This is a genomic window from Halalkalibacter sp. HAAS-P014 (genome assembly GCF_056619965.1).
Genome location: NZ_JBWQTV010000002.1, coordinates 115,343 through 173,013, shown reverse-complemented (window position 1 = coordinate 173,013; position 57,671 = coordinate 115,343). Strand labels below are relative to the sequence as shown.

General features: G+C 36.2%; 59 protein-coding genes and 1 riboswitch (1 of these 60 cut by a window edge). Of the genes, 23 read left to right on the top strand and 36 right to left on the bottom strand.

Going from position 1 to position 57,671, the window contains the following annotated elements:
- A protein-coding gene (locus AC1FXZ_RS01585) for a helicase-related protein (protein ID WP_480050341.1) crosses the window boundary here: on the bottom strand, positions 1-570 show its start. Its footprint begins 2,013 nt before the window's first position; only the first 570 of its 2,583 coding nucleotides appear in the window; the start codon lies at positions 568-570; the stop codon falls past the left edge of the window.
- A 277-nt stretch (positions 571-847) separates the two neighbouring features.
- Positions 848-2,470, bottom strand: coding sequence for a Na/Pi cotransporter family protein (locus AC1FXZ_RS01580; protein ID WP_480050339.1), 1,623 nt, complete (start codon positions 2,468-2,470; stop codon positions 848-850).
- A 249-nt stretch (positions 2,471-2,719) separates the two neighbouring features.
- Here AC1FXZ_RS01580 and AC1FXZ_RS01575 point away from each other — a divergent pair, with 249 nt between their 5' ends.
- Positions 2,720-3,037 (top strand): DUF3892 domain-containing protein, encoded by a 318-nt coding sequence (locus tag AC1FXZ_RS01575; RefSeq protein ID WP_480050337.1) that lies wholly within the window; start codon positions 2,720-2,722, stop codon positions 3,035-3,037.
- 182 nt (positions 3,038-3,219) lie between these two features.
- Here the strand turns inward: AC1FXZ_RS01575 and AC1FXZ_RS01570 are convergent, their stop codons facing one another.
- The 5 genes from AC1FXZ_RS01570 to AC1FXZ_RS01550 form a co-directional block, all read right to left on the bottom strand.
- Entirely contained in the window at positions 3,220-3,864 is a 645-nt protein-coding gene (locus tag AC1FXZ_RS01570; RefSeq protein ID WP_480050335.1) for a hypothetical protein, read from the bottom strand.
- Positions 3,865-4,012: 148 nt separating this feature from the next.
- The gene (gene pglX / locus AC1FXZ_RS01565) at positions 4,013-7,474 is read right to left on the bottom strand and encodes a BREX-1 system adenine-specific DNA-methyltransferase PglX (protein WP_480050333.1); all 3,462 of its coding nucleotides are present in this window, start codon (positions 7,472-7,474) and stop codon (positions 4,013-4,015) included.
- Positions 7,475-7,749: 275 nt separating this feature from the next.
- Positions 7,750-9,549 carry a sensor histidine kinase gene (locus AC1FXZ_RS01560; RefSeq protein ID WP_480050332.1) on the bottom strand — a complete coding sequence of 600 codons (1,800 nt, stop codon included), beginning with the start codon at positions 9,547-9,549 and terminating at the stop codon, positions 7,750-7,752.
- Positions 9,550-9,569: 20 nt separating this feature from the next.
- Positions 9,570-10,562, bottom strand: coding sequence for a BMP family ABC transporter substrate-binding protein (locus tag AC1FXZ_RS01555; RefSeq protein ID WP_480050330.1), 993 nt, complete (start codon positions 10,560-10,562; stop codon positions 9,570-9,572).
- Between the two features lie 288 nt (positions 10,563-10,850).
- Positions 10,851-11,219 (bottom strand): hypothetical protein, encoded by a 369-nt coding sequence (locus tag AC1FXZ_RS01550; protein WP_480050328.1) that lies wholly within the window; start codon positions 11,217-11,219, stop codon positions 10,851-10,853.
- A 294-nt stretch (positions 11,220-11,513) separates the two neighbouring features.
- Between AC1FXZ_RS01550 and AC1FXZ_RS01545 the strand changes: the two genes are divergently transcribed.
- Positions 11,514-11,690, top strand: a complete 177-nt coding sequence (locus AC1FXZ_RS01545) for a hypothetical protein (RefSeq protein WP_480050326.1) — start codon at positions 11,514-11,516, stop codon at positions 11,688-11,690.
- Between the two features lie 189 nt (positions 11,691-11,879).
- Positions 11,880-12,077 (top strand): cold-shock protein, encoded by a 198-nt coding sequence (locus AC1FXZ_RS01540; protein WP_315615525.1) that lies wholly within the window; start codon positions 11,880-11,882, stop codon positions 12,075-12,077.
- A gap of 65 nt (positions 12,078-12,142) precedes the next feature.
- Here AC1FXZ_RS01540 and AC1FXZ_RS01535 read toward each other — a convergent pair whose 3' ends face one another.
- The 4 genes from AC1FXZ_RS01535 to AC1FXZ_RS01520 all read right to left on the bottom strand — a co-directional run bounded on the left by AC1FXZ_RS01535 (position 12,143) and on the right by AC1FXZ_RS01520 (position 15,554).
- Positions 12,143-12,439 carry a hypothetical protein gene (locus AC1FXZ_RS01535; RefSeq protein ID WP_480050324.1) on the bottom strand — a complete coding sequence of 99 codons (297 nt, stop codon included), beginning with the start codon at positions 12,437-12,439 and terminating at the stop codon, positions 12,143-12,145.
- Between the two features lie 138 nt (positions 12,440-12,577).
- Positions 12,578-14,248 carry a ribonuclease J gene (locus AC1FXZ_RS01530; RefSeq protein ID WP_480050322.1) on the bottom strand — a complete coding sequence of 557 codons (1,671 nt, stop codon included), beginning with the start codon at positions 14,246-14,248 and terminating at the stop codon, positions 12,578-12,580.
- Positions 14,249-14,330: 82 nt separating this feature from the next.
- Entirely contained in the window at positions 14,331-15,257 is a 927-nt protein-coding gene (locus tag AC1FXZ_RS01525; RefSeq protein WP_480050320.1) for a ketopantoate reductase family protein, read from the bottom strand.
- A 150-nt stretch (positions 15,258-15,407) separates the two neighbouring features.
- Entirely contained in the window at positions 15,408-15,554 is a 147-nt protein-coding gene (locus AC1FXZ_RS01520; protein WP_480050319.1) for a YfhD family protein, read from the bottom strand.
- Between the two features lie 423 nt (positions 15,555-15,977).
- On the opposite strand from AC1FXZ_RS01520, the gene AC1FXZ_RS01515 reads away from it, so the two are divergent.
- The 5 genes from AC1FXZ_RS01515 to AC1FXZ_RS01495 all read left to right on the top strand — a co-directional run bounded on the left by AC1FXZ_RS01515 (position 15,978) and on the right by AC1FXZ_RS01495 (position 20,290).
- Entirely contained in the window at positions 15,978-16,679 is a 702-nt protein-coding gene (locus tag AC1FXZ_RS01515; protein ID WP_480050318.1) for a lytic transglycosylase domain-containing protein, read from the top strand.
- Positions 16,680-17,061: 382 nt separating this feature from the next.
- Positions 17,062-17,688: a DUF3231 family protein gene (locus AC1FXZ_RS01510; RefSeq protein WP_480050317.1), complete on the top strand. Its 627-nt coding sequence runs from the start codon at positions 17,062-17,064 to the stop codon at positions 17,686-17,688.
- Positions 17,685-17,882 carry a DUF3231 family protein gene (locus AC1FXZ_RS01505; RefSeq protein ID WP_480050316.1) on the top strand — a complete coding sequence of 66 codons (198 nt, stop codon included), beginning with the start codon at positions 17,685-17,687 and terminating at the stop codon, positions 17,880-17,882. The genes AC1FXZ_RS01510 and AC1FXZ_RS01505 overlap by 4 nt, the downstream gene beginning before the upstream one ends.
- Before the next feature lie 377 nt (positions 17,883-18,259).
- Positions 18,260-19,513, top strand: coding sequence for a hemolysin family protein (locus AC1FXZ_RS01500; protein WP_480050315.1), 1,254 nt, complete (start codon positions 18,260-18,262; stop codon positions 19,511-19,513).
- A gap of 330 nt (positions 19,514-19,843) precedes the next feature.
- Positions 19,844-20,290, top strand: coding sequence for an Rrf2 family transcriptional regulator (locus tag AC1FXZ_RS01495; RefSeq protein WP_480050313.1), 447 nt, complete (start codon positions 19,844-19,846; stop codon positions 20,288-20,290).
- A 65-nt stretch (positions 20,291-20,355) separates the two neighbouring features.
- Here AC1FXZ_RS01495 and AC1FXZ_RS01490 read toward each other — a convergent pair whose 3' ends face one another.
- The 7 genes from AC1FXZ_RS01490 to AC1FXZ_RS01460 all read right to left on the bottom strand — a co-directional run bounded on the left by AC1FXZ_RS01490 (position 20,356) and on the right by AC1FXZ_RS01460 (position 25,742).
- Entirely contained in the window at positions 20,356-20,958 is a 603-nt protein-coding gene (locus tag AC1FXZ_RS01490; RefSeq protein WP_480050311.1) for a pyridoxamine 5'-phosphate oxidase family protein, read from the bottom strand.
- A gap of 198 nt (positions 20,959-21,156) precedes the next feature.
- Positions 21,157-21,387: a DUF1450 domain-containing protein gene (locus AC1FXZ_RS01485; RefSeq protein WP_480050309.1), complete on the bottom strand. Its 231-nt coding sequence runs from the start codon at positions 21,385-21,387 to the stop codon at positions 21,157-21,159.
- A 141-nt stretch (positions 21,388-21,528) separates the two neighbouring features.
- Positions 21,529-22,263: an ATP-dependent DNA ligase gene (locus AC1FXZ_RS01480; RefSeq protein ID WP_480050307.1), complete on the bottom strand. Its 735-nt coding sequence runs from the start codon at positions 22,261-22,263 to the stop codon at positions 21,529-21,531.
- Between the two features lie 171 nt (positions 22,264-22,434).
- Complete coding sequence (gene tenA / locus AC1FXZ_RS01475) at positions 22,435-23,100, bottom strand: thiaminase II (RefSeq protein WP_480050305.1); 666 nt, start codon at positions 23,098-23,100, stop codon at positions 22,435-22,437.
- A gap of 30 nt (positions 23,101-23,130) precedes the next feature.
- A complete protein-coding gene (locus AC1FXZ_RS01470) occupies positions 23,131-23,877 on the bottom strand; it encodes an ABC transporter ATP-binding protein (RefSeq protein ID WP_480050303.1) in 747 nt (248 codons plus the stop codon).
- Positions 23,878-23,931: 54 nt separating this feature from the next.
- Positions 23,932-24,951, bottom strand: a complete 1,020-nt coding sequence (locus AC1FXZ_RS01465; RefSeq protein ID WP_480050301.1) for an ABC transporter substrate-binding protein — start codon at positions 24,949-24,951, stop codon at positions 23,932-23,934.
- Positions 24,952-24,974: 23 nt separating this feature from the next.
- Positions 24,975-25,742 carry an ABC transporter permease gene (locus AC1FXZ_RS01460; protein ID WP_480050299.1) on the bottom strand — a complete coding sequence of 256 codons (768 nt, stop codon included), beginning with the start codon at positions 25,740-25,742 and terminating at the stop codon, positions 24,975-24,977.
- Between the two features lie 67 nt (positions 25,743-25,809).
- Positions 25,810-25,922, bottom strand: a riboswitch (TPP riboswitch).
- 185 nt (positions 25,923-26,107) lie between these two features.
- Here AC1FXZ_RS01460 and AC1FXZ_RS01455 point away from each other — a divergent pair.
- Complete coding sequence (locus AC1FXZ_RS01455) at positions 26,108-26,371, top strand: DUF6154 family protein (RefSeq protein ID WP_480050297.1); 264 nt, start codon at positions 26,108-26,110, stop codon at positions 26,369-26,371.
- 48 nt (positions 26,372-26,419) lie between these two features.
- Here the strand turns inward: AC1FXZ_RS01455 and AC1FXZ_RS01450 are convergent, their stop codons facing one another.
- Positions 26,420-27,316, bottom strand: a complete 897-nt coding sequence (locus tag AC1FXZ_RS01450; RefSeq protein ID WP_480050295.1) for an EamA family transporter — start codon at positions 27,314-27,316, stop codon at positions 26,420-26,422.
- A gap of 209 nt (positions 27,317-27,525) precedes the next feature.
- Between AC1FXZ_RS01450 and AC1FXZ_RS01445 the strand changes: the two genes are divergently transcribed.
- Positions 27,526-28,737, top strand: a complete 1,212-nt coding sequence (locus AC1FXZ_RS01445; RefSeq protein ID WP_480050293.1) for a glycoside hydrolase domain-containing protein — start codon at positions 27,526-27,528, stop codon at positions 28,735-28,737.
- A gap of 594 nt (positions 28,738-29,331) precedes the next feature.
- Here the strand turns inward: AC1FXZ_RS01445 and AC1FXZ_RS01440 are convergent.
- Complete coding sequence (locus AC1FXZ_RS01440) at positions 29,332-29,940, bottom strand: restriction endonuclease (protein WP_480050291.1); 609 nt, start codon at positions 29,938-29,940, stop codon at positions 29,332-29,334.
- Between the two features lie 153 nt (positions 29,941-30,093).
- Here AC1FXZ_RS01440 and asnB point away from each other — a divergent pair, with 153 nt between their 5' ends.
- Complete coding sequence (asnB, locus tag AC1FXZ_RS01435; protein WP_480050289.1) at positions 30,094-31,983, top strand: asparagine synthase (glutamine-hydrolyzing); 1,890 nt, start codon at positions 30,094-30,096, stop codon at positions 31,981-31,983.
- Positions 31,984-32,041: 58 nt separating this feature from the next.
- Here the strand turns inward: asnB and AC1FXZ_RS01430 are convergent, their stop codons facing one another.
- From AC1FXZ_RS01430 to AC1FXZ_RS01420, 3 genes are all read right to left on the bottom strand, one after another.
- On the bottom strand, positions 32,042-33,136 hold the full coding sequence (locus AC1FXZ_RS01430) for a PRK06851 family protein (protein WP_480050287.1): 1,095 nt from the start codon (positions 33,134-33,136) through the stop codon (positions 32,042-32,044).
- Positions 33,137-33,331: 195 nt separating this feature from the next.
- Positions 33,332-33,886, bottom strand: coding sequence for a polysaccharide deacetylase family protein (locus AC1FXZ_RS01425; protein ID WP_480050285.1), 555 nt, complete (start codon positions 33,884-33,886; stop codon positions 33,332-33,334).
- An 88-nt stretch (positions 33,887-33,974) separates the two neighbouring features.
- Positions 33,975-34,235 carry a metal-sensitive transcriptional regulator gene (locus AC1FXZ_RS01420; protein ID WP_480050283.1) on the bottom strand — a complete coding sequence of 87 codons (261 nt, stop codon included), beginning with the start codon at positions 34,233-34,235 and terminating at the stop codon, positions 33,975-33,977.
- Between the two features lie 224 nt (positions 34,236-34,459).
- Between AC1FXZ_RS01420 and AC1FXZ_RS01415 the strand changes: the two genes are divergently transcribed.
- The 5 genes from AC1FXZ_RS01415 (at position 34,460) to AC1FXZ_RS01395 (ending at position 38,235) form a co-directional block, all read left to right on the top strand.
- A complete protein-coding gene (locus AC1FXZ_RS01415) occupies positions 34,460-35,689 on the top strand; it encodes a DNA polymerase IV (protein ID WP_480050281.1) in 1,230 nt (409 codons plus the stop codon).
- Positions 35,686-36,027, top strand: a complete 342-nt coding sequence (locus tag AC1FXZ_RS01410; RefSeq protein WP_480050279.1) for a YolD-like family protein — start codon at positions 35,686-35,688, stop codon at positions 36,025-36,027. The genes AC1FXZ_RS01415 and AC1FXZ_RS01410 overlap by 4 nt, the downstream gene beginning before the upstream one ends.
- Before the next feature lie 81 nt (positions 36,028-36,108).
- Positions 36,109-36,315 carry an alpha/beta-type small acid-soluble spore protein gene (locus AC1FXZ_RS01405; protein WP_480050277.1) on the top strand — a complete coding sequence of 69 codons (207 nt, stop codon included), beginning with the start codon at positions 36,109-36,111 and terminating at the stop codon, positions 36,313-36,315.
- Between the two features lie 275 nt (positions 36,316-36,590).
- Positions 36,591-37,592, top strand: a complete 1,002-nt coding sequence (locus AC1FXZ_RS01400) for a DODA-type extradiol aromatic ring-opening family dioxygenase (protein WP_480050275.1) — start codon at positions 36,591-36,593, stop codon at positions 37,590-37,592.
- A 139-nt stretch (positions 37,593-37,731) separates the two neighbouring features.
- Complete coding sequence (locus AC1FXZ_RS01395; protein ID WP_480050273.1) at positions 37,732-38,235, top strand: cupin domain-containing protein; 504 nt, start codon at positions 37,732-37,734, stop codon at positions 38,233-38,235.
- 62 nt (positions 38,236-38,297) lie between these two features.
- On the opposite strand, the gene AC1FXZ_RS01390 is transcribed toward AC1FXZ_RS01395, so the two are convergent.
- Positions 38,298-39,101: an ABC transporter ATP-binding protein gene (locus AC1FXZ_RS01390; RefSeq protein ID WP_480050271.1), complete on the bottom strand. Its 804-nt coding sequence runs from the start codon at positions 39,099-39,101 to the stop codon at positions 38,298-38,300.
- A gap of 218 nt (positions 39,102-39,319) precedes the next feature.
- Between AC1FXZ_RS01390 and AC1FXZ_RS01385 the strand changes: the two genes are divergently transcribed.
- On the top strand, positions 39,320-39,889 hold the full coding sequence (locus tag AC1FXZ_RS01385) for an LOG family protein (RefSeq protein ID WP_480050269.1): 570 nt from the start codon (positions 39,320-39,322) through the stop codon (positions 39,887-39,889).
- A 30-nt stretch (positions 39,890-39,919) separates the two neighbouring features.
- On the opposite strand, the gene AC1FXZ_RS01380 is transcribed toward AC1FXZ_RS01385, so the two are convergent.
- The 7 genes from AC1FXZ_RS01380 to AC1FXZ_RS01350 form a co-directional block, all read right to left on the bottom strand.
- Positions 39,920-42,031 (bottom strand): peptidoglycan D,D-transpeptidase FtsI family protein, encoded by a 2,112-nt coding sequence (locus AC1FXZ_RS01380; RefSeq protein WP_480050267.1) that lies wholly within the window; start codon positions 42,029-42,031, stop codon positions 39,920-39,922.
- Positions 42,032-42,978: 947 nt separating this feature from the next.
- On the bottom strand, positions 42,979-43,371 hold the full coding sequence (locus AC1FXZ_RS01375) for a thiol-disulfide oxidoreductase DCC family protein (protein ID WP_480050265.1): 393 nt from the start codon (positions 43,369-43,371) through the stop codon (positions 42,979-42,981).
- Between the two features lie 48 nt (positions 43,372-43,419).
- On the bottom strand, positions 43,420-44,421 hold the full coding sequence (gene bioB / locus AC1FXZ_RS01370; RefSeq protein WP_480050263.1) for a biotin synthase BioB: 1,002 nt from the start codon (positions 44,419-44,421) through the stop codon (positions 43,420-43,422).
- A 181-nt stretch (positions 44,422-44,602) separates the two neighbouring features.
- The gene (locus AC1FXZ_RS01365; RefSeq protein ID WP_480050261.1) at positions 44,603-45,892 is read right to left on the bottom strand and encodes a glycosyl hydrolase family 18 protein; all 1,290 of its coding nucleotides are present in this window, start codon (positions 45,890-45,892) and stop codon (positions 44,603-44,605) included.
- Between the two features lie 278 nt (positions 45,893-46,170).
- A complete protein-coding gene (locus AC1FXZ_RS01360; protein WP_480050259.1) occupies positions 46,171-46,953 on the bottom strand; it encodes a Cof-type HAD-IIB family hydrolase in 783 nt (260 codons plus the stop codon).
- A 189-nt stretch (positions 46,954-47,142) separates the two neighbouring features.
- Positions 47,143-47,781 (bottom strand): MOSC domain-containing protein, encoded by a 639-nt coding sequence (locus tag AC1FXZ_RS01355; protein WP_480050257.1) that lies wholly within the window; start codon positions 47,779-47,781, stop codon positions 47,143-47,145.
- Between the two features lie 138 nt (positions 47,782-47,919).
- Positions 47,920-48,252 (bottom strand): toprim domain-containing protein, encoded by a 333-nt coding sequence (locus AC1FXZ_RS01350; protein WP_480050255.1) that lies wholly within the window; start codon positions 48,250-48,252, stop codon positions 47,920-47,922.
- A 192-nt stretch (positions 48,253-48,444) separates the two neighbouring features.
- On the opposite strand from AC1FXZ_RS01350, the gene AC1FXZ_RS01345 reads away from it, so the two are divergent.
- Together AC1FXZ_RS01345 and AC1FXZ_RS01340 are read left to right on the top strand one after the other, a co-directional pair.
- Complete coding sequence (locus tag AC1FXZ_RS01345) at positions 48,445-49,350, top strand: AEC family transporter (protein WP_480050253.1); 906 nt, start codon at positions 48,445-48,447, stop codon at positions 49,348-49,350.
- A gap of 164 nt (positions 49,351-49,514) precedes the next feature.
- Entirely contained in the window at positions 49,515-50,333 is an 819-nt protein-coding gene (locus AC1FXZ_RS01340) for a Cof-type HAD-IIB family hydrolase (RefSeq protein ID WP_480050251.1), read from the top strand.
- Positions 50,334-50,412: 79 nt separating this feature from the next.
- Here AC1FXZ_RS01340 and AC1FXZ_RS01335 read toward each other — a convergent pair whose 3' ends face one another.
- Positions 50,413-51,168, bottom strand: coding sequence for an exodeoxyribonuclease III (locus AC1FXZ_RS01335; RefSeq protein WP_480050249.1), 756 nt, complete (start codon positions 51,166-51,168; stop codon positions 50,413-50,415).
- A gap of 159 nt (positions 51,169-51,327) precedes the next feature.
- Complete coding sequence (locus tag AC1FXZ_RS01330) at positions 51,328-51,690, bottom strand: hypothetical protein (RefSeq protein ID WP_480050247.1); 363 nt, start codon at positions 51,688-51,690, stop codon at positions 51,328-51,330.
- Between the two features lie 162 nt (positions 51,691-51,852).
- Between AC1FXZ_RS01330 and AC1FXZ_RS01325 the strand changes: the two genes are divergently transcribed.
- The 3 genes from AC1FXZ_RS01325 (at position 51,853) to AC1FXZ_RS01315 (ending at position 54,194) form a co-directional block, all read left to right on the top strand.
- Positions 51,853-52,722, top strand: a complete 870-nt coding sequence (locus tag AC1FXZ_RS01325) for a dimethylarginine dimethylaminohydrolase family protein (RefSeq protein ID WP_480050245.1) — start codon at positions 51,853-51,855, stop codon at positions 52,720-52,722.
- A 228-nt stretch (positions 52,723-52,950) separates the two neighbouring features.
- Positions 52,951-53,865, top strand: coding sequence for an MBL fold metallo-hydrolase (locus AC1FXZ_RS01320; RefSeq protein ID WP_480050243.1), 915 nt, complete (start codon positions 52,951-52,953; stop codon positions 53,863-53,865).
- A gap of 137 nt (positions 53,866-54,002) precedes the next feature.
- The gene (locus tag AC1FXZ_RS01315) at positions 54,003-54,194 is read left to right on the top strand and encodes a hypothetical protein (protein WP_480050241.1); all 192 of its coding nucleotides are present in this window, start codon (positions 54,003-54,005) and stop codon (positions 54,192-54,194) included.
- Positions 54,195-54,196: 2 nt separating this feature from the next.
- Here the strand turns inward: AC1FXZ_RS01315 and AC1FXZ_RS01310 are convergent, their stop codons facing one another.
- Positions 54,197-55,087 carry a metal-dependent hydrolase gene (locus tag AC1FXZ_RS01310; protein ID WP_480050239.1) on the bottom strand — a complete coding sequence of 297 codons (891 nt, stop codon included), beginning with the start codon at positions 55,085-55,087 and terminating at the stop codon, positions 54,197-54,199.
- A 176-nt stretch (positions 55,088-55,263) separates the two neighbouring features.
- Between AC1FXZ_RS01310 and AC1FXZ_RS01305 the strand changes: the two genes are divergently transcribed.
- A complete protein-coding gene (locus AC1FXZ_RS01305; protein ID WP_480050237.1) occupies positions 55,264-56,640 on the top strand; it encodes an amino acid permease in 1,377 nt (458 codons plus the stop codon).
- Here AC1FXZ_RS01305 and AC1FXZ_RS01300 read toward each other — a convergent pair.
- Positions 56,624-57,253 carry a LysE family transporter gene (locus AC1FXZ_RS01300; RefSeq protein WP_480050236.1) on the bottom strand — a complete coding sequence of 210 codons (630 nt, stop codon included), beginning with the start codon at positions 57,251-57,253 and terminating at the stop codon, positions 56,624-56,626. The two genes, AC1FXZ_RS01305 and AC1FXZ_RS01300, sit on opposite strands and share 17 nt — an antisense overlap.
- A 165-nt stretch (positions 57,254-57,418) precedes the next feature.
- Complete coding sequence (locus AC1FXZ_RS01295) at positions 57,419-57,529, bottom strand: YjcZ family sporulation protein (RefSeq protein ID WP_480050235.1); 111 nt, start codon at positions 57,527-57,529, stop codon at positions 57,419-57,421.
- Positions 57,530-57,671 lie beyond the last annotated feature (142 nt).

Here is a 57,671-nt window from a genome sequence, read left to right as displayed (position 1 = left end):
TTCAATCATTCGATATTTTGACTTAGTTGCGAAATCTGATGCCATTTGTTGACTAACGCGATGGCGAATATAAAGGTATAATAATTGATGGTCTCTCTCAATAATTCCACGAATAAGTTTCTCAATATGGTCTCGCAATCCTTTTCTTTTTAGTGCTATTTCTTCTTCCTCTTTGCGCTTAGCAAAGTTTGCCTTTGCCCGTTGATACTGTTCTTCCCATTTACTATTATCAGCACCATACCTTTCATTAAGCCAATTTATTACATGAAATGGTTGGTAATCTCTCATCTCATTGCGAAATAAACGATTTATAATTTTACGGTCAATTCCATCAACCTCATAACCTTTATCAAGTAAATATGATTTTTTTTCTCTTTTAGGCACATCATTAGTCACTTTATTTAACCAAACATTTACCCAAATTTGTTCAACATAACTTTCTCTTTCTATAATATATTGCTCATAAGGAGGAAGTGTCTCCTTTTCTTCAAGAAAGCGATCGATATCTTCCAGTACTTTTCTTTTCGTATGCTCAATGGCTTGTGGGTACACTGATGTTAACTTATTCATATTCGTACTCCTTCAAAAAGTCAGACATATATATGATTATCGTACCAAAAGAAATAAAAAGTGTAACTATTTACTTCCCATTTTATATGCTGTTACAGCACTTGTTATAACATATATCCTTTAACGGTACACCTTTGGGTCTAGTTATATTAGGAATGAAATTCATATTTATTTTTTAGAATGTGGTAATAAAGATTAATTATACACAAGACATAACATCCCCTCTGCCACAATAAAAAACGACTAGAAGTAGTATCTAGCCGTTTAACTTTAGTCATTACGCTTCCTCAATAACCACACCTGCAATATTTACTGCATGGTCACCCACTCGTTCTAAATTACTTACGATATCAACATAGATGATCCCCGCAGATCCTGTACATCTATTTTCATTTAGACGCATAATATGTTTCTTTCTAAGATCACGTTCCATTTTGTCAATCTTGTCCTCTTTTTCTAGTACTGCTTTTGCATCTTCCAGATTATGTGTTTCTAACGCTTTTATCGATTGTCTTAATGTAGAGACTGTCAAATCAAACATTTCATCTAAATCGGCGATTGCTGATTCAGAAAACTTAACCTTATTTCGTACTTGATTATCAACAAGCTCCATTATGTTTTCCATATGATCTCCGATTCTCTCAAGGTCTCTAACAGTATCCATTAACGTAGAATGTAATTTTGAATCTTCCGTAGTTAATGAATGTGACGATAACTGAATTAGGTACTCCGTGATTTTACGATCGAGATTATTAATTGCATCTTCAAACTGTGGTACTAGCTCACCGTGTTTCTTTTCATGCGTTTTCATGTACTTGCCAACTTCTACAAGTCCTTTTTCCGAAAGTTCTGCCATTCTGATTACTTCTTTTTGAGCTTGACCAAGTGCTATTGATGGAGATTCTCTAATGAAGCGTTCATCTAAATGCATTGCCTTATATTCTATAGCTGAATCTTGGCCAGGAATAACCTTTGTAACGATAATCGCTAATATCGCAATAAACGGAAGCTGAATTAATGTATTTGAGACATTGAAAATTCCATGCGCAAATGCGATCGTCATCTCTGGATTTAGTTGTAACCAACTTTGGATACTAGCCATCATAGAAGTAAACGGTAAAATTAGAATAAGTACTATAATCGTACCAATTAAGTTAAAAATGACATGTGTTAATGCAGCTCTTTTGGCTGCAATTGAAGCACCGAGTGAGGCTAACACAGCTGTTATTGTCGTTCCTATATTATCACCAAATAAAACGGGTAACGCTGCATTTAAATCCATCAATCCTTGAGAATATAATGTTTGCAACAAACCAATTGATGCTGATGAACTTTGAACAATTACAGTAAAAACCGTCCCTATCACAACTCCTAGTAACGGGTTATTACTCATACTCAACGTCAAATCGGCAAAAGCTTGTACGTCACGCAATGGGTACATCGCATCACTCATGAAATTTAGACCTAAAAATAATGCACCGAATCCAAAGGTTACTTGTCCATAATTATTTACTTTTTGGTTTTTAAAGAAGAAAATTAAAAAGGTTCCTAAAGCTATAATTGGTAGAGCATATTCGGATATTTTAATCCCGATGATAAAAGCTGTAACCGTCGTCCCTATATTTGCCCCCATAATAACACCAATTGCTTGCTTTAAGGTCATAAAACCAGCATTCACTAATCCGATTGTTAAAACGGTTGTACCAGTACTTGTTTGAAGTAAGACTGTCACTACTATCCCTGCTATAACACCCATTATTGGATTTGTCGTAAACTTATCTAACAAGTCCCGTAGTCGGTCACCTGCTACTTTTTGAAGACCGTCCCCCATATATTTAATTCCAAATAAGAAGATCCCTAGCCCTCCAATAAACATGAACAGCAGCGCTTGTAAATCCATTTTATCAACCCTTCTCTCTATCGTATCGACAAATCTCTACAACGTTTGTCCCCCTTCACATATTAAAAAATTGTTAAAGGAATGTAAACAATACATATGTAAAGAGATTGTAAAGGTTTTGTAAATTCCACCATTTTACAATTATTTCAGTGACTTCGTTAACTAGTTTTCACAGAGCATGGTTTTGTATTCAATTTTTTAAAAGAGAGATACTAAAAAAGGAGAAAATGAAAATGAGGAGGTTATACTATGCCAAGCAGCAACGATCAATTTGAAGAAATTTATGAACAATATCGCAAACAGAGCGATATTCCGACCTCGCAAGAGCTCTCAAATGAAAAAATGGATCATGAAAAAATCATTGCTGTTCGAAAAAATGAAGAAGGTGATTTAATCGCATTTAAAACTGACAATGGTCGTGAATTAGACTATATTACTGCATTAACAGAGGCAAAAGATGGAAAGTTAGCTCAAGTTGATGTCTTTCATAAATATGGTCGTGATATCTTAAGAAGCGAGCCAGATGGCATAAAAGAAAACAATCTCGACAATTTACCAACCTTTTAGGTTAAAGGTTTATCTTTTACTATTGTAGAAAAGTTGTCTCAAATTAAATATGAGAGGTTGCAATGGCCCTGTTTGCTACACAAACCTACTTCTCTCAAAGCTCTTAGAAAATGTAGCGATTTCGTCATTACTAGGGGGTGTGCCCAAAGGTCAATTTAGACCTATGGGCACACCCCCTTTCATTAATGTTCTATATTTAAACCTTTTATCGAATCCATATGACTAGCAATCATTGCTATAATCGTACTTGCCTCATCTTTGCTAAAGATGAAGTTAAACTCATCTTTAATCAGCTCGTTATCATCTGTTTTTACTCTATTAATTCTCTGAAGAATTCCATCGCCTGTCTCTTGGATCACCCCAAATTTATACGTTATTTCAAGGTCTTCATTATCATCAATATACGCTGTTACCTCTGGAGTTTCCCAATCAACATCTAATGTTTCATACTCGTATTCATCGTCCTCTTCATCATCCACAACTTCATAATATTCAGCTTCATCATATTCATCTTCATCATCCATGTATTCATGGAAACTCTCATGAACAATATCAATAATATCATCAATATCTTCTAAAATTGTTCTAGAAATCAAATCCAGATCTAAATCGAATGATTCTATGTAGAATTCATTATTATTCGGGTCAAAATAAAGGGTGCAAAAGTACTCACGATCATTCTCCTCATTTTCTACAAAGAATTCGATTCTTGGATGCTTAGCGCCTTTATCAATGGCCATATGTCCAATTTGGTCATATTCCTCACAAATTGATTCAAGATCATCTTGAAGTTCTGCTGAAACTCGATCAAACCAATCCAATGTCATGACAATCGCCCCTTCACAATTTAATTCATCATTCATTTCCTTATTAGTTTGTTCCAATCCAACAGATTTCAATCACCAACGGACATATTTGTTTTCATCCTTCAACTACGTTCTTTAATCCTGATATACAAATACATACACTTTTCTGTTATTTCAAAGAGGCAAGAACATCAGAGTATTTATCATAATTTGCTCTTATACCCTCATCTAATTGTATTCCTTGAGCTTGTTTACAAATATGTAAAAGCTGTGCCTCAAATGTATCTAATTCATCTAAACGAGCTTTAATAATCTTTTTCTCCTGATCAAGCTTCTTATCAACTTGTTTATTGGGTTGACTGAAAGTACGGTCAATAGAAATTAATCGATCCATATAAGCATCGAATATTCTTCTAAAGTGATTCGTTTTTAATTTAGTAAAGGTATCCTGCTCGATACGGTGTACATATAATAACGCTCTTAACCCTTTTTCTTTCCCGGAATCAACCAGCCAATAAATTGGTCGTTTATTGTACATTTTAAGATGATCTTTAAAGAACTCATCTTGAAAATAGCGTCTCAATCGTTCTTCTGGCATTTCACCCGTTTTTAAGATTAGTGAACTTGCTAACCACTTCATATTTTCATCGACATGATTCGCTCCAAATAAAACCTTTAAAAATTGACACAAACGTAAAATGAGGTCATCTTTGAAAAATGCCTCACTCGTAATAACCTGAATACCATCTTCAGTTGGTCTAAAAGATGGATAGTTAGAAGAATCCCACTTGCCACCGGCATAAACAAGTCCTTCACGATCAAGAGAATATCGTCCAAAAAGACAACCAATAAAATAAGATAAGAACGACCTTGCATCACGGCCTCGTTCAGCTAACTGTATTGTAATGTCTCTTTCTTCAATAGTAGGAGTAAGCTCTTCATGTAAATTGTATATGTTTATAAAAATTTCATTTAGTTTTTCTTCATTTTCTTTTAACGTCATTACGTACTGTTTATTTTGATCGTACCACTTTTTATAAGCAATGGATAATCGCGAATTGTTGTTAAAAGTTAGAAATGGATGTCGCTTAAAATTCCATGATATTTCCTTGGAGTCCCAATCTTCCTTGGCAATAGTAATATTTGCTTTAGCCAGGTTTTCAATTAGTTCATTCTGTCCTTTTCTAATGATCGGCAACTTCCCAATAACACCTGAACTATAGTTAATGGTTGGATTTAATATATGTAATAATGTATTAGCAACTTTAGAGTTTAAAAAGCTTGCAAAGAAATAATAATCATCTCTTTTGTCAGAGAAAAATGCATGAGAACCAACGTCAAAAATCATTCCTTGAGGAAAACAACGAACACCAAACTTATTTGAACTAATTAAAGTCCATGTAATCCCTTCACGAAAGTAATATTGTACATTTTTGGGTTTTGCATTACTAGGCAGACACTTCCCAGTTGAAAGCTTGTAAAGTTTGTCTTCTCTTATCTCTTTTCCATCATGCTGCCAATTAACAACAAATTCATTATTCCCATACCACTTTCGCATCGGACCACCTTTGTTCAATGGAAACCACTTCTTCCCACTTGCTTGAGCTTCTTCGCGATTATAATCAAAGCCTATACTTGTATATGACACTTCAAACCAATACCGATGAAAACGTTCATTATCGGCTGTAGCAAGGCCTTGACGTGGTTCTGCAATATTTTTTAAGGGAACACCAGTTAAAAAAGCACTAACTATTCTTTCACTTAACCAGTAGACAATCGGTGATTCTGGAATTATTGAGAATTTAGCTTGTTTGCAAATATATTTATGCTTTTTTTCAAGGAAAGCTTTTTTCTTCAAGTTTGTATTTCTATACTCTATTAATCGAAAATAAACAGCATTATACTCCTTACTTTGAATATGACGAGAAACAAAAGCCGTAGATTGAACAACCTCTCCACCTATATCTTCGAAAGTATAAGCCCCAAGGTGAAGCATCGACATTATTGTACAATTATCTAACACTTTCTCTCTTAACCTTTTATAACTAGTTAAAAACATCCATGACTGTTGATTTAGTAAAGAAAAAACACCATTTGGCTTGGTGAAAAGTCTAGCCCGTTCTAGGAAAACAGCAGACAAATCATACTTGCTGTCAGGGTAATGTTTCTTAATATAGTTACTAATGGAGTCAGATAGCCCTCGGATGCCCATATACGGTGGATTGGTAACAGTTATATCATATGTATTTGATAGCATCTCTCCTTGTAAGAGAAGATGATACAAGGTCTGTAACTGATTAGCTAACTGTTCTTGACCTATGGTCAAGTTCATCTCCTCAATGCGGTTTATATATTTTCTAAAATGAATTTGTCTGGGGAATTGAATAGAACCAAATTGTTTAGCATTGATAAATGTAATAAGAAGTTCCCTTAGACTTGCTTCTTCATCCTCATTATTTGTAATGATCTTTGTGACTTTCTCAATGTCAACATTATTTGAATCTTGAATGGATAGAATATTAACTTTAACGTTTTTAGAAGGTATTTCACCTGACTTCTGGTAAGCTTTTAGTAGTAAAATAAAGGTAGCCAATTGCGCAGCACGCTCATCTATATCAAGACCAAATAAATTCTTTTCCAAGATTAACTGTGGAATTTCTTCTCTGTCATAGCCTGCTTCTTTATACATTTCGTAGTACAAATCAAACGCATACACTAGAATATGTCCAGATCCAACACAAGGGTCAATAAAAGTGGTTGCTTCCAAGTTAAGTTGTTTGTACTCAATCTTATTAAGCTTTTTTCTAACTTCTTTTTCTTGATTCTCTTGTTGAACGTAGTATTGCATCGACTGACGCAACCGAGAGCTAGGATTTCCTTCTAACCAAAGTTGCCCAAGAGAGTTGTCCACCATATACTGAACAACCCACTTTGGAGTAAAAAGCTGGGTTGCTAAAGAAAGCTCATCTTTATCTATTTTTTTGTTTTGTTTCAAATCCTTAAAGACGGCATCTTTTGATTCACTATTGTAAAATTGATAAAGCCATCCAATCATTTCCACATCAGCAAAGAGATTAGTATAGGTTTCACTCCCAAAATCACGCTGTAATTCAGAATTTACATTCGTCAAACTCTCAGGCATCAACAATTCAATATACGGTTCATGTTTCATAAAAGCAGAAGGGAGTATCTCTTGTAGTAAATGACACTGCGCAATATAAAGTGTACGGTTAACAACATGAATTTCCCCTTTTTGGGAAAATGAAAGTAACTCTCTTTTATCGAATTCGAAGTGTTCTGTTTGAAAAGAAGCAATCTCATCATCAACATGATTACATTCAGACAGTTTTTCAATTGTTTTTAATCGGTTAGGTAACAGTCCGTGTACCTCCAAACAACGTATCGCAATCATACGATTAAACCAAAAATATGTTACCTCATCTACCAATCGCTGAATTCCTTTTTTTTGAAGGTTATTTTCTAAAGATTGAGACATCGTTTCCAACTGCGAAGAACTTATAAACTCCTGAGAGTCCTTGTAATTATTTAATAAACTAACACGTTTTGAAACCTCTTCACGAATTTTTCGTCTAGTTTGAATAGTAAATGTTTTTATGCTAGTTCGATTCATTTAATACCTACCTCCAAAGGTAGAGATTCATAATGCTATTATTACCGTAGATTAAAATTCAGTTATCTTAATCTATTTCAACCAACCTATTTATTACAAATTTTTTTAACAGAACTTTTTGAAAGCATCATAAAAAAAGACAGGAGCTAGTGCCTTTTAGGCAATGTGCGTTGCCTTAACCTCTTTTAAAAGCCTTACTATGAGTGGGTTTCTCATAGTAAGGCGCGTAACGTGTGGAGCCATTGCGTTTCTTCGAGGTTTTATCAGTGTCCTCGCTAGTGATGAAGTTCCTGTCCAAGCTGTAATGGTAATGTAATCTTAAAAACTGTTCCACTTCGTGTTGAAGAATGCAATTCAATCGTTCCATAATGATTATCAATTATTCGCTGGACTATTGTCAAACCTAGTCCAGTACCATTCTCTTTTGATGTGAGGAAAGGGTCAAATATTGACTTTTTAATATCATTTGGAATGCCACGCCCATTGTCTTCTATATATATTTCATAGGCATTCTCTGTAAGTTTGGAATAAATGTTTATACGCCCATTAGTACCCATAGCTTGAACGCTATTCCTAACTAAATTATGAAAGACTTGTTTCATTTGTTTAGTATCCAGCATAAGTGGAATTCTTTCCAAAGCTATATTTATTTCAACATTTTCCTTTGTTAAGGATTGTTGCATTAATGGAAAGATTTCATTAATAACATCCTCGATATATGATTCCTTTAGCATCGGAGCACTTGGTTTTGTTAATAGTAGTAATTCCTCAATGATCGAATTAATTCGATCAAGTTCTTTTATCAAAAGTGGCACATGATATTGATTTTTTTCTGACTTTGAAAGGGTCTGATTCATTAAAGTGAGAAAGCCATCAATAACAGCTAAAGGATTTCTTATTTCATGAGCAGCTCCTGCAGCTAACTCACCAACTAGTGCTAGTTTTTCAGATTGGTGCATCCTTTGTTCAAGTTCTTCCGTTTCACTAATGTCTATAAAGTAGAATAACCTTCCTACCCTATCATATTGATCTTTAAGGATCGATTGCGAAACCAAAAGTGAACGTTCGTTGGAAGCCGATTGATAAGTAACCTTCACGTTTTGTATAAGTTGCTTTGAGTGTAAGATATTCCAAAACGCATAATTTCGGTTTTTTTGTTCAATATTTTCTAAGTCTCTTTTTAATAGTCGCTTTGCTGCTTCATTATATGACATTTCGTTCGTTTTTTCATCTACCGTTATGATTCCCACTGGTAAAGAATTAAGTATTTGCTCTCTATAAATTTTATCCATTATAATTTTATTAAAAGAATCTTTTAATTTTGAAGACATTTCGTTGATTGCTACCGTTAAGCTTTGTAACTCTACCTGTTCACTAGATTCAACTGTAAGGCCGTATTGTCCACTGGCGATACGGTTTACTTTATGAACGACATTCTCAAGAGGTTCGGTTAAGTTTCGGCTAATTCGATATGCAACAATAAATGATAAAATAATAGCGCCTACTGTTAAACAAAGTAGTAACCAAAGAGATTGATTAATAATAGATGAAAAATGTAAAGAGTGCCCAGCCAATGATTGTAATACCTCTTTATTTACTCTATTTAACTCATCCTCAATTTCATGTAAAGAAGGTAAATAGTGTTCTTCAATATAGAGCTTGGCGGCTGTTTTATCTCTAAAAGTAAGTAATCCTTGTAAGTTATTCTCAATTTGAAAATCCAGCAAATCGATCATTGTTTTTAAATGTTCAATCGTTTCAGGAACTGGTCCTTGATTGATCATTCTTTCATTAAGTTCGGTCGTTAGTAATTCGTATGCTTCTACGAAATCAGCATCCAGATCATCTGTCATAAATTCTCTGGTCATGTATCTCTTAATACTAATCTCTTTTTCCCAATGTGAAATCCAAACTAACTCTGGAATGTTTCGCTCATTAATTTCTTCACTTACCTTATTAACCTGTTCAATAGAGTGTATAACGATAAACGAAAAACTACTTAAGATAAATGTCATCAAAAGGAGGACTATTAAAATTTTACTGCGAAAAGTTATTTTTTGAAGTAAATTCCTCATATGCCCTCCGAAATCCTAAACTAATTTACATTTTGTCGTACTTCTGCTATTTTTGATAGCAAATATTCCTTTTCTTCTTCTGTAAACATCGGACCAAACTGACCTAATTTATATACACCATCTAAATCTGTCAACATAATCGTACCTGAGGGAATGCCATCTTCACTAAAATAATCCTTCATGATTGCTACATAAGTTTGTGATACGTCATTCATTACACTAGTTAAAATTACATCTTCTGCCATATACGATTGGTCGTCAAGGTATCCTATCACGTATATCCCCTGTTGTTTTGCACGTTCAATTACTTTACGATTATAGGCGTTACCTTTTGAATAGACAACATCCACACCTTCTTGAATTAATTCTTCAAGTATTTCAAGAGCCTTATCTCCATCTTCTCTACTTCCTACTATCCTATAATGAAATTCAGATTCTGGTTTAATAGTACGTAGTCCCTTTTCAAATTGAGGTTTGTTCTCTCTAGTGTCATACGCATCTATCACTCCGACCTTATTTGAATTCGTCTTAAGTCCGGCAGCTAAAGCTGCAACAAATTCTATTTCCCCTTGATTAAATGTATAGACTGATTGATTAGGGTGTTCCGATGTGCCGTGAATTGTTGCAAAGTGAATATCCGGATGGTCTAAGGCTAGTTTTGTAAATACATTAGCGAATTCTCTTCCATGACCAATAATAAGTTCGACATTCTCTTCTACTAATTGTATCACTATTTCTTCGGTTAATTGGTCTGTATTAATTTCACTAAATAATGAAACTGAAACTGGGAATTGCTCTTCTATTTTTAACTGCCCTTTATAAGCAAGACTCCCCCAACTTTGATCAGCGATAATATCGCTTGTAATGATCGCAACATCCTTATTATCACCAGCATTAGTTACAGGATTCGTTTGAAATAACAAGTTTCCTACCCTTAAAACAAATATAGAAACAAATACACTTGCAACAATCACTGTTACTAGTAGCACCATTTTTGTTTGAGATTGCTGCATTTTCAACTCTCCTTTTTAGTTATTTAGGTCTATTTTACTAAAAAAAGAGCAATCATTCTACCTTTTTTCTGCTAGATTCGACAAAATCGATCAAAATGACATCTGTGGCAAGTACCAAGTTTACATAATATAATTATAAGAAATAAATTAAGTGGATTATTTTTACACTTCACTAATAACTTTCTTATCTAAAATGTCAACTAAAAGCTAATAAATACCCCAAATCCCACCAAAAAACACCCTATACTTGTCTGTCAAGTATAGGGTGTTTACAAGGAAACAAGTTACTTATCTAAGTAGATCTATTACTTTGTTGAAAACTTCTTTATCTTTAGAATTCATTTTTTTAGCTTTGACTTTGGATTTCCTTTTTGCTTTTTCTTTTGATTCGAACGTAACAATTTGCAAATAAAAAGGCTTTGTTTCCCGGTTTCCACCCAAATAACCTTTTAGAAAATTCATTTTTTCAGAAGAACCAGTAATTTTCCCATTATAATCCCATTCTATTCCATTCTCATAATCGAGATCCATCTTTTCTTTTATAGCTAGTGCTTCAGCAACGGCCTCTTGAGGAGTGTTAAATACAGAGTTAATTTTTCTAAACCCTTTCTTTTTAAATCCATCTCCAGCTTTAGCTTGATAAACTATATTCGTCATATCGTCATCCTTTCGTGTTGGACTCACGCCCTGGGTTGGTGAGTCAAAACACCAGAAGATCAAAGGGAAAAAGTCTTTCTATAAGTATACCCTCTATTTCCTATTTTTACTACCTCTTATAAGTAAACGCTTTTTTTAGATATGGATTATAAAAGAACTTTAGCATAATAGTCACAACTGTGAGATAATAAAAGGAATGAGTAAAAGTGTACAGGCACACTCATCAAAACATTTAGTATGTCTTTTTAGACAGCTTATGTAAAAATTAATTAATTAGAAGTTGGGGGTTCTTCAATGAAAAACAAAAATAAATTTCATCCTAATGATAAAGTCTTGTTAAAATCAACTGGTGAAACAATAACCATTAATAAGCTTAGCTACGTACCGAATATGAAAAGATATTCCTATACTTGTTTGGAGCATCCGAGTACATTTTACTTTGAGGAAGAATTAGAACAACTCAAGAAATAAGTTTGAAGCAATAATCTTTTCGTTTGTTTCTTGCTTTTACTAAATACATCTGTTATTATTAAGTTAATTATTTTTGTTCGGATAAACTGATAGAATAAATTATCTTTTATAAGTGATTTTGTCTTGATGGATTATAGATGGGCAAGGATAGTAATAATTTTGTGGATAATCCACGTTGGAGGCAATATCATGACACAAGGTACAGTAAAATGGTTTAATGCAGAAAAAGGTTTCGGTTTTATTGAAGTTGAAGGTAGCGACGATGTATTCGTACATTTCTCTGCTATTCAAGGAGAAGGATTCAAATCTTTAGAAGAAGGTCAAACTGTTTCATTTGAAATTGAACAAGGCGCTCGCGGACCACAAGCTGCTAACGTTCAAAAGTAAGCAGTTTTTTTGGAAAGCCACCTATTTGGTGGCTTTTTTGTTTTATAAGTAAAAAAATTCGCCTACTAAACCATTATCGAGTAGACGAAACATAGGATCAGTAAAAGAATAGAACCAAATAAAAGTGGTGAAAATGAAACTAGCTTATTTCCTTCACGTGGTACATAATTCCCAAGTGTTTTCATAGCAAGATGAGCCTCTGTAGACGTACCACTAGTTGAAAGTAACAGCGAAATAGCTCCGACTATAAAAGCTACATTAACTAGGCTAAGATCAAACACAAAACCAATTAAAAAGCTAATTACAACTAATGTAAGTAAAATTAAACTTGAAGCGATCATAAAATGTTTTATGTTATTCATCCTCCTCTCAATTTTCTATTTTATAAACGAATATACATGATGTAAAGTTACAGAATAATCGGTCAAGATAGGGCATCCTTTTTAACGTACAAAATAGGCGCTTATGAATGTATAAGCGCCGTTTCCTACCATTTAAATTTATACTTCCATAATAATTGGAATAATCATTGGTTTTTTCTTTGTATGTGAAAATATATATTGTCCTACAGACTTTTTCACTTGTTTTTTAATCATATTCCATTGATTTCTGTTCTCTTCTTCTATCTCTTCCACCGTATTTGCAATCACACGGTTAACCTCTTTTCGGAGCTCCTCGTACTCTTTATATATAAACCCACGAGTAATAGTGTCGGGTGATGAAATCAATTTTCTTTTTGCTTTACTCATTGTTAGAACGATCACAATCATTCCATCCTCTGATAGCTGTTTGCGATCGCGTAATACAATATCACCAACATCCCCTACACCAATTCCATCAACATAAGTGTTTCCTGTAGGAATGTTACGAGTTTGTTTTGCAATTCCATGTTCAATATCTAGAACATCTCCATTGTTCATAATAAATGAATTTCCCTGCTCAACTCCAACCGACTCAGCTAACAAGCGATGATGATGTAGCATCCTATATTCTCCATGAATTGGAACGAGATATTTGGGCTTCAACAGAGTAAGCATTAGTTTTAAATCCTCTTGATAGCCATGGCCGGAAACATGCATACCAGATGAACTTCCCGAACCATAAATCACGTTCGCACCTCTTGCATACAAGTTGTCTACGATACTTGTAACACTTCGTTCATTCCCCGGTATTGGGCCGGCTGCAAAGATAACCGTATCCCCTGATAAGATGTCTACACCTCGGAAATTACCAGTTGATAAACGAGCTAAAGCGGCCATTGGTTCTCCTTGGCTTCCTGTACATAAAATAGCAACTTTTTCTGGTGCCATTTCGTTGATTACATTTTGATCAATCAGCATTCCATCTGGAACGCTTAAATACCCTCGTTCCATAGCAACCGATACGACATTCACCATGCTACGACCAAGTAAACCAAGCTTTCGATTGGTTTTTTGCGCAGCATCAATCACTTGCTGAACTCGGCTGATATTTGAAGCAAAGGTAGATATAATCACCTTGCGTTCTGCTTTCCTAAAAGCTTCTAATACATGTTCACCGACCATTTGCTCTGATGGAGTAAAGCCAGGACGCTCTGCATTCGTACTTTCAGATAAGAGAAGCAGGACACCTTCTTTTCCGATTTCAGCCATTTTATGAATGTCTGAATGCTCGTTACCTGCAGGGGTTAAATCAAATTTAAAATCACCCGTATGAACGATATTCCCTTCCGGTGTACGGAAAACAATACCTAAGCAATCGGGAATACTATGTGTTACTTTAAAAAAATTCACGTTCATTTGACCGAATGACAAATTTGAACTTGTATCAATTTCATACATCTCTGTTTCCCGTAAAAGTTTATGTTCCTTTAATTTCAATTCAATTAACCCAAGAGTAAATCGAGTTGCATATATGGGTACATTTAACTTCTTTAAGAAAAAAGGAATGCCTCCGATATGATCTTCATGTCCATGTGTGACAATTAAAGCTCTAACCTTCTCTTTATTTTCTAATAAGTAAGTTACATCGGGGACAATCAGGTCAATTCCTAACAGACTTTCATCCGGAAACTTGTTCCCACAGTCAACTATCACGATCTCGTTTGCACACTCAATTGCGTACATATTTTTCCCAATTTCATTCAATCCACCTAATGCATAGATGGATAAAGAACTTTCTGTATTGCCCAAATAAATAACCTCCTTTTTTAGGTCCTAATAACCTTAGTATGACCTATACAGTTAACCTTTATTTGGGCTCATATTTTTTATATTAATCCGGCTTTCCATTTTCGTAAGGTTTTAAAATACCGTAAATAGTTTCTATTACTGGTACACTCACGCCATATTTGGCAGCTAAACGCAATGCTCCACCGTGTAAATGTTCTACCTCGATAGGAAGTCCTTTTCGCATATCCTGATGCATGGAAGAAGTTGCGTCTTTATGGAACCCTTTTAAACGTTGAGCCATCGACTCTACTTCTTGCATAGTTAACTCAATACCTTCTTTACCTGCAAGCGCACTCATTTCATAGATCACATTTCTTGCAACAGTAAAGGAAGCTTCTGAGCTCGCTATAAAGCCTGCCGGCAGTTGCATTGCTGAAGTGATTCCTGAAAACGCTGTAATAAAAATATATTTTTTCCACATATGTTTTAAAATATTTTCTTCTCTTAATATATTTGTTCTTACAAGATTATGTACCTCTTCTAGTTGTGCGCAGATTGGTAATTGTTCATTATGAAGAGCTCCAAACTTAACAGCACTACCACCACTTGTATGCTCGACGTGACCTTCCTCATTTAATGTGGCAATAATAGAAGCAAACCCTCCGAGCACCTTTTCTTCACCAAGTATTTCTTGCAATTTTTGTAAATGCTCTGCTCCATTTAATAATGGCAGCACAAACGCTCCCGTTTGTTCTACAATGGTTTGAACTTGTGGAATAACTTGGTCAAGATGATATCCTTTTACAGCAAGGATCATTAAATCAATATTTTTAACCTCTTCTAAGGATGTATATACGTTGACATCTTTCGTCACAAAATTCCCTTCAGGACTAAAGATTTTCAACCCTTCCTTTTTTAACTGTGCAGCTCGTTTTTCTCTTACAAAAAAAGAGACATTATAACCAGCTTCTAACATCCTCCCTCCAAAATAAGCACCCAATGCTCCAGCACCTTGAACTAAAATTTTCATAATAGACAGCCTCCTTATTCTTTTCTCTCATGGTATCATGAATAAGCGGTATTGCCCATTAGTTACTCTGTGACTGGATCTACTAATAAAGAGGGTGCTACAATACTCTTTTTTGTAACACCCTCTTATTTCTTATTAGCTGCTTTGTTTTTACTTCTTATTTCTCTTTTGTCGTTTTTGCGCTCTCCCGTCGGCTTTATCCATACGAGCCATTGCTTCTTTGTCTTCAGTATCAGCTAACTCTTCAGAATATTCTACTTCATCATACTGCCCTTGTTGCATTTTTTTCTTACTCATGTATATATCCCCCTTAAAGAATAGTGGTTAATTCTAAAGATAGTATTTGCCGTCTCTATTTTGTCATGAGTGGTACATATTGTCTGGATAATATTAATACTGAACCTTTTATCAATATTTCAAAATAAGATGGCATTTTTTATGCTTTTACTAACTGTAAAGTGGAAGGTACTAACAATTTATATTTGAAAATAGTTAAGGTTTTCCTCTAAAAAAAATCTCTTCCAGTCGTTTCTTTGAATTTCAGAGGATCTTAAAGAATAAAGCTGCATAAAGCAAGGATTATACCTCAGAGGAAGTACGATGCGTTCTGAACCTAGTTATTCTCTCCATTTTACCTACTCTATCGATTTGAGTAACTGCTCGGATTTCGTTACGATAGACAACATTGCAGAGCAAATAAAACACAAGGAGGAAAACTAGATGAAGCGAACAATTATAACAAGCCTCGTCCTATTTCTATCCTTCATTATCGGATTTCTTTATTTTGAAAACACAGAACTAAACGATACATTAACGGAAACAAAAGAATTGAATGAACAACAAAAAGAACTTCTCGAAATGAAGGAAATGCAAGAATATTTTCATGAACAGCCGGTTTCATCAGATGTTGCTGTTAACTTCGAATCATATGTAACGTCTACACAGATTGCTGATGATTTATATGAAGACAGTGATGGAAAGTTTAAAAAAGAGTGGGGAATCTTTCTTGGAGAAATGGCCCAACAACACGATATAGACCCTTTTATCGTTTATGAACTATTGAGCACAGAAACGGGAGGCACATTTGATCCGAATTTAGTAGGACCTGAAACGAAATATGGTCATGCCTATGGGATGGCACAATTTATGAAAAATACGGCACCGTGGATTGCTGAAATGGCTGGTCTACCTTATGAGGATGATTTATTGTATGACCCACTTTATTCTATCCAATTATCAGTTCAATATTTAAGTTATTTATACGATCAGTATGAAGATTGGGACCATGCTTTGACCGCCTATCACCGTGGTGTAGGTGGACTCGAAAAATATATCGATCAAAACGGACATGCCAAAAGTGTTTACGCAGTTGAAATTCAAGAAAATGCAGATCAATTCGATCTTGTAGTGTACTCAGAATAAACCATAGTAGAGAATCACCCTATATTTATTTAAGATAAGTAAATGATAGTAAAAGGCCAACAATTTAGTTATGAATGAACCCCGAATAGTGGACATTAAAAAGTCCCTACTCGGGGTTTTCTCTATTTTCAACCCCGTTACTAGGCTTAATAAACAGGTGGAGCATACGAAATAAGCATAGATATCTTTAACGAACCTATTATGTCATAAAAACTCTCTTGAACTATATTTAATCATTGTCTTGTTTCTTAAAGAACTAACTCCATTAGGCAGTAGAGCTTTTGTTTGGGCAAAGGATGCAACTCTTTTTAGTAATTATACATTAATTGTGAAAATGTAGAGATAATAAAACAGATATACACTTTTTTAGGAGGGCTTACAAGTGGATAAGGAAATAAATAATGATTTGACCTCGGCAGAAGTTTCTCAATTATGGACTACCTATTTAAGCGACAGTTCTCAAGTATGTGTATTAAACTATTTTCTAAAAACAGTTGAGGATACTGAAATTAAAAACGTGATCCAGTTTACTTCTGATGCTGCAACTAAACATGTTCAAAAAATTGCTGACATGTTTAGCGCAGACGGCCGTGTCGTTCCTCACGGTTTCAAAGTTCAGGAAGATGTGAATCCTACAGATAAAAGGATTTTTACAGATAACTTTATGATTGAGTATTTACATGAGTTTTCAAAAATTGGTTTGAGAGCTCATGCCACGAACCTATCAATGGCCGTTAGAAAAGACTGTTCAGATTTTTTTCAGGCGTGCTTAAATGATTCTATTAAGCTTTATGAAGGCAGTAAAGAGCTTTTGCTTAAAAGAGGGCTTTATGTTCGACCACCACATATCGAAAAAGAGCATGAAATAGATTATGTAGAACATCAAAATTTTCTTGCTGGTTTTTTAGGAGAAAAACGCGCATTGGCAGCCACCGAAATCACCAATTTATATAACAACTTTCAACGCAATGCTTTTGGCGCAGCAACTCTAATTGGATTTATGCGATGATGTACATAGCAAGTGCCCTCACAAGTGTCGGAACGGCTTTCTATGGTCTCGGTATCGGAACTAGCCAACGAAGAGATTTAGGGGCAATGTATAATCGTTTTTCAGCTGAAATTCAATTATATGCTGAGGATGGAGCAAATATCATGATAAAAAATCAATGGCTAGAGTCCCCACCCAAAGCAAATGACAACTAACATTGTTAAACTAAGAGATAATGCTAACTGCTATAGGATAACTCTTATGGCAGTTTTTAATTGCATTTTATTGTCACTTTAGTTTCATAAGAATACCTACTCTATATTTATAGAGCGTTTGCACTTACCTTTAAGTTTGTTATTAAATTATCTTACTTCAAATAGTACAAGAAAGAGATGTCACCTCACCTCATTTTACATATGTCCCCTTATTACGATTCCTTAGTGAGTAGTAATCCCCACAAATTAATCATTACGGTAATTGAAATTTTATATCTTGTCATTTTTGTTTTTTTCTACTTGATGTTGGGAATACTTTTGACGAAACCGATCAAAAAATTAGGATGTAGCATCTTAATTAGTTGGGGAGTGACGATTTGTCTGATGTACCAATGGGTCTCGTTTTATTCTTATTGATATTATTATTTCTTTCTGCCTTTTTCTCATCTGCAGAAACTGCTTATTCAAGTGTCAATAAAATCCGCTTGAAAAATTATTCTGATGAGGGCATTCGTGGAGCTAACAAAGCTCTTGAACTTTCAAGAAATTTTGATGTTGTTTTATCAACGATTTTAGTTGGAAACAACCTTGTTAATATTGCAGCTGCAACTCTTTCTTCACAATTAGCTATTCAAATTTTCGGCCCTAATTTAGGCGTATTTATAAGTACATTCGTTGTAACAATCCTTGTCTTAATTTTTGGAGAAATTTTGCCTAAATCATTCGCCAAAGAATACGCTGAGGCCTATACCTTGAAAGTCTCTGGTATTATGGCTTTTTTAATCACGGTATTTTCTCCTATTACTTGGGCTTTTATAAAGCTTCGTAAAGGAGTTTCTAAAATAATTAGAAATAAAGAACATCATCCTTCTATGACAGAAGAGGAAATCAAAGTGATGATTGATATAAGTGAAGAAGAAGGTGTAATCGAAAGTCACGAAAAAGAACTTGTTCACCGTTCACTTGAATTCAATGATATTATCGTTGCAGAAATATTAAAACCCCGAACAGATATTGTGGCGATTAACATCAACAGTTCAATAGAAGAAATAAACGAAATGTTCTTTCGTGAACGTTACTCTCGTTATCCTGTCTTTGAAGGGCATATCGATAACATTATTGGGATACTTTCTGAAAAAGACTTTCTTTTGTCGATTGTCCATGGAGAAGAAACGAATTTAAGAGATTTGATTCGCGATCCTTTGTTCGTCGTAGAATCAATGAAAGTGTCAACTCTCTTACCCCAGCTCCAAAAGCAAAAAACTCATATGGCGATTGTAATAGATGAATATGGAGGGACAGAAGGACTTGTTACTCTTGAAGATATCTTAGAAGAAATCGTAGGAGAAATTTGGGATGAACATGATGAAAAAGTGAAAAGGCTCAATCAAATTGATTCTACAACCTATCTCATCTCAGCTGATTATCCTTTAGATGATTTTGCTAGATTAGCGAATGTAGAATTGTCTAACTCTCCTTATCACACTCTTGGTGGCTGGTTAACGGAACTATTTCAAAGATTCCCTCAAAAAGGTGAAAAATTTGAATATGAAGGGATCATTCTTGAAGTCGAAGAAACAGATGAAAAACGACTTCGCCAAATTAAAGTTACAATTCCCTCTTCGAATTAAGAAGGGCCCATCTGTAAGAACTTTTACTCTGAATGCTGATTTTTTAGTCAGTCAATTCGATGGGCTTCTTCCCTTGTTACCTACAGTTACATCTTACTAACCATTCTCCCTTTCTTTTGCTTTTACGCTCTCTGTCACTTTTTCTCACAGGATTTTTGCCTAAACGGATTATTATTTTCTTATTTTGTAAAGACATTCTTCTATTTTTCTTGTACGATAGAAACAGAGAGGTTATACATGAAAGTTCTAGATTTCGCTATCATTACAATAGGTTATATTGTACTTAATTCTTTTTCAAAATCTAAATGTGTTTCATGGGAGTGAATGGTAATGCATTTAACTAACTATACTGATTATACTCTTCGTACTCTTATCTACTTAGCTACAAGACAGGGGCTTGGTCTATCTAAAATTAAAGACATCTCCAAAATATACAATATCTCGAATAACCATATGAGCAAAGTTGTATATGATCTTGGTCAATTGGGGTTAATTCAAACAGTTAGAGGGAAGAATGGTGGGATTAAACTCGCGATGCCTCCTGAGGATATTAACCTTGGAGAGGTTGTAAGAAATACAGAGAATATGCAAATTGTTGAATGTTTTGATCGTGACAATAATAAATGTATTATTAGTTCTGCCTGTAAATTAAAGTTTGCTTTAAATAAGGCGCTTCAAGCTTATTTAAGCGTGCTAGATGAGTATACATTAGCGGATGTAGTTTCAAACAGTAATGACCTTCATGAAATCTTTAGTTTTCATGAACAAAATGCCTAAATATAGTCTTAATTTTAAAAATGAAGCCTGACTTTGAACTGCCAGTCAGGCTTCATTTTATCCCTTTATTGAACTTCCTTTTTACTTTGTTTAACGTTAAAGAAATCACCTGCTCCTTTTTTACGTATCTCAGCATTCGATTCTTCAACCTTCTGTAACGCTGGTATATGTTTAGAGCAATGAATAAAAGCCTCCTTTACTTCGATGACAACCCACCTTTCAGCTTTTGAACCTTCTGTCTGTTGTATTTCACGTTTCATTTCTTTTGTCAGCTTTAACATATCTAATTCTTTATTTTCACATATATAAGCAGTACCATTGACGTGAAGTCCAATTCGGCTTTCAAAAAAATCAACAAACATAAGCCCTATATTCGGATTTTCCATGATATTACCCATGTTTGCCATCACACCATTCCCTCGATACTCTGGATAGATCATTTTTCTATCGTTTAGTACTCTTATGAATCCTGGCTCTCCTGCTCGAAAAGAAGAATCACAATTACCTTCCTTATCTGAAGTTGATATAAACATCATTTCTTGCTTCTGTATGAACTTTTGCATATCATAATTTAAATAAGTAAGCATTTGATTTTTATAAAACGCCGTCGCACGATTTTGTGTATTGTACTTCTCTTGTAACACTTTCTCTCCTGATTTTGTAGACAAATTGTTACAACCCCTTTGCACTAGCAGTTTAGGTAAAACGTTTTTCTCTACCATTTTAACTGAAAATTCACACAAAATAAGGTTGTTTGTTAGATTATCTTACATTTAATTTTGTAGAAGCGCTGCCTTAATATAAGTATGCTTCTACAAAAGAAAGGGAGCTGTAAACCCCATTTTGATTTACAGTTCCCTCTTAAACTATACAGACTCTTTAAGTATTCTTTTATTTACTTTAAGGTAAAGTTCTTCTCCTGTTTCACATTTCATGACCTTGCCATCTATGATCGAGAATGGACATTTTTTGCACGTTTTACACTTCCCTAGACAGCCTTTTCTCTTAATATTTAACTTCGGATACGAGTCTTTAAGAGCTTTATATGCTTTTTTCGTTATAAATTCATTCTCTTTGCAAAAATAAACTTTCTTCATTTTACATACCCCTCACAAAGAATGATAATCATAATCATTTAAAGTAACTTTATCATACCAAATTTTTATGTTGTTGTATAGTCTAAAAAGTCAGATAATTAATCAAAAAATAACGACTCCTTTTTTATGTGGAGTCGCTCATTAATTTATCTCGGGTAACTGATGTTTGAGAAACTGACGGTATGTTTCGTAAAGTTTTCGTCTATTTCTATATGACTTCCATTTCTTTTTTAATTGATTTTTTTCATAATCATAAAGCATTACTCCAGAGTATACTTTCAGGTCCGTACGCTGTAAGTTGCTATAATGATAATTAATGATTTTCACCCAACCATCGGACCTTTCACCAATTTGGTATGTTGACTGTGGGTTCTTAACAACGATTCCTTCAAGATCATATTCTTTTACGACTTCAAAATATGTTTGGGAATTGCCTTCAACCCATTGAGACGTAACCACCGAAATGGTATCGGTCGGTATCACTTTATTTAACAGTTCTTTTCTCTTTAGTAAAGGTTGTTTTGTGACATTCCTCGCTGCATAATACATAATGTCAAACGCTACATATTGAACCTGTATAGTCGGAATAACTCTTCCAGAGGAAACCCTTTCCATTAGTCGAGTAAAATCCGGTCTGCTCTCATCGTCAACTGAAATAATTTCTCCATCGAGGACAATTCCCTTTGGCAAATCAACCGATAAAATCTCCGGAAACAAGTTTGTTATATCGTTCATATTTCTAGTGTATAATTTAGGGTTGCCATCTATATTGCTGTACACGACTCTTATTCCATCTAACTTAAGCTCTGTTATGACGTTTGCGTAATCTGCTGGAGGAGATTCCACCTCTTGTAAGAGCATAGGAGAAATAAACATTTACACCACCTCATGTTTAATAGTACTTAAATTATGAGGTAAGTTCATTAGTAGTCCATTGGAAATGCTAGTGTGGAAAAAATCGTTACTCTATTTTCCTCAAAGAAAACCCCCGAATAAATTGGTATTTACACCAAGTTATCGGGGGGAGTTCTTGCTAGATAGAATTTGTTAAACAGGCCACTTTTCTAATGTATAAGCCATTTCCCAGAACATATATTCATACTTGCTACTCGTAATAAAAATGGACTCCATACGCTGTTTCTCTTCTTCTGACGCCTTTTCTGCCCAAGCATCAAGACGATCAATTTGCTCTTGTACTAAGTTTCCGAACCACTCATCTCCATATGTATCAATCCATTTTTGATAGATCGGCACACCCGGAGTGGAATCTTTATACTTTTCACCAATTTCCCAATACAACCAGTAACAAGGAAGAAGGGCTGCGATTGTTTCACCTAATGATCCTTTATAAGCTGCAGAAAATAAATGATTCGTATAGGCTACTGCTGTCGGCGCAGGATCATCAACTTTTATGACACCATCCTTTGACAATCCTAGTTCTTTTGCAAAGCCTTCGTGCAACATATGCTCTGCATCATAAGAAGACTTTGCATGAAAGGCCATTCGGCTTGTTGTGTAAAAGTCATTTGCCTTTGCAGCACCAATTGACTGAACTTGAGCAAATTTAGATAGATAATAAGAATCTTGTTTTACATAATAGGTAAAACTTTCTATTGGGAGTGATCCATCTGCCACACCTGTTACAAATGGATGTTCAAAACTTGCATTCCAAATTGCGTCTACCTGTTTTCTTAAATGTTGTGAGAATTTCATATACTATCATCCTTTCAGATTGTAATTAAATTAATATAAAGCTTTCATTAACTGCTCTTTTAATTTTAGATATTCAGTTGACACCGTTACCTCTTTTACCCTCGGGCGTGGGAGCATAACTTTAAATTCATGACTCACTCTCGTTGGACGTGGTGAGAGTACATAAATACGGTCTGATAAGAAGATGGCTTCATCAATGCTGTGAGTAATAAATAAAACGGATCTGTTCATTTGACTCCAAATGTTTAGTAACCATTCATGCATTTTTTCCCGTGTGAGCGCATCGAGGGCACCGAAAGGCTCATCAAGTAGTAACAAATCTTTTTTATGCAAAAATGTGCGTAATAAAGCAGCTCTTTGCTTCATGCCCCCTGACAATACATGTGGGTAATAATCTTCATAACCGTCTAACCCAAACAAAGGAAGTAATTCTAACGCCTCTTTTTTCACTTGCTTTAGGTCTTGCTTCGTAATCGTTGCCCCTAACAGGACATTTTCTAAAACAGTCTTCCATGGAAACAACAAATCCTTTTGCATCATGTAACTTATATGCCCTCGTTGCCCCTTCATATCCTGTTGATCTATTCTAATGTCTCCTTCATCCGGTATTTCGAGTCCAGCAATGAGATTAAATAACGTACTTTTCCCACAACCACTTGGTCCGATTAGCGTGACAAATTCACCTTTTTTTACCGTGATATTCATTCCATCAATGACCTTAACTCGCTCTTTCCTACTACCGAATGAATGGTGAACATTATCAATTTTTACATACATAAAATCTCCTTTAAAATCGTTCCATTTTTTCTCTGTTCAGCTTATAGAACTATGTTACGGCAAGAACTGGTTTGTCATCGCTTCTTCACTTTTTACCTCTTTTTCAATCAATTTATTTTCCAGCATCCACTCTGAAAAAGAGTTCCAAACTTCGTCACTTTGTTCTCCCCATTTTTCTGCAGTTCCTTGATATCTGGGACTTAACCATTCTTGTGATGCACGAATTAATTCTTCATCTGTTTCGGGTGTTATATCAATTAAAATAGTAGCTGCTTCCTCAGGGTTTTCAATAGCAAATTCATAACCTTTACTAACAGCTTTCATAAATTTCTCGGCAAGCTCAGGTTGATTATTAACCACTTCTTCATTCGTGATAATAACAGGAGAGTAATTGTTAAATACTGGATCAATATCTGTCAAATAAATCATATTGATGTCTTCATCACGAACCTCTGCCTCTATTCCTGTCCATCCGTAAAAGATCCATTGAAAATCGATTTCTCTAGATGTATTGGTGAAAAAGTCTGCTGTACCTACTGTTACATTTTCAACCGTTTCAGGATCGGCATCAAATTCTTTCATTACGTGAGCAATAATCATATCCTCAAGTGGCGACCCCCAGCCTCCATAAGTTTTCCCTTCAAAGTCTTGAGGAGAAGTGATGTCTTTTTCCTTTGGAGAAGCAAAACCAGATGTATGCTCTTGAATAATTGTTGCTAGTGAGACAACTGGAATATCTAACGCACGCGCCATCGTTACATCCTGCTGAGAACTAATTCCGAAATCAGCTTGGCCAGCAGCTACGATTTGGTCAGCTCCTTCAAGTGCCGGTTCGATTATCTCGACGTTTAACCCTTCCTCTTCAAAATACTCATTAGCTTGTGCCACATAAATTCCTGTATGGTTTGTATTTGGCACCCAGTCTAAAACAAGTGTTGCATCAAGTAATCCTTCATTTGTTTCAGATTCAGTTGCTTGACCTTGTTCTTTCTCTCCTGTGTCTGTTTGATTGCAAGCAACCATAGCAGCGATAACTAACAATAACCCACTAAAAAAACTTATTTTCTTTAACATGATTTCTCATTCTCCTGTCCTTTTTATTTTGAATTTTTAAATTTCCAAGGCATTGCGATTCTGCTAAGTGCAACGATGATTAAAAATAACAAACAACTTAGCATTGAAATGATCGCAATGGCCACAAAAACTTGATCGGTGGCAAAAGAGTTCTGGGCCCGGACTAGATAAATACCTAGTCCTTTACTTGCCCCAACCCATTCTGAAATAACTGCGGCTAAGACACTGTAAGTAGCTCCAATTCGCAATCCTGTGAATAGATATGGTAGTGCATGTGGAAAACGAATAATACGAAACACTTGCCAATGAGAACTCCCCATTGAGCGTGCAAGGCGAATCATATCACGGTCACTCGACTGTAATCCTTCAATCGTACTTACAACTACTGGAAAAAACGTTACCAATGCAACAACTAACACTTTTGGTAGTAGTCCATAACCAAACCAAATCACAAGAAGTGGGGCGATAGCTACAATCGGAATCGTTTGTGAGAACAAAAGAATTGGATAGATACTTTTCCGAAGAGTTGAAGATAAATCTAAAATAAAGGCCAATGCTAAAGCAATGACAATACCTAATCCAAATCCAACTACTGCCTCTATTGTTGTTATCCAAATATGTTCAGGGAGAAGACTAAATGTTCCAAAAAATGTTTCTATAATTCTACTAGGTGCTGGTAGAATATAGCTTTCAATCTTCCAAATTATTACCGACAACTCCCAAATTAATAAAAACAGCGCAATTGCGATTATTGCTGGAACTGCTGAAGCGATACTTTTCACTTTACTCATGAATACCCCCTTTTAAAATAAAAAAGTCTGCACACCCGAGGGCACGCAGACATATGTACATAGCTCAAATACAACTGTTCGACATCCCTCCGCTGGAATTACCCAGATCAGGTTTAAAGGGTCGATATCTTCAAACGGGATATCCTCTCAGCCAACCTTATAGCTCCCCAAGCTTTTTAAATTTTCTAGTAAATCATAACATATTATTGATTTCTTTCCAAATATTTATTTCATTTATGTCACTTTGCACTATCTTTCTTGGTATTGTACCAGCAACAAAAGAATATGTTTTTTATTTTTTAAAGAATAATTCCCAGATATAAAACTCAACCTACATATAATAAAAAATGAATGGAGTGTAGACATTGAAATTTGTAGATGACCTATATGAATTATACAAAAATCATTTAACTGGCGATGAGGAAGATGCTTTAATTATTATTAATGGCATCCTTCATGACTTTGATGATCGAGACATAAAGAAATTGGTTGATGAAATGCCCGATCAAGAACGATTTGAAATGCTCGCTCTTTACCTTTATGAGAAATTCCGTATTAAAGTTGCAGAAGAAGGAATTGGCCAAACAAAAAATAGAGATGACCAGGAAGAAGTTAAATTCTATCATTAGGGGTCAGACCCCTCTTTAGCTTATTACAGTATTAAAGAGAACCTCTTTTTATGAAACTTCTTTATTCCTTTTGGATATTCGAGCCTTCTTCGGGGAATACGAAAGAACTCCCAATCCTAAGAATAAAAAGCCAACCCCGATCCATGATAATAAATCCAAATACTCTCCAACCAGAAACACTCCAAGCATAGCAGCTGTTAAAGGTTCTGCTAATGAGAGTGTCACAGCTTTAGATGCTGTAATTCCAGATAAACCCTTAACAAAGAATAAGTAAGCTATTGCCGTGGCAAAAAGCCCTAAGTGTAGTGCTACTCCCATTCCATTTGCTTGCATAAGCCATGATACATCATACATAAATATAATTGGCGTTAATAATAATCCACTCAATGTAAATACAACGGCTACAACGGCTTCAGGTGCTTGGCGTTCAAGTAATTGTTTGCTAACAATGGTATACATAGCAAATGACACCCCTGCACCTAATGCGAGCAATACCCCAAGAAAACTAACTGCCATGCCCTCTTGATTATTATTGGAAAAAAGCAGCAAACTACCTGCAATCGCTACCGATGTTGCAAACCACCACTTTTTCTCTGGTAGCCTTTGCTTGATAATCCATTCAAATACACCAGCTATGATCGGTGCACTACCTATTGCAATAACCGTTCCAACTGCGACTCCTGTTATTGAAACCGCTTGAAAGAACAATGGTTGATATGCAGCCATGCTCAATGCAGCTGTTAGTGTGATACTAATTGGCCAATTTCGAACACGTAACTTTCCTTGAATCGCAACAAATAACAGCAATGCAAGGCCACCAATCGCTAATCTTACAGCTCCAATCACCACTGGATTTGCATTCTCTGGCGCAAATGTTTGAGCTGTTCCCGTTGTTCCCCATAACATTGCAGCCATTAAAACCAACACTACCGAGGCTTTCTGCAACTTCTTCCCTCCTTGCACATTCGCTACTATTTAGATTCTATTATACTCTTCTCCGATAATGAATCTAGAAATTGTTAAGTCAAAATTCTAATTCTCCCTAACAAATGCCTACTCAGAATACGTCCGTGACCGTTATATATACCTATTTCCTTCACCGATGGTGGCCTCTCTACGTATGATGTTTCGAGAAAAGCTAAGGTGGTGAAATAGTGAGTAATAGAAAAAACGTATCCCTTATCATCCTTGGTGTCGTTTCTTTTCTATTCGTTCTAACGTTAACCTTCTTTAGTCAAACAAACACTTCCGAACCCGTTGCAGCAAACGATACAGAAGAGCAACAAATTAAATCCACTAATAACAGCAACAATAGTGCAAAAACTGGCGATAGCACCGTTGAAAATAATATTACGAACTCTATAAATGCCAATGCAAGTGAAGTAGACAATACAGTTGATAACACAATTGAATCCGCTAACGCTGAAGTTGATAATACAATTGATAATCAAGTTACTACTAATAAAGACAACGGCGTTACCAATAGTGTCGATAACGATATTCATGTTAGTGTCGATGTTAATGTTACGAATGATATTACAAATGACATTATTGCTAGTGGGAAAGAAGAAGATTCCGATAACGGTGAAAATGGCAATGGCGAGAATGGCGAAGGTTCCGATAACGGAGAGAACGGCAATGGTGAGAATGGCGAAGGTTCCGATAACGGTGAAAATGGCAATGGCAGTAACGGAAATGGAAACGGGGATGAAGAAACACCCGACACGGTTTGGGGTGTTGACTCTGCGAGCATAACAACGGACGAAATGCTTGCCTGCGTAAGAGAAAATTTCGGTGATCCAGACGTATGGGGTCGTTATTTAGGTACAAATGAAGGTGCCTCTTACGGCTTAACAGAAGATGAAGTTGATTTGCTTCATTCTGAAGAGATTGAAATCCTGGTTATTTATAACCACTTCAATGACGGTACAGGATTTGAACACGGGCAAGACCATGCTAATGCTGCTCTCGAAATGGCAAGAGATTTTGGTATTCCTGAAGGAGTTGCATTATTCGCTAATGTTGAACCAATCTATCCGATTGACTCTGCGTTTATCCAAGGTTGGCATGATGTCGTATCTGACTCGGAATACAGTTCGGGTATTTACGGTATTTTCGACCCTAGCGAAGAGCTGTACGTTGCATTTGAAGCTGCTTCTGAAGAAGATCCAAGCATAATGGATGAAATGTATGTATGGACAGCTGCTCCAAATATTGGGATTACAACGGAAGAAAATGCGCCTGAATATGATCCCGAATATCCCGACGGAGCTTTAATTGCCGGATGGCAATATGGTCTTGATGCTGAGGCGTGTAATATAGATACAAATATTTTCGACGGTAATGTCCTTGATGTTTTATGGTAATAGCGAAAAAAACAATGGTGGTTTCCATCATTGTTTTTTTCGCTATCCTCATTAAATTTATAAGCATTATTTAATTAAAATGATTATAATTAAATATTATTTTTTTATTATCTTGTGTTATTATTACATTAACTACTATGCAATATTAAAAGCAGTTCATTCGATAGTGATGTTTCTCAATTACCTTTAACACATTCTCAATTACAAGAGAGGATGTCCTCCTCTTAACAATCTTAACCTATACCAAAAAACTATGATCGTGAAGGTGATACGATGAAAGTAACGAAGAAGAACATTTGCCCCCAGTGTCAAGAGGAAATGAAACAATTAAAACATAGCATCTTATGTGGTTGTGGATTTAAATTTAAATCCACAAAAACAGCCTCTGTCGCTGGCTAAAACATGATCAAAGGGTGATACGAATGCTTTTATATCATCCTTTGACCTTATTAAAATCACTCAATTATTTATTTTTCTTATTATAGCAGCGTATTTCAGTAAGTCTCTTAGCATATTCTTTTGCTCTTCTCAATATTAATAAGTGTTTGTCGTCACAAGAAGAATCATTCTTCCTTCAAACTTTCTATAGAAAATCTATATATCAGAAGGAGTTAGTTCTTTAATGTATGCAGTCTCACTCTCAAACGTCTCAAGCCATAATGTAACTAATTGTACACCGTTTATTAGTTCAACCCCTAAGCCATCTGCATATTTAACAGCTTTCTCTGTAAAGCCGGAAGTGGTTATCACATAACCTCCGTTCGCACCCCACTTTTCCATATTTGAATGTATTAAAGCAACCGTTTCAAAATCAATATCTTCTTTTGTACACTTTACTTGACCTAAATAAAGTCCATCTTCCCTTCGGTTTTCAAAATCGACACCGTAATCTCCACTCGGTTTACTTACAAACATATCTCCACCGTACTTATCTTCAATAATGTCTGCTACAAAATGTTCAAACGCTACAGGATCTTCTCTAATAAAATCGGCGCTATATGTTACTTCACTCGTTGAATCTTTTTTTTGAAATCGCATGTATAATCCCATTGCAAGAGTTTTTCTTAGCTCTAAGTCTCTTTCAATTTGGTCAAGGAGAAGGTCTGAGAAGTCTTCACGTTTATTTTTTAGGCGAATCCAATTCATTACTGCTATAAGAGTGATGAAAATAGCTCCACTTGTAATGATAAATTGAATATTCAAGATGGACACCTCCTTTCGTTAGTGTATACAAAAGCGGCAATTAACAAACTTGTACCTATGTCGAAAAAAAATTCTATTCATTTTAAAAGAATCGCAGTATATTTAATTTAACGCTTTCACATTATTAAATGGCTGAATTTAGGGGGAGACGAAATGTGCGGGTTTATCGGCGAATTTCGAGAGAAAAACACAGAAGCAATTAATAAGCATACATGGTCAAAGGCAATTGAAGCCATTCATCATCGTGGTCCTGATTCGACAGGACACTATGCCGATGAATTTGTTCAATTAGGATTTAAAAGACTTAGCATCATTGATTTAGAACATGGACATCAACCACTTTCCATCCAAAATCGTTATCACATTGTTTTTAACGGAGAAATCTATAACTATCTCGAACTACGAGAAAAATTGCTAGCTGAAGGTTTTACGTTTACGACTGATTCTGACACAGAAGTGTTATTAGCGTTGTATGTATCTATCGGAAAGGACTGTGTAAAGGAACTTCGTGGTATGTTCGCTTTAGCTATTTGGGACCAAGTCGAACAAACTCTTTTTGCCGCACGAGATTCATTTGGGATTAAGCCATTTTATTATATAGAGGAAGCTGGGCGCCTCTTCTTTGCGTCAGAGCAAAAAAGTATCCACCTTTATACGTCGATTAACGAATTATCAAGAGAAGCTCTGCAACACTATTTAACTTATCAATATGTTCCCGAGCCACTTTGTTTATCCAGTGAAGTTAAGAAGTTACTCCCAGGACATTATTTAATCAAAACGCCAGGCCAAAAAGTAATAAATGAATGTTACTTCAAGAAAACATTCACACCTAAAAAAGGGAATTTACAAAGCTATGCGAACAAAACACGCGAAATACTTGAGGACTCTGTCGAAAAGCATATGAGAAGTGATGTTCCTGTAGGAGCATTTTTATCTTCTGGTATTGATTCTACGAGCATTGTTGCATTAGCCAAAAAGCACAATCCAAACTTAAAAACATTTACTGTCGGCTTTGAACATGAAGGCTTTAGTGAAATTGACATCGCAAAAGATACAGCTGAAAAACTACAAGTGGAAAATATCCACAAGCTCATCCGGCCAGAAGAATTTATTGAAGAGTTGCCTAAGATTATTTGGCATATGGACGACCCTGTTGCCGACCCTGCAGCTGTACCTCTTTATTTTGTAGCAAAAGAAGCGAGCAAACACGTTAAAGTCGTTCTCTCTGGTGAAGGTGCTGACGAATTATTCGGAGGATATAACATATACCGTGAACCTTTGGCATTAAATTGGTTTAATTACATGCCACCAGCTATAAAGTCACTGCTTCATAAAGTGGCACTTGGATTACCTGTAGGAATTAAAGGAAAAAGCTATTTGCTTAGAGGAACAACTCCTTTGTCTGAACGTTATATCGGGAACGCAAATATTCTTAGCGAATTTGAAAAACAACACTTACTTGCCAATTATGATGCTACTAATCCTTTTATGTCCATTACGAGAAATCTGTATGAGGAAGCTTCTTTCTTTGATGATTCTTCAAAAATGCAGTATATTGACCTCCATACATGGCTTCCAGGAGACATTCTCGTGAAAGCCGATCGTATGACAATGGCTCATTCTATTGAGTTACGAGTTCCCTTTTTAGATAAAGAGGTGTTTAAACTAGCAAGTGAAATTCCTACTTATTTGAAAATTGCAAATGGAACAACGAAGTATGTACTTAGAGAAGCGATGAAAGAAGTCATCCCTTCTTCCGTTTTACACCGAAAAAAGCTAGGCTTTCCTGTCCCGATTCGCCATTGGTTAAAGAATGAATTATATGACTTTACTCGTAACCTTTTTCTCACTAGTCCAACTGACTATCTTTTTAAAAGAGAAGAGACAGTAAAGTTACTTGATGAGCATTTACTAGGGAAGAAAGATAATAGCAGAAAAATTTGGGTTTTAATTTGCTTTATGCTCTGGCATCAACTTTTCATAGAAGAAGCCACCTTAGAAAATCGTTTTTCTAAAGCGCCGAATTTGCTCATTCCTTCATAAGCTAATAATAGGGTCTGGCTAGTCAGACCCTATTGCTCATTTAAGCTAACCTATTGTTTTAACTTTCAACAATCTCTTCGATTTCTTTTACAATCATTTGTTTTATTTCATCAACCTTCTGGAAATCCATCGCCTTTATATAATACGATTCTAGCTCGTCTCGGAGTTTCTTTGCTTCAGCTAAATAAGCAATCCCTTCCTTCATCTTGTCTTTATAAGGTTTTGTCGCTTTTTTAATTTCTTCTGCATACCTTTCATCCGTACCTGGCGCAATGCATCGTGAATACATATCGATAATTTCATCTGTCTTGCGTTCAGGAAAATACTCATGAGGGGCTGTACTGTCAAAAATCGCAAATCCTTTTTCACGAACAATTACCATATCTATACTATTTGGATCAAATCCACAATGATAGACTTCAACATCAAAACCTCTTTCTTCAGCTGCTGTGGCAATCTTTTTCAACATCGTTGATTTACCTGATCCGGCTCTTCCTTTAATAAAGTAGCGTTTGCTTACACCTTCTGTTAAATTGGGAATAAAATCAGCGGCACCTCCTGGGGTTGCAGCGCCTAAAAACCGATGTTTCACTTTCGCTTTTTTTTCTACTGAATCTTCCCCATAAAAACGAGCAATTAATTCATCTGTTAGTTTATTTGCCTCATCAAAATTCATATTGGAAATATAAATATCTTCCAAGTCATCATGCGCCGTCAGTGCCTCTGCAAAAGCATCATAGGCGGCTTGAAACGTTTTTGAAATTTTCTCATTTAAAGCAAGGATATCTTCTCTATAGCCCTGCAATTTGTTAGAGTCCCAAGCTACCCCTAAGTTAACATATTCATCAATCACTCCTGGAGCTTTTGGCTCTATCACATGGGGAGCCGTTCCATCAACGATTCCAATCTGAAACTTTGGAATAATTACCCCATCAACCGAGTTATTATCGGATGAGCAATGCAAATATTCAATATCTAGTCCCTTTTCTAGCATCCTTTCACCAACTGCTTTTATTAATGATGATTTTCCAGTTCCGGGCCCTCCCTTTAAAATATAAAGGCGGCTTAACTCTTTTAAGGCACAATCATATAAACTATAAAATCCCTTTGCTGTATTCCCTCCGGCATAAAAGTTCAGTACCTTCCCAGTCATCTAATCACCCTTTCTTCTTTTACCACAACATATGTCAATATTCTTACAAGGGTGATTGCCTATTAAAGGGTAATTTTTTCACGCTCATTATAAAAAATACTCTACTCACAAATATCACTTTCTAAAAACACTGAAAGAAGCCCACTTTTTTTGATGAGAGGCTTCTTTTCAACCCATATAAGAGCCTTTCACCATTTACAATGTAGAAAAATGAAACCCTCTTTCCTTCAACTGCTTAATAAGTGTTGGCAATACTTGAAGTGTTTGCTCTAATTCATGAAGAAGAATAATCGATCCATCTTGAACGTAATCAAGAACATTCTCTGTAATCTTCATAGGATCTTGCTTCAATTCCCAATCAAATGATGAAATTTCCCACATGACTGTTTCTAATTGTAAGCCTGATGCAATGGCTAGTGTATCCTTATTGTATTGTCCGAACGGTGGCCGGAAATACCGAATCTCTTGTTTCGTTATTTCTTCTAGGATAGTTTTACTTGTTTGCAGTTCTTTCTTTTGTTGTTGATAGTCCAACTTTGTAAGGTTCGGATGACGATGAGAATGTACTCCTATTATATGTCCCTCTTCTACCATACGTTTCCAAGCTCGCTTATAATGAACCAATTTCGTTTGCCAAAAGAAAACAGCTTGTATTTCTTCCTTTTTTAAAATATCAAGAAAATGCTCTAAATATTTACTCGGACCATCATCAAATGTCAGTACTACCCCTTTTTTACTTCGTTGTTTCAAATTTGTTAATACGCCTTCTTCTTTGGAGTTGTACACAACTTCCTTGGTCACAATTCATGGATTTTTTTGCATTTTGTTACCTCTTTCTTTAGCGACTTTTCACAAGCAGATTAACTGCCTCCTCAATTAGCTTTTCTGTATTTTCACCTTTATCTATTTGTTCGCGAACACACTGCTCTAGATTCGTGCTAACAACGAGTCCTATTGTGCGATCAAGTGCATTTCTTGCGGCTGACATTTGCGAGACAAGCTCCTTACAGTCCTTTTCTTCCTCCATCATTCTCAGAAGCGCCTTTACTTGTCCTTCTACTCGCTTTACTCTATTTTTCATTTGATCAGTATATTGCATGTAACTGCTCCTTTCATGTCACGTACCTTCAATTCCCCTTCTAATCATAGCTTTGTATCCCTAATCTTTCAATATATTCACTGTTTAAATCTATTTATCAGAATGCTCACAATCAAAAAAACTAACAGCAAATCTTAACAGCAAACTTCATATTGAATATCGAACGTATTTTCGTATATAATACAAATACAAACATTTGTTCTTACTCGGAGTGTGAAGTTTCGATGAAAACGATTTTTCTTATCGATATGCAATCTTTTTATGCTTCTGTTGAAAAAGCAAGATACCCTCATTTAGCACATAAGCCACTTGTTGTTTCAGGCGATCCCAAGCGACGATCAGGAGTTATTTTAGCAGCCTGTCCTCTTGCCAAAAAAAGTGGTATTAAAAACGGGGAACGTTTATGGGAGGCTCAGCAAAAATGTCTTGATTTAGTTGTCGTTCCTCCGAAAATGCAAGAGTATATTACCATTTCTGTTGAAATTACTAATATTTTAGAGCAATACACCGATTTAGTCGAACCTTTTTCAATTGATGAACAATTTCTCGATGTTACAGGAAGCCAGAAATTATTTGGCCCTCCTCTTGAAATGGCTAAAAAGATTCAACGCCACATTTGGGAGAAAACAAAGGTTCAAGCAAGAGTCGGGGTTGGAGAAAACAAAGTGTTAGCCAAAATGGCCTGTGATCACTTTTCTAAAAAGAACAAATCGGGGATTTTTTGGTTAAAAAAAGAAGAGCTTGAACAAACATTATGGCAACTCCCAGTGGAAAAGATGTTTGGAGTTGGAGGAAAAATGGCGAGTCACTTACGCAATATGGGCATTCGCACAATTGGACAGTTAGCAACCGTCCCCCTAGAGCGATTGAAGCAAAAATGGGGAATTAACGGTCATGTTCTTTGGATGACAGCAAATGGTGAGGACTACTCCCCTGTCACAACAACTTCCCACGATGGCCAGAAAGCGATCGGACATGGCATGACTCTTCCACGCGATTACATAGGGATTGCTGAAATTCGAATCGTTTTGCTTGAGCTTTGTGAGGAAGTGTGTATGAGAGCGCGTAAATCAAAAGTAATGGGGCAAACCGTCACAGTCAGTGTCAGTGGTGCTAGTTATGAAGTGAGAACAGGATTTCATAGACAAGAAACATTATATGAGCCAACAAACTATGTAATGGATATTTTTCAAGTTGCTGAAAAACTCTTTCTGCAATTTTGGGATGAAAATCCGATTAGAAGAATAGCTGTTAGCTTAACAAAACTTTGTAGCGATGATGAAGTACAGCTTAGTTTATTTGACACCAGTAGAAACCAAAAGGTGGACATCGGTTATGTTATGGACGGTATAAAAGAAAAATATGGTGCAACTGCTCTGATTCGTGCCTCCTCTTTAACGAAGGCTGGTCAGGCTTTTGAACGTGCGAAAAAGATAGGAGGACACTATAGATGAACGAACATCACTTACAACGTGGAAACCTGTTATGGGAGAGCAGCCGAATGTTTTTACCGGAACACAAAGAAGCACTCCTCCACAGAAGGCAACAATTAAAAAAAGTCGCAAAGCCTGAGTTAGATGAACAGGAGCTTGAAGAGGTTGGAATCGTTGTAATGGATTCACTTAAGCATGAACTCGCAGTGCATGTCACGTACTGGGCAGAGGGGGTTTTTCATGAACTTGTAGGAGTCATTGATCATCTTGATTGGCACTATAAGAAAATCAAAGTCACAGACAACAACGACGTCACTTACATCCCAATCGATTGTATAAAATCAGTTGTGCGAGTATGAAATCATTTCCTTTGTTTTTCTTGAATAGCACACTTACAATCTCACATACTAGAACCATAACAACGAAAGAGGTGATATATCATGGCAAGCAACAACAACAATTCAAATCAACTACTTATTCCTGGAGTAGAACAAGCTTTGGACAACATGAAGTACGAGATTGCCCAAGAATTTGGTGTTCAACTTGGCGCTGATACAACCTCTCGCGCTAATGGCTCAGTTGGTGGCGAAATAACAAAACGTCTTGTCCAAATGGCCGAGCAACAATTAGGTGGTTCACAATTCTAAGAGAAAGATAAATCCCCTTAGCCCACACATGTTTTAGAGCCAGTGGAATTATTCTACTGGCTCTTTTGGTTTTCTAATTTTACTCTCAACAGTTTAACCGTTTAATTGACAAAAAGTACAATATAACGTAAATTAATAAATGACTGATTATTTTAAATAACTAGAATTATCTGCACCTTATATTTTTCAACAAGAAGGTTTCTTCATATAATCTTCACTCTTCATGTAAGCGCTTTACGAAAACAACTAAAATCATTTAAACAGAGGTGAAACAAATGGCAAAAATAGTAATGGGTTTAGGGATGTCTCACAGTCCTATGATGGCATTAGAAGGGGAAAAATGGAGTACACTTATCAACTCTGATTCACGCCGGACAATGTTATACGATACAGAGGGGAATAAAGTAACTTATCAAGAGTTAGAAGCAAAAGTTAAAGAACGCTATGCAAATGAGGCAAAAGATGAATTCTTAATTGACCAGCATCAGAAAATGGAACAAGCATTTGACCGTCTACATAATGACTTTAAAGAAGCTGCGCCCGATGTAGTACTTTGTATAGTCAACGATCACCCTGGCGAATGGTTTGAGGATTACATCATGCCCGCACTAGGGGTTTATTATGGTGATACAATTGTAAGCGCTAAAATCAATCCTCCTCCCCACTATACTGATAAAGAAACGATACAGCAGATGGCTGCCGGAATGGGAATGGACCAGCACTATAAGTGGCCAGGATCAAAAGAAACTGCCTTACAGATCATGTCTTCACTTATGAAAAGTGGCTTTGATGTGTGTGCGATGAAAGAAAGAAAAGAAGAACCTTCAGAATTTGGTCACGGCCATGGATGTGGAATGGTTGTTACCGAAATAATGAGAGATGAGTTAACACCTATGGTCCCTATTTATTTAAGTACTGTACCTCCAACAGATATGTCCCCATCAAGATGCTATGATTTAGGAACTGCGATTAAGCAAGCGGTAGATGAAATGCCTGAAGACTTACGAGTGGCGGTCATTGCTTCAGGAGGACTTAGTCATTTCGTAACCGACAAAGACATAGATGAACAAGTGATTGCAGCTCTAAAAAACCGTGATGAAGCTACCTTGCGTAACCTACCAAAAAATCGCTTACAATCGGGCAGTTCTGAAATTCGGAATTGGATTACGTTAGAAGCGTCAATTCGTCATTTAGATTTAGATTGGCTTGAATATATACCCGTTTTTCGAACACCGGCAGGCACAGGCTTAGGGATGGGTTTTGCAAGATGGTCGTAACTAGACCTTGCCAACAAACCTTGTAAATGAGGGTAAACTACGAGCCTTTTTTCATAACCTCCTTTCAACCTTGAGTATTGCTTCTTTCCCTTTCCTTTGGTTTACTATAAGAAGCAATATTAGAAAAGAGGTTTTATACATGAACGACAATCAAGCAGAATATTGGATCAACCATCTCGAACTAGAAGCACATCCAGAGGGGGGCTTTTTCAAACGGTCATTTCAATCAACAGAGGAAGTACCTGGAACATCAAGGCTACTCTATACGAGCATTTACTTTTTATTACGTTCCGGTGATGTTTCCCACTTTCATCGTTTAAAATCAGATGAATTATGGTACTTCCATGCAGGGAATTCCATGTCGGTACATATCATACATGAGGATGGCAAGTACGAAGAAGTACGCCTTGGTCTGAATCTTGATCAAGGAGAAGTACCTCAAGTATTAGTACCGAAAAATGCTATATTCGGATCGTCCCAGTTTGAACAAGGTTCGTTTTCCCTTGTTGGGTGTATGGTCTCACCTGGATTTGAATATGAAGATTTTGAACTTTTTACACAAGAAGAACTACTAAAAGACTATCCACAACATGAAGATATCATTAAAAAGCTTGCTTATGAAACACTACCAGAAATCAACTAACCACAAAGGAGTGTCCACAAATGGACACTCCTTTCTTTTTTGTAACTCCAACACAAGCATTCTCATATAGATTGTTTCGATTTCACTGTCACCCATAAACGCCCCTCTTCCCATTTTAATGAAACGGGAATCTGAAATGTTTGTTCAAGGGTTTCCTCCGTTAACGTCACTTGCTTACAACCTTTTGCAACAACCGTTCCATTATTTATTAATAATGAATGTGAGATGGCAGGCACCACTTCTTCAATGTGATGCGTCACGTACAGAAGAGTTGGTCCTTCTTTTGCTGTTGCTAATGCTTGAATGGTTTCCAGAAGCTGCTCTCTTGAGTAAATATCCAACCCATTACACGGTTCATCTAGTATTAAAATTTTAGGGTCAGCCATAAGTGCTCGAGCGATAATGACTCTTCTTTTTTCCCCTTGTGAAAGCTTTATGAAGCGTTGTTCAGACAAAGCTTCCATTTTTAACTGTTCTAGTAATTGTTTGGCTCTTCTTATGTCTTTTTCAGTAACCTTTTCATATAACCCAATAGAAGCATACTTCCCACTTAAAACAACTTCAATAGCTGTATCCTGCCCTCTTGCAGCATAGCGTTCATCAATAGAAGCACTAACCCAACCAATTGATTTACGCAACTCAGGAATATTTGCTTGTCCAAACTTTTGACCAAGTACATGAATATCCCCTTTAGATGCCCATTGATACCCAAGTAACAAATTCAAAATGGATGTCTTTCCTGACCCATTTAAGCCTAATATAACCCAATGCTCATTACTTGCTATATCCCAAGAAACATGATCTAAAATGGTCCTTCCCTCTCTTTTCCATGAAACATTTCTGAGTGATACAATTTTTTCTGCCATCGTACTCCTCCTACTAAAAACTTCTAAAGGTTATTCATGAAACCACAGAAGTAGTCTCTTCGAACAAACCTCTCAGAACACTACTGTATATATTCGCCCTTTCCTCAATCTTTCCCCCTAAACGATCATTTTTCACAATGGTGACTCCCATATTTTACAAATGAAGAAGATTCGATTACTATTTTTATATGTCAACTTATTAGAATGGAGGCTGTTACATGTTTAAAAACATTTGCGTCTTTTGTGGGTCAAGCTTTGGCAATAACCCTTCTTATGTAGACGAAGTTTATAAATTGGGCGAAGAACTTATCAAACACAATATTAATCTTGTTTACGGTGGAGGGAATGTCGGTTTAATGGGCGAACTCGCAAGGTCTGTCCTTGCAGGAAATGGAGAGGTTGTCGGGGTCATACCAAAGAAAATTTATGATAACGTTCAACATATTGAACTAACTGATCTCATCATTGTAGAAGATATGCATCAGAGAAAAGCAAAAATGTATGAATTAGCTGATGGATTCATTGCTCTTCCAGGAGGGATTGGGACAATTGAAGAATTAACAGAATCACTCACATGGCAACAACTTGGTTATCACCTGAAACCGATCGGAATATTAAATACAAATGGATATTATGATAAGTTGTTGTCCCTATTAGAACATATGGCACAAGAAGGGTTTCTAAAAACTGAATTCCTTCAAAACGTGATTGTCTCAGACTGTCCAAATGAACTAATTAAAAAAATGGAGCAATTTAATCCCGTACATCAAAACAAATGGGACAAATAAAGAGAGGATGTAGCATCACCCTCTCTTTCATTAGTCTATATTAACTTCTTCCAAAATTGGTTGATCGACTGGTTTGGCACCATCACGACTTTCTTTCATTTCGAAATACTCCTCTAACGCCGACTTCGCAATCGCTTGAGCAATTCCTTGTCTACCACCATTACTCGCTAGCTTCACGCCTGGAACAACAACCGCAAAAGCTATTTCAGGATCGTTAAAAGGCGCATACCCAACAAACGATTGGGTGTTCCCATCAATGCTACGACGGTTCTCTCCTTCACCAACAGTGACTTTAACCTGAGCCGTCCCAGTCTTTCCTGCAGGTTGATACGAGGCATTACCAAAATTGCCACTTGCTGTTCCTCTCGTCATCACATCACGCAACCCTTGCTGAACCCGACTAATATGCGTATCACTCATTTCAATTCGGTTTAATACTTTCGGTTCAAACTTTTGAACAACCGTTCCGGAAGAGTCTTGGTTTGTAGAAGGATCTCTAATCTCTCTAACAAGGCGAGGCTCCATTCTATAACCATCATTAGCAATCGTTCCAATGTATTGCGCCAGTTGTAAAGGTGTGTAAGCATCAAACTGTCCAATCGTTAAGTCCAAGAGATTTCCATAGCTATCCGTACCACCAATAAACCCTGAGGAATAAGAAGGCAAGTCAATTCCTGTTTCAACACCTAGACCAAATTGACTAAAGCTATTTCTCATTACGTGGTATGCATTCTCTACAGAACTATCTGACCAACCACATCCCCTTGTATTTGGAGGAGTATAATAACAGTTAGCCATTCTCATTCCAATTTCAAACATATATACATTCGATGATTGCTCTAGGGCACGGCGATCATCAATCCAGCCAAACCCACTTGTATTCCATGACCTTTTTACTTGACCATCCGGAAAATGAATTGCACGGTCATTGAAACGGGTACCAGGTTGAGCTACCCCCTCGTGAAAACCTGTTAAAACTGTAGCGGCTTTAATGGATGATCCCATATCAAAAATATTATTAGTATTCCCGATGTGATCGCTTCGAAGATCTTGTTCGCCAGTAAACCCTGCCATTGCTAGAACATCTCCGGTCCGTGGGTCCAAAAGGACGGCATATGCAGAGCGATCCTTAATAAATGAATTTCCAGATTTACGGATTTCTTCCTTTAAAATCCCTTCAAGCTTTTGTTGAAGTTCCATATCTAGAGTTAACACCAAATCGTTTCCTCGGCTGCCAAGACGCTCATTCACTTCTCTATCAACGGTCTGAGCCCCTTCTCTTCTTGTAATACTCTCAACAATAGCCTTTTGACCACGAAGAACTTCTTCATATTGCTGTTCAAGAAAACTTATACCGACGAGATCTGACCTATCATATCCACGCGATAAATAGTACTCTAATTTTTCACTTGGTATTTGCCTTGTCGATCCAAAAAAACCTCGAAATGATTCACCATACGGATACGTTCTACTTGAGTCTCGCAATATATCAATCCCAGGTAAGCGATCGAGATTCTCACTGATGACATGAGCTTCCTCATCCGTTATACGCTGTTTAATTCGTTGTGGTGAATAAGCATACCCACGTGCCATTTCACGAAAAATCGCAATTACCTGCAATTGTTGATCGGTTAACTCTTCAACCTGCTCATCTGTAATTCGCTCAATCTCAAGTTGATATTCTGCAGACACTCCATCAAGCGCTGCTCTTTCTTCCCTTGTTACAAGTTCATAACGCTCTTCTTCTGACATAGACAATAAAATAAAATCTCTAGCGTCCCTTGGGGTCACTCGATCAGTATCCATTTCAATTAAAGGCTCTAAACCCTCTGCAATCTCAAGCATCGCTTGTGGACTTGTCGTTCTTGATGGATTTGTGTACGTTACAGATAATTCAAGTTGATTATCCACAACAACATGACCGTAACGATCATACATGACTCCTCTCGGTGCATCAATTCGAGCCGTTGAATTAGTGGTTGATGCTAATTCGCTCACAAACGTCTCACCTTCAACAATTTGAACAAACCCTAAACGCAGGATTAAAGCAGAAAACATCAAAAACACCACAAAAAAGAGTACATTTAATCGAAAACTAAGGTGATTTCTTCTCTTCTGCTTATGTTGGGCCTTTTTCTTCATATGTATCTCACCTTTTTCTAATAAATACCTAGTCTTCAAGCTAGTAAATGGGGAAAGAATGATAAAACAACTATCCCTTTCATACTAACATATAACCTCAGACAAATTTATGATTATTAGGATTTTACCGGAAAAATCTCATTATTTGTCAAAAGGAACACTTTGTTAGAAAAAAGAACAGGGCTTTCTCAAAATGAGACAGCCCTTTCCTCTACTATAACTCTAATTCATTCGCCTATCTTTAACAGGAACGACTTTTTTCTATATGTAGATGGAAATACACCTTTTGTCCTTTTTAATAAAGGACCTTCGAGATACCCTTTACTTAAAGCAGGTTTAAAAATAAACAAAAAACAAAGCACGGAAAAAATGGAAGCATTCATAATTGCGACTGGTCTCTTAGTAAATAAAAAACTAAACAAATACATTTTCACATAAATACATATAGACCAGCCAAAAGTCCACCCACGATAAAAGCAAATTGACTTCAATCTTAAAAACCAAAGCTCAACCAATGAAGACAAAGAAACCCATTTGGTAACATACACCACTTGCTGCGATAAACGACTAGGGAATCCGGAAAGGTATAAAAGAATTAGAAGAGGCATGATAAAGAAAATATGCAAAGCTCTAAGAGACTTCACTTTTAGGAAAGGCGATCTAAATTCCCAAAGGAGAAAATGCTTATAAAGATAATAATAAAGAGCATTGAAAAACATGACGTAAAGTATATTTGGAGTGAATTGTTTTACATTATAAAACGTTTTCTTTTTTACATTCAACCAAAAAAGAAACAATGATAATAATATATGCATTTCCAAACCTCATTTATCAAATTTGTACACATATTATTAACGACTTTTCATAAATAAATGTGAGCGCCTGTAAATTTTTTGGAAAATACTAAACGAAAGGACTCCGAGCAAACACCCTCTTCACGTACACTATTACTCTAAAAACCGCTTTCTAGTTTCTTTTGACGGAAGTAAACAACTTTGCCTTTTCCCAAACCACTTATAACGATTTTTAGCAACAATATCATAGATGGCATCCATATACTTCGTCGGAATGACTTTGAATACGGTTAAGGCTTTCCACGGCCAACCTAAGGTTTGACAAATATGAAGGACAGCAGTTGACTTCACATAATACGAATTTTCACTTAAAACAACCAAGCTATTTAGATTTCTAGGTATACCATATTCTTTCATCAATTTTTCCCCTGTTGCACTTTGAATAGAGGCAAACGAAAAGATCTTATGACGATCTTTTTCTAAAATAAAGCCTATACTATTATCACAAAAATTGCAGACACCATCAAATAAAATAATTTGGCTCATTCCATAACACCTACTTTTTATTTGACACTAACATAGCATAATAGCTCGTTAATTTGAAGAAATCTCCTTCATTTCTTCAACTGTCTCGACTTCAAACCCAAGATCAAGGAGCATTTTATGATCCTTGGACTGCTCTTGTCCGTCTGTTGTTAAGTAATCACCTATGAAGATTGAATTTGCAGCATAGAGCCCTAATGGCTGTAACGAGCGTAAATTTATCTCTCGTCCACCTGATATACGAATTTCTTTTGTCGGATTCACAAATCGAAACAAAGCTAACACCTTTAAACAATAGAGTGGATTTAATTCATTTATACCTTCAAGTGGCGTACCATCAATCGCATGTAAGAAATTAATGGGAATGGAATCCGTATCAAGTGCTTTTAAACTTCGAGCCATCGCTACAACATCTTCTTTCGTTTCTTTCATGCCGACAATCACACCTGAACACGGTGACATCCCTGACTCTTTCACGGTTTCAACGGTATTTACTCTATCATGATACGTATGTGAAGTAGTTATCTGATCATGATTCCCCTCAGAGGTATTAAGGTTATGATTATAGCGATCAACTCCTGCTGCTTTTAAACGAGTTGCTTGCTCTGGTTTTAGAAGTCCGAGACAAGCACACACTTTTAGTCCGTACTCGTCTTTGATTTCTTTCACTGCTTCAACAACTTGATCGACTTCTTTATTCGATGGTCCCCTACCACTAGCAACAATACAATATGTTCCTACATTTAAATCAAAGGCTCGCTTGGCGCCTTCTAAAATCGTATCTTTACTCACCATTTTATAAGAGGAGATGGGAGCATCTGAAATAGAAGATTGTGAACAGTAACCACAGTTCTCAGGACATAGTCCAGATTTAGCGTTCATAATCATATTTAACTTTACCTTTTTCCCGTAGTAGTGCTGACGAATTTGAAAAGCTGCGTGCATAAGCAATAGTATTTCATCATCTGGACAATTTAATATTGAAAGCGCCTCGTCGTTTGTTAAGTCTTTATCATTTAACACTCGTCCAGCCAACCCCATCCAATCTTGCATCAACCTTACCCCATTTCAAAAACAATTATTTGTTAACCGATATAAAATGTTAGTTAACAAAATAATCGTAATATTGTTAACTTAATATGTCAATCAGTTAACAAACAAAAAACGAAAAATGACCTAGTAAACAATACCAGGTCATATCATCATATCCGATTAAAGCCACTCAACTGAAAAACTACACACGTTTGTTAACTTCAAAATTCTCTTCAATTAATAACCAATTTTGAGGAAATTCCCATCCAAGCACCCAATAATAAAAGCCTCGCAACCCGAATTCTTTTACAAGATCAAATTTTGATTGCATGCTTCTAGCATCTTCAAACCACACTTCATGCTCTACCCCTTCATTGTCAATATAGTTGAAATGTGGTGATTGAGCGACTTCATCGTACTCTATAATTGCATTATGCAGAGCAGCTAATCGAATGGCTTCTTGGTGATCAATCGCCCTGGCTCTTGTTTCACCTTCCACAAATGGCAACGTCCAATCATATCCGTAAAGGGGAATTCCCATCATAATTTTATCGTTCGGCATAACAGATGCAGCGTACTCAATGACTCTTCTCACTTCACTTATTGGAGCTACAGCCATAGGTGGACCTCCTGTCCATCCCCATTCATATGTCATTAAAAATACAAAGTCAGCAATCTCTCCATGAGCAGCATAATCATGTCCTTCATAGAGCACACCTGGCATACCTGGTTCAACTTGTGGGGCTAGAGCACTTGAAAGAAAGTAACCTCTTTCATCTAGTCGCACTCGTGCCTTTCTCATTAATTCGTTGTATTGTTCTCGGTTTATTGCCCCTAAATACTCCAGATCAAAATCTAAACCTAAATAACCTCTTTGTTCCATAATGGCGATTGCCTCATCCAACAGACGATTTTGCAACTCTTCACTTTGTAAAACCGTTGTAACAAGTTCTGTATCAAAAGCACCATTCTCTAAATTCGTAATAACCATTAACGGCACAACTTGATTTTGGTAAGCCGCATTTATGATTGCCTCGTCATTGATTGGAGTAAGGGTTCCGTCAGAATTTAACTCATAGCTAAAGATTTGAATGTACGTTAAATGCTCTCCTACCTCATCTACATACTGAGGAGACTCCTCACCCGTTATGTTTAAATCGACGTATGCTCCCACGTCAACAGCTGGCCTTTGACGGTATACGTTTGGAATATTCAATCTAAATCCAACAGGAATGTTTTCTGGGTATTCGATCTTGTTTTCACGAACTATATCCTCGGCAGGTACACGATAATGCTCGCTAACTGTCCATAAATTTTCTCCAGGTTCAATCCAGTGCATGCGATCAATTCCTGGTATGACAAGGGATTGACCAATCACCAACTGATCTGGATTCGGTAATTCATTAACTTCCACAATCGTTTGAAATGGTACTCCGTAAATTTGCGAGATACTCCATAACGATTCACCTGCTGCGACAACATGAATTTGCACAATCTCGTCCTCCTATAATAGACATTTATTCCATTACAACAATATTCGACTGTCGCAGAATAGGTGCTTGGCTATAAGTTCAAATGAACAAATTATTACCCAATGAACGCAAAACGGCTTGTACTCTTACTTTCTGTGGAAAAAAGGACGGAGCTTAAAGACTTTTTAATGTAGTAACCATTCCCAACTTAACTCATCCTTGATTAAGAGAAATGTTCAAGGGTGATTTTTTGTACAAAAAAAGCTGTCTGAGAACAGTCCCAAACAACTTAGAGTAATTATTTTAATAAGCCAACTAATTTTAGACCGTGCAAAATTCCATCTTCATCAACGGATTTTGTTACATATTTAGCTGCGGATTTAGCTTCTTGCTCGGCATTTCCCATCGCCACACTATTTGCAACCTCACTTAGCATTTCAATATCGTTTAATCCATCTCCAAAAGCATATTGACGTTCTGTTGCAACATTAAGCGCATCAGTAATTACTTTTATTCCCATTGCTTTTGAACCACCAGATGGCAGAATATCTACGGAAAAACGATGCCAACGAATAAAGTCAAATTGCTCGTAAGCTTCTTCGTACAAGGCTTCTTCTTTATCCAGACAAAATAATAAAGATTGATAAATTTCACGGTCTTGATGATAAAGAGGGTCGTGGCTAGGAAATAGACCGGTTTTTAACGATTCAAAACTTTCTACAATGTAGTCGTGATCAGAAACATTTGCTTTCATATCCTCATGGCCCATAAATACAACCGGATGATTTTTTGATAACGCTAAATCAGTTAACGATTGTAATGCTTTTTGGTCCAATGGATTTTTATAAACTACCTGTCCATTTAACACGACGTATTGACCATTATAGCTGACATATGTATTAATATCTAATTCCTTTCGCAAGTCTTCAAACATAAAGGGAGCACGTCCAGTCGCAATGGCTATCTCGTGTCCTTGCCCTTTTAAAGCATAAATCGCTTCTTTTGCTGACGTTGGTAATTGCTTATTGTAATCCAATAGTGTGCCATCAATATCAAAGAACACAATACTTTTCTCTGTCATCAAAAAAACCCCTTACTTTATCTTAAGCTAGTCTTTCTTTTAACCTCATCATACACTTTAAAGTAAATGATTGCACTTAAAACAAAAAACAATTAAGGTACGTGAAATTAATAAGTTTAAAAAGAGCTCGTCCTAAATGAACGAAACTCTTATTGCTTCGTTTGAACAATCGCATTGAAACAAAGAACGTTATCTGTGCTGTAGTGATTCCTTCCAAGCATCAGATAAGTGAGCGAGATTTTTTAATTTCTCAATTGCTTCATGATTGTCTTTATCATGGTATGTAATGTGATTAACAGATTGAACACTAACATCGGTTATTCTCTCAAGTAAAACAAGGGAATCGCTTCTAGAAACATTTCCTTCTTGTAATACACGTAAGTAATAACCAGAATATCCTGTCTCCTGAATATACAGAGGAAATTCTTTCACTCCATGTCTCCTCGAAACTTTAAAACAAGGTCTTCTCGGCTGACTTACTTGAACCACAGCTTCTCCCCATTTCCATATATCACCAATGAAAACTTTTGATTCTAATAGTCCACTGCTTGTAATGTTTTCCCCAAATGCCGCGTGTGGTAGACTCAACCCTAACCTTTTTTCCCAGTACTGATAATGTTCATATGGATAAACACAAATTGCTTTATCTACCCCACCATGATTAATAAGGTCAGCTTGTTCATCACCTTCAATATTTGTTTTTGCTAAGTACAAAACTCCTTTAGAAACTGGTGTTTTGACAATAGCAGACACAACTTCTTTCTCCCCTTTGTTTGCAATATTCTTTGCATTTCCTATATTTAGAGAAACGATTGATCCTTTTATCACAGTATGCCTCCCTTACTACTGGTTTTTTTGAAATAAGATTTTTTGCTATACTTAAATAGTCCTTCAAACTACAAAAACACCTACACACACTTTACTAAATTGCGCGTCTTTATAGGACTTTCTCCTACTAACTATTCCTTAATAAAAGCTTTCTTTGACATAAAAATATTCACGTAGTATCTCAGTAAGATAGTCTAGTGGGGTCGTTTCAACCTGCCGATAGCCCTTTTGTGTATACAAATGTGTTGCATTCGGCAATTCCCTTTTTAACTGTTTTCTTAAGCTTTCCCCAGCATTATCAGCATCAACAAGGATATAGACGTCCTTATCCTCGATTGGATAAATCAAATCTTCAAGCTTTTCAGTACTAAGCGTTCCATATGTACAAACAATCTCAATCGGTTCATTCAATAACTTTAACACACGCTTACGATCATTTATTCCCTCGACAATTAAGACTTTCTCTTCCATGTTCGTCACATCCTTTTATAATTGTTACGTAAATTGCGACTTTTACTACCGGGAACCATCATCCTATACTATTGCCTTCTAGCAATCTATCATATAAAATTTCTTTTATGAGGTTCCCCAAATGGAAAAAAACCCCTATTACTTAAATATACATAACATCGTTCTAATTACATAGAAGGGAATGACCCCAAGATGAACCAAGAGCTTCTACTCATTATATTGTTAATTATGTTTGGTTATACACTAAAACGTATACGCGTATTAAAAGAAGAGGATGGTGCAGTACTATCACGAATTATCTTTAATATTACTTTGCCTTCCTTAATGATTGTTACCTTTGATTCCGTAAGTATCGAGCCCTCTTTATTAATGTTATCTGGATTAGTCCTAGCATTTGGTTTGTGTTCAATTTTCCTTGCCTTAATTATATTTAAATCTGTAGAAAAAGAAATGAAAGGCACAATCATGATGATCGTTGCCGGATTTAACGTTGGCTTATTTGCTTTGCCGATTGTACAAGCCCTTTGGGGAGCAGAAGGGATTACCTATTTTGGTATGTTCGATTTAGGTAATGCAATTCTTGTTTTCGCCATTTCGTATATATTAGCAAGTTATTATTCAGCAGAAGGGCTCACGTTAAAACCAATTGTTATTATTAAAAAGCTTGGGACCTCAATTCCCTTAATGACCTACCTTGTAGTTAGCATATTAAACTTTAACCACATCAAATTACCTACAGTAATTATTGAGATCGCATCGATCTTATCAATGGCAAATATGCCATTATCGCTTTTATTATTAGGGGTATTATTAAACTTCACCATCGAAAAGAAATACGTGAAGCCAATGGTACAGTTCCTTTTTTTCAGATATGGACTAGGCTTGCTTGTTGGCCTTATTTTTTATTATTTAGCTCCTGTCGATCAAATGTTTAAAAATACAGTCTTAGTAGGGCTTATTTTACCAATTGGGTTAGCTGCTATTCCGTATACATATGAATTTAAATATACAACCGCTCGTTTCATTGGAATGCTATCTAATTTTTCAGTTGTTATTAGCATGATTCTTATTATACTATTAGCCAACTTTATCTTATAACCCCCCCATAAAAAATGACCTAGCACTTTTCTTTAAAAGTACTAGGTCATCATTTATTACTTAGTTAAGCGATTACATAGATGAAGTTGTAATCTTCGCTCTAGTCTAGAACTTTTTTTTCCTTTATAGTGAACATATAGTCTATTTTAGAAAGGAAAAAAAATATGAATTATAAAATGATCGTTCTTGATTTAGATGATACACTTCTACACGATGACCACACCATTTCTGAACGAACAAAAGAAGCATTAATGACCGCTCAAGACCAAGGTATTAAAATTGTTTTAGCTTCTGGACGTCCTACATATGGCATGAATGCTATTGCAGACGAACTATTGTTACATGAATATGGGAGCTACATTCTTTCTTTTAATGGTGCTAAAATTATTCATTATCGAACAAAACAAGAACAATTTAGTAGTACTCTACCACCGGAAGTTGCACATCGACTTTATGAATTAAGCAAACGCGAAGAGGTATACATTCATACCTATATTGGCGACGAAATCATTACAGAAACTGGAAATGAATATACAACAAAAGAAGGAGACATCACCGGGCTCCCCGTCAAGGTAATTGATAACTTTGTCGAAGCGGTACAAGAACCCGTTGTAAAGGTATTAATGTGTGCGGATCCAAACAAGCTTGTAAAAGTTGAGGAAACGCTAAAAGAGGAATTTGCTGACACTATGAGCATTATGCGATCTAAGCCTTACTTTTTAGAGTTTCTAGAAAAAAATGTCACCAAAGGGTCAAGCCTACAAGCGCTGATCAACTCACTTGGAATTAAGCGGGAAGAAGTGATTGCCATTGGTGACAGTTATAATGATCTAGCAATGATAGAGTTTGCTGGATTGGGTGTTGCAATGGGAAATGCTCCTGAAGATATTAAGAAGAAAGCAGACTATGTAACAGATAGCAACACAAACAACGGTGTTGCAAAAGTTATTGAAAAGTACGTTTTAAATAAGACTTCTGTATAGTTTATTCGAGGTTGTCTCATTATCCATAGTATAAAGCCTGCAGCTATTTACTATAGAGACAACCTCTTTTTTTGTTTCACTATACACTTACCTCGACAACTACTGGGCAATGATCACTGCCCAATACATGTGAGTGAATTTCTGCCCCTATTAGGCTTTCTTTTAATCGGTCCGAGACAATAAAGTAGTCAATTCTCCAACCGATATTACGTTCTCTAACCTTGTTCATGTAAGACCACCATGTAAAAGCTTCACGTTTTTCCGGATAAAAATAACGAAAAGAATCAGTAAAGCCTGCTTGCAGTAAAGTCGTCATTTTTTTACGCTCTTCAACTGTAAATCCAGAATTCTTTTTATTTGGCTTTGGATTTTTCAAATCTATCTCATGATGAGCTACATTTAAATCACCACAAACTATTACTGGTTTCTTGCTATCAAGTTCAAGTAAATAGTTACGCATTCTCTCCTCCCATTCCAAACGATAACTAAGTCTCGATAAATCCCTTTTAGAATTTGGTGTGTAGACGTTAACAAGATAAAACTTCTCAAATTCCAGCGTGATGACCCTTCCTTCATTCTCTTCAAAATTCTCACCTAAACCATATTGAACGGATAAAGGCTCATGCTTAGAGAATACAGCAGTCCCTGAGTATCCTTTCCTTTCTGCATAATTCCAAAATTGATAATATCCTTCTAACTCTAAATTGATTTGTCCCTCTTGACATTTAGTTTCTTGTAGACAAAATAAATCTGCATTCATTTCATGAAAGTAATCTAAAAACCCTTTATTTACACATGCACGTATACCATTTACATTCCAAGAAATTAGTTTCATAGTTTTGAACGTTACTCCTTTGTTACTTGATAAATATATATCTTACTACAGGCTCATAATCACAGTAAATAAAAAAGGAGCTTCTCTCATGAATGCTCCCGTCAAAAGCACAATATATATTGCATGCTTATGATCAGAAACTTGGTTTGAGACAACTCCTCATTCTCGCTCTTTGAAACGATCGTCTATCGTATCACGTTGATTGGTATCATCAAACAGCTTAAAAAACTCTTTGATTTTTGCTTGCTCAAAAAATTCGTCAAGATAAGCGTCTGATAAGATTGGCACCATTTTTTCTTGAATATATTCTGTTCCTTTTGTTACAGAATTCATACCCGTTTCGGCGAGGTTTTCAGGCTCTATTCCGAGTAGAAATACAGCGCCAACACTAATAATGAACGCGAGAACAGCAAACTTAAATAATGTCTTTACTAAAGAAATAAGAAAGAACAAAACGATCACAATCCCGATAAGAAAAAGCCATAATTGCTGCGATTCAAACAACTCGATGAATGGATCCACATTTCCTCCTTGGCTAGAAAAACTTTTTTTACTCTCATTATGATCGAACTACTTTTCTTTAAACGTGGATCGCTTAATTTAGTATCTAAAAAGAAATTATTTCATGTTTTTAACGTATTGGGTCATACTAAAAGTAAGATTGAAAAAAATGGGGGATCATAGATGGGTATATTTAATAAACAGCAACGAAAACCGTTTGCAAGAAGTGAATATGACGTATTGAAACAAGTCATTTTATGTAAACCAGAATATATGACCATTCGCGATGTTATAAATGAGACACAAAAGAAATTTAAAGATGAAGGTATTCACATTGAGAAAGCAATGGCTCAACATAAAAAGTTTGTTGAAACATTAAAAGACCATGGAGTCGATGTTGTTCTATTGCCTGCTTTAAAAATGTTTCCAGAACAAGTCTTCACTCGCGATATCGGATTTACATTTGGACATATATTATTCGTAGCAGAAATGGCTCATAAAATAAGACAAGGCGAAGAAGAGGTATTACGAGGTTGGGTTAAACAAGAAAGAATGTCTTATTACAATTTAATTGGTGACATGATTGAGGGTGGCGATGTCATCATTGATCGCGAAACGATTTATGTCGGATTAAGTAACCGGACTAACCAAAACGCTATCGACCACTTGCAAAGTATATTGCCTCATTATGAAATTGTAAGTATCCCTTTTACGGAAAAGTACTTGCATTTAGATTGTGTCTTTAACATTTTATCTCCAACCGAAGCTCTCATTTATCCGAAAGCTCTAAAACAAAAAGAAATAGATTTCCTAACTTCTCGATTTCCTGATTTAATTGAAGTAACAGAAGAAGAACAATTTACTCTTGGAACGAACGTACTATCTATCGGGAACAAAAAAGTTTTCAGTCTTCCTGTTAATACAAATGTAAATGAACAACTAAGGGCACGGGGTTATGAAGTTATCGAAGTTGATATTACTGAGATCATTAAATCTGGTGGCTCTTTCCGTTGTTGCACTCTTCCTGTCTTAAGAGAAGGCAATAACCATTAAATCAGGGGCTGTCTCAAAAGGTTAGTTAAAATTTTTTGAGACAGCCCCTAAGCAATGAGCTAAGACGCCACTTTCAAAAACCTGTTATGAGTGGATTTCTTATGAAAAGGCGCGCGACGAGCTGCCATTGCCACTTCATCCAAAAGACTGGCTTTGAACCTTTTGAGAAAGCCCCTTTTTTCATTTGCATTCCCTTTTATAAGTAAATAAAAGAAGGGATGAGCTTGTTTGAGGAAACCTTATCAAAACTTAGATAATGTTGAGAAAAACAAAATAACACTAGGAAAGCTCTACCGTTATTTTCGGACACGAAATAGCGGAAAGGATTTGAAAGAACGTATTCCAGTTGCAACAAAAACCTATTTCAAAAGTTTACAACAAAACCGTACTAGTGCTACATACACATGGATCGGCCATTCATCATTTTTCATTCAATTAGCCGGATTAAATATTTTAACCGACCCTGTATTTACTAATCGATTGGGGACTGAGAAACGATTGGTTCCTCCAGGGATTCCCCTTAAGGAGTTGCCAACGATTGATATTGTTCTGATTTCTCATGCACATTACGATCATCTTGAATTTCAAACATTAAAAAAACTCAAAGGAACACCTGCTTTTTACGTTCCTTGTGGACTAAAAAACTTATTTTTGAGAAAAGGATTTTCCAACGTATATGAAGCAAACTGGTGGGATCAGTTTCAGTACAAAGAGATAGGACTTCATTTCGTCCCTGCTCAACATTGGAGCAGACGAAATCTTTTTGATAAAGATAAAGCACACTGGGGCGGTTGGATTATTCAATCTAAAGAACAGACATTTTACTTTGTTGGTGACACAGGTTATTTTCGTGGGTTCAAAGAGATTGGTCGCTGTTTTCCAATAGACATTGTATTCATGCCAATTGGTGATTACGAGCCTGATTGGTTATCAGGGCTACAACATATTAATCCCGAAAAGGCCGTTCAAGCTTTTATAGACCTTAACGCAAAAACGCTTGTCCCTATGCATTATGGAACCTATCGCCTTTCGATGGATACAGGGCCTGAAGCAGTTCTAAGATTACGAAACGAATGGAAACGTTTGAACCTGCCCTCAAACCAGTTACAGGTCTTACAAATTGGTGGGAGCATATTTTTATAGTAATAGTGGGTGATTTTTTAGAAAATATTCAATCATCCACTAACGACTGAAATTTCTTACTTTTTTCTATTAACGATAGGAACTTTTTCAATTCCCCTTGCATACTATATATGGGTTTACAAGAAGGGAGATTAAAAATGGATCTATCAGAAAAACAATTTTCACGCCTTAGTAAGAAGTCACTTGAACGTTTAGAGAAACTACAGCATAAATACGCACAAGAATTTGGTGATTTTATCTCGAAAGCCGAGCTAATCTCGCTTATTGTTCGTTATTCAAAGGAGCAAGACCAAAAGGCTCCAACATACGAACAAAGGAATGAATCTTAATGTCACTCCATTGCTCGAATTTTTTCTAAATTTATAGACTCATACAGAAAGGAAGAGCCGTTGCGATAAAAACGAGGATCATATATCCCTAATTCATCATCCGTTTCAACAATAACAACAAATGGAGACCACTCCATCAACACTTCTGCCTTTGGATTCAACTGAAAAAGTAGCTCTAAATCTGCATTTTCACTTGAGACAACAGACTCAATAAACTTCATTTCTCCCCAAACTGTCGCCTGCGAGATTGTCACAACTCGATTATTTTTTCCAATTACCGAAAAATGACCAGGGAGAAAGCTTGCTGAAAGAGCTACTTCTTCATAATGTTCTTTTGCCTCATTGTAAATCAAATATCCTTGAACGCTTTGAATAACAAGATGAAGACTAATTGCAAGCCAAACATACCTCCATACTTTATAAGCCTGAATATGTTTCCTTAAGCGAGTAAAACAAAAGCCAATTACTATCATTGACAAAATGACAAAGTCAACAATCGGAATGACTCCAAAAGATACCCTCACTTGTGAAATAGGCTCAAACACCCCTGTCCCCCATGCATTAAATGAATCAAAACTATTATGTATGAACACATTCAAAAAGGCTAAGTAAAAAATAAGACGCTCTTTACGCCTCCATACGAGATAGGCAACACCATAAATAATAAAAGCCCATATAGGAACAAGAAAGAATGAATGAGTTAACCCGCGATGCCACATTTGTTCCATAATACGCCCTGTTTCTGTTACATTAGCGACTACATCGATATCTGGAATCTGACTGCCAACTAGAGCCGAAAATAGAAGGGCTCTTTTTGTATTTTGGTCTATTTTATCTTTTTTTACTGCCCCATATGTGGTTAAGCCAAACAACGCATGTGTAACTGTATCCATATTACTTACCTACCCTATTTTTTCTTTTCTTACCTTACCATAATATGTAGAAAAGGCAGAATATCTAAATTATTGATGGAACAGATGTTAGCGACACCTTTTTTTCCAGATTTTGTAGCGATCTCCTTACATAAACAGCTGCTTTTTTTCGAACAATAAGATTGATATGAGGAGTGATGATAGTGAAAACAAAAGCTGGTGAACAAGCAGAGAAACCATTAAGATGGTGGGAATTGTCCCTTTTAGGTGTAGCAGGGACAATTGGAACTGGTTTTTTTCTCGGCTCAAGCATTGCTATTGATATGACAGGTCCTTCAGTACTATTAGCCTTTGCTCTAGCAGCCGTAGGTACTTATTTTGTCTATGAAGCTCTAGCCAAATTAACGATGGCCGATCCTCAAAAAGGTTCTTTTCGATCCTATGCGAAAAATGCCTATGGACGTTGGGCTGGCTTTAGCAGTGGATGGGTTTATTGGATTTCAGAAATGCTCATTATGGGCAGTCAAATGACGGCATTATCTATCTTTACTAGGTTTTGGTTTCCAAATGTCCCATTATGGGTATTTGCTTGTATTTATGCAGCTCTTGGGTTGCTTGTTATCATTGTCGGGACGAAAAGCTTTGATCGTGTTGAAAATTTGTTAGCTGTCCTAAAAATAGCTGCGATTTTAATGTTTATTATCATAGCAATCCTTGCCCTATTAGGGATTTTTGGACAAGGTGGGCCAGATGTAGCAGTTCCAAGAACATACGACACTTTCTTCCCTAATGGATTAACAGGTCTTCTTCCAGCCTTTATCTATGGGTTTTATGGTTTTGGTGGGATAGAAATCATGGGTTTACTAGCAATACGGTTAAAAAATATGAAAGAAGCACCAAAGTCAGGAAAAGTTATGCTCTCTGTTTTAGCGTTAATTTATGTTATTTCAATCGGTCTTGCTCTCTTAATGGTACCTTGGAATAACTTCACAACAGAACAAAGCCCTTTTGTTACGGCGCTTAGAGCATTTAACATTCCCTATGTGAATCACTTTTTTAATGCCGTCTTTATTATTGCAGGATTCTCTACAATGGTGGCTTCTTTATTTGCGGTCATTCGTATTTTAGTTACGCTTGCAGAAGACCGAGACGCTCCAACCTTTTTCGCTAAAAAAGTCGGAAATAATATTGCCTTGCCAGCAATCGGTTTGACAGCTGCGGGAATGATTGTATCAATTGTTTTGGCAATTATGATTCCGGGTCGACTATATGAATATGTGACAACGGCAGCAGGACTTATGTTGCTATACAATTGGATCTTTATTCTAGGTTCTTACGGCCGGTTATTAGATTTAGCTACAAAAGATAACGTGAAACGAATTTTTGGTTTTGTTTTCATACTGCTAGCTGTCGTCGGTACCACCTTTCATGAAACAAGTCGCCCTGGCTTCTTCATTAGCATTGGGTTTATCCTCATCGTTGCAATCGTTACTTTGATCATGCGGCACTTTTGGAAAAAGTCAAAAGATGATCTACCACCTGATCATCCATCCTTATTTACGAAGCTAAAATAAGAAGTGCCTGAATTCCAAAATAAACACCGAATCCAATGAGTGAGAAGCCTGAGACGATAGAAATGATCGTCAACAATTGATTTGTTAGAAATTTACGCATCGTACTTGCTAGTGCTGCCATTGTTAGATCCCAAACAGTGATTCCAATAAAGATGGCAGCACTATAAAGAATTACTTGACTTGTCCCATATGTTGTCACCGTTTTTGCTAAAATTGAACCAAAAATCCCTAGCCAAAAAAGAATCGTTAAAGGATTAAACAAGGACATGAAAAAGCCTGAGAAAAAAGATTTCATATGTGATTCTTTTGAATTTCTAGAGCTATTTACCGTTATTCTCCCAGCACCTGACACGCTTTCTATCCCCGTATAAACAAGAACAAAGAATCCAAAAATCCACAGGAACGTTTGAATAATTGGCACTTCGATAAATTGAACCACTCCTATAAAGACAAGTAACATATAAAAGGCATCTGCTACTGTCGCCCCTAAACCAACTAACCACGCATGAAAGAAGCCATTTTTTATTCCTCGGTCTAGTTGTGCTGCGTTGACAGGGCCAATCGGAGCAGCCAAACTTAAACCTAACAATATGTACCCTAAAAACACACTCATAGAACCAATCCTCCAGTTATTTATCTAAGTCGGACAACCCAACCGCTTGTACAGTCTATGAATCAGAACAAGCTCTTACAACCGAAGAATGAAATTTCCATTTAAAATATTAGCTTTCCTACTACCTAAAAAAGAGCTGATCCAATAGAATCAGCTCTTTTTTTATTAATATCCGTATCCGCCTGCCCAGCTTGCACCGATGATAATTAACAAGATGAAAAGAACTACTAGTAACGCGAAGCCGCCACCGTAACCTGGAGTTGCTGCGTGTGTCATAAATGATCATCTCCTTTAAGATTCTTTGTTAACTTACAATGTCATCCTATGCCACTTCAGCAATTTCGTTTGGGCTTTTTACAATTTTTCTAAAAAATATCTTCTGTTGTTATTATGCTAAACAAAACAAGCTAACATAATT

Coding starts and splice junctions, on each gene's coding strand:
- AC1FXZ_RS01580 (WP_480050339.1), bottom strand. CDS start 2,470: ATGGATTTACAAGCGCTGCTGTTCATGTTTATTGGAGGGCTAGGGATC.
- AC1FXZ_RS01575 (WP_480050337.1), top strand. CDS start 2,720: ATGCCAAGCAGCAACGATCAATTTGAAGAAATTTATGAACAATATCGC.
- AC1FXZ_RS01570 (WP_480050335.1), bottom strand. CDS start 3,864: ATGACATTGGATTGGTTTGATCGAGTTTCAGCAGAACTTCAAGATGAT.
- pglX (WP_480050333.1), bottom strand. CDS start 7,474: ATGAATCGAACTAGCATAAAAACATTTACTATTCAAACTAGACGAAAA.
- AC1FXZ_RS01560 (WP_480050332.1), bottom strand. CDS start 9,549: ATGAGGAATTTACTTCAAAAAATAACTTTTCGCAGTAAAATTTTAATA.
- AC1FXZ_RS01555 (WP_480050330.1), bottom strand. CDS start 10,562: ATGCAGCAATCTCAAACAAAAATGGTGCTACTAGTAACAGTGATTGTT.
- AC1FXZ_RS01550 (WP_480050328.1), bottom strand. CDS start 11,219: ATGACGAATATAGTTTATCAAGCTAAAGCTGGAGATGGATTTAAAAAG.
- AC1FXZ_RS01545 (WP_480050326.1), top strand. CDS start 11,514: ATGAAAAACAAAAATAAATTTCATCCTAATGATAAAGTCTTGTTAAAA.
- AC1FXZ_RS01540 (WP_315615525.1), top strand. CDS start 11,880: ATGACACAAGGTACAGTAAAATGGTTTAATGCAGAAAAAGGTTTCGGT.
- AC1FXZ_RS01535 (WP_480050324.1), bottom strand. CDS start 12,439: ATGAATAACATAAAACATTTTATGATCGCTTCAAGTTTAATTTTACTT.
- AC1FXZ_RS01525 (WP_480050320.1), bottom strand. CDS start 15,257: ATGAAAATTTTAGTTCAAGGTGCTGGAGCATTGGGTGCTTATTTTGGA.
- AC1FXZ_RS01520 (WP_480050319.1), bottom strand. CDS start 15,554: ATGAGTAAGAAAAAAATGCAACAAGGGCAGTATGATGAAGTAGAATAT.
- AC1FXZ_RS01515 (WP_480050318.1), top strand. CDS start 15,978: ATGAAGCGAACAATTATAACAAGCCTCGTCCTATTTCTATCCTTCATT.
- AC1FXZ_RS01505 (WP_480050316.1), top strand. CDS start 17,685: ATGATGTACATAGCAAGTGCCCTCACAAGTGTCGGAACGGCTTTCTAT.
- AC1FXZ_RS01495 (WP_480050313.1), top strand. CDS start 19,844: ATGCATTTAACTAACTATACTGATTATACTCTTCGTACTCTTATCTAC.
- AC1FXZ_RS01485 (WP_480050309.1), bottom strand. CDS start 21,387: ATGAAGAAAGTTTATTTTTGCAAAGAGAATGAATTTATAACGAAAAAA.
- AC1FXZ_RS01480 (WP_480050307.1), bottom strand. CDS start 22,263: ATGTTTATTTCTCCTATGCTCTTACAAGAGGTGGAATCTCCTCCAGCA.
- tenA (WP_480050305.1), bottom strand. CDS start 23,100: ATGAAATTCTCACAACATTTAAGAAAACAGGTAGACGCAATTTGGAAT.
- AC1FXZ_RS01470 (WP_480050303.1), bottom strand. CDS start 23,877: ATGTATGTAAAAATTGATAATGTTCACCATTCATTCGGTAGTAGGAAA.
- AC1FXZ_RS01465 (WP_480050301.1), bottom strand. CDS start 24,951: ATGTTAAAGAAAATAAGTTTTTTTAGTGGGTTATTGTTAGTTATCGCT.
- AC1FXZ_RS01460 (WP_480050299.1), bottom strand. CDS start 25,742: ATGAGTAAAGTGAAAAGTATCGCTTCAGCAGTTCCAGCAATAATCGCA.
- asnB (WP_480050289.1), top strand. CDS start 30,094: ATGTGCGGGTTTATCGGCGAATTTCGAGAGAAAAACACAGAAGCAATT.
- AC1FXZ_RS01430 (WP_480050287.1), bottom strand. CDS start 33,136: ATGACTGGGAAGGTACTGAACTTTTATGCCGGAGGGAATACAGCAAAG.
- AC1FXZ_RS01420 (WP_480050283.1), bottom strand. CDS start 34,235: ATGCAATATACTGATCAAATGAAAAATAGAGTAAAGCGAGTAGAAGGA.
- AC1FXZ_RS01415 (WP_480050281.1), top strand. CDS start 34,460: ATGAAAACGATTTTTCTTATCGATATGCAATCTTTTTATGCTTCTGTT.
- AC1FXZ_RS01410 (WP_480050279.1), top strand. CDS start 35,686: ATGAACGAACATCACTTACAACGTGGAAACCTGTTATGGGAGAGCAGC.
- AC1FXZ_RS01405 (WP_480050277.1), top strand. CDS start 36,109: ATGGCAAGCAACAACAACAATTCAAATCAACTACTTATTCCTGGAGTA.
- AC1FXZ_RS01400 (WP_480050275.1), top strand. CDS start 36,591: ATGGCAAAAATAGTAATGGGTTTAGGGATGTCTCACAGTCCTATGATG.
- AC1FXZ_RS01395 (WP_480050273.1), top strand. CDS start 37,732: ATGAACGACAATCAAGCAGAATATTGGATCAACCATCTCGAACTAGAA.
- AC1FXZ_RS01390 (WP_480050271.1), bottom strand. CDS start 39,101: ATGGCAGAAAAAATTGTATCACTCAGAAATGTTTCATGGAAAAGAGAG.
- AC1FXZ_RS01385 (WP_480050269.1), top strand. CDS start 39,320: ATGTTTAAAAACATTTGCGTCTTTTGTGGGTCAAGCTTTGGCAATAAC.
- AC1FXZ_RS01380 (WP_480050267.1), bottom strand. CDS start 42,031: ATGAAGAAAAAGGCCCAACATAAGCAGAAGAGAAGAAATCACCTTAGT.
- AC1FXZ_RS01375 (WP_480050265.1), bottom strand. CDS start 43,371: ATGAGCCAAATTATTTTATTTGATGGTGTCTGCAATTTTTGTGATAAT.
- bioB (WP_480050263.1), bottom strand. CDS start 44,421: ATGCAAGATTGGATGGGGTTGGCTGGACGAGTGTTAAATGATAAAGAC.
- AC1FXZ_RS01360 (WP_480050259.1), bottom strand. CDS start 46,953: ATGACAGAGAAAAGTATTGTGTTCTTTGATATTGATGGCACACTATTG.
- AC1FXZ_RS01350 (WP_480050255.1), bottom strand. CDS start 48,252: ATGGAAGAGAAAGTCTTAATTGTCGAGGGAATAAATGATCGTAAGCGT.
- AC1FXZ_RS01345 (WP_480050253.1), top strand. CDS start 48,445: ATGAACCAAGAGCTTCTACTCATTATATTGTTAATTATGTTTGGTTAT.
- AC1FXZ_RS01340 (WP_480050251.1), top strand. CDS start 49,515: ATGAATTATAAAATGATCGTTCTTGATTTAGATGATACACTTCTACAC.
- AC1FXZ_RS01335 (WP_480050249.1), bottom strand. CDS start 51,168: ATGAAACTAATTTCTTGGAATGTAAATGGTATACGTGCATGTGTAAAT.
- AC1FXZ_RS01325 (WP_480050245.1), top strand. CDS start 51,853: ATGGGTATATTTAATAAACAGCAACGAAAACCGTTTGCAAGAAGTGAA.
- AC1FXZ_RS01315 (WP_480050241.1), top strand. CDS start 54,003: ATGGATCTATCAGAAAAACAATTTTCACGCCTTAGTAAGAAGTCACTT.
- AC1FXZ_RS01310 (WP_480050239.1), bottom strand. CDS start 55,087: ATGGATACAGTTACACATGCGTTGTTTGGCTTAACCACATATGGGGCA.
- AC1FXZ_RS01305 (WP_480050237.1), top strand. CDS start 55,264: ATGATAGTGAAAACAAAAGCTGGTGAACAAGCAGAGAAACCATTAAGA.
- AC1FXZ_RS01300 (WP_480050236.1), bottom strand. CDS start 57,253: ATGAGTGTGTTTTTAGGGTACATATTGTTAGGTTTAAGTTTGGCTGCT.
- AC1FXZ_RS01295 (WP_480050235.1), bottom strand. CDS start 57,529: ATGACACACGCAGCAACTCCAGGTTACGGTGGCGGCTTCGCGTTACTA.